At 61.7% G+C, this 57,671-nt stretch carries 48 protein-coding genes and 1 pseudogene (1 of these 49 running past the window's edge); 33 read left to right on the top strand and 16 right to left on the bottom strand.

The genetic code is table 11. The annotated features are described in order from the left end of the window. Positions 1–256 precede the first annotated feature (256 nt). The 7 genes from QRN10_RS09665 to QRN10_RS09695 all read left to right on the top strand — a co-directional run bounded on the left by QRN10_RS09665 (position 257) and on the right by QRN10_RS09695 (position 8,486). Positions 257–1,528, top strand: coding sequence for an ABC transporter substrate-binding protein (locus tag QRN10_RS09665; RefSeq protein ID WP_370694772.1), 1,272 nt, complete (start codon positions 257–259; stop codon positions 1,526–1,528). A gap of 92 nt (positions 1,529–1,620) precedes the next feature. Next, positions 1,621–2,511, top strand: coding sequence for a carbohydrate ABC transporter permease (locus QRN10_RS09670; protein ID WP_181077326.1), 891 nt, complete (start codon positions 1,621–1,623; stop codon positions 2,509–2,511). 10 nt (positions 2,512–2,521) lie between these two features. Beyond that, the gene (locus QRN10_RS09675) at positions 2,522–3,352 is read left to right on the top strand and encodes a carbohydrate ABC transporter permease (RefSeq protein ID WP_181077324.1); all 831 of its coding nucleotides are present in this window, start codon (positions 2,522–2,524) and stop codon (positions 3,350–3,352) included. A gap of 22 nt (positions 3,353–3,374) precedes the next feature. Next, positions 3,375–4,478 (top strand): ABC transporter ATP-binding protein, encoded by a 1,104-nt coding sequence (locus tag QRN10_RS09680; protein ID WP_285428291.1) that lies wholly within the window; start codon positions 3,375–3,377, stop codon positions 4,476–4,478. Positions 4,479–4,496: 18 nt separating this feature from the next. Next, positions 4,497–5,978 (top strand): mannitol dehydrogenase family protein, encoded by a 1,482-nt coding sequence (locus QRN10_RS09685; RefSeq protein WP_285428292.1) that lies wholly within the window; start codon positions 4,497–4,499, stop codon positions 5,976–5,978. Positions 5,979–6,053: 75 nt separating this feature from the next. After that, the gene (gene xylB / locus QRN10_RS09690; RefSeq protein WP_253507063.1) at positions 6,054–7,535 is read left to right on the top strand and encodes a xylulokinase; all 1,482 of its coding nucleotides are present in this window, start codon (positions 6,054–6,056) and stop codon (positions 7,533–7,535) included. Between the two features lie 12 nt (positions 7,536–7,547). Further along, positions 7,548–8,486: a carbohydrate kinase family protein gene (locus QRN10_RS09695; RefSeq protein WP_285428293.1), complete on the top strand. Its 939-nt coding sequence runs from the start codon at positions 7,548–7,550 to the stop codon at positions 8,484–8,486. Between the two features lie 114 nt (positions 8,487–8,600). On the opposite strand, the gene QRN10_RS09700 is transcribed toward QRN10_RS09695, so the two are convergent. Then, positions 8,601–8,873, bottom strand: a complete 273-nt coding sequence (locus QRN10_RS09700) for a DUF1652 domain-containing protein (protein WP_285428294.1) — start codon at positions 8,871–8,873, stop codon at positions 8,601–8,603. Positions 8,874–9,241: 368 nt separating this feature from the next. On the opposite strand from QRN10_RS09700, the gene QRN10_RS09705 reads away from it, so the two are divergent. Then, positions 9,242–9,442 carry a ParD-like family protein gene (locus QRN10_RS09705; protein WP_181077314.1) on the top strand — a complete coding sequence of 67 codons (201 nt, stop codon included), beginning with the start codon at positions 9,242–9,244 and terminating at the stop codon, positions 9,440–9,442. Beyond that, a complete protein-coding gene (map, locus tag QRN10_RS09710; protein ID WP_285428295.1) occupies positions 9,442–10,203 on the top strand; it encodes a type I methionyl aminopeptidase in 762 nt (253 codons plus the stop codon). The genes QRN10_RS09705 and map overlap by 1 nt, the downstream gene beginning before the upstream one ends. A gap of 15 nt (positions 10,204–10,218) precedes the next feature. On the opposite strand, the gene QRN10_RS09715 is transcribed toward map, so the two are convergent. After that, positions 10,219–11,805 (bottom strand): RimK family ATP-grasp domain-containing protein, encoded by a 1,587-nt coding sequence (locus tag QRN10_RS09715; RefSeq protein WP_285428296.1) that lies wholly within the window; start codon positions 11,803–11,805, stop codon positions 10,219–10,221. Positions 11,806–11,899: 94 nt separating this feature from the next. Between QRN10_RS09715 and QRN10_RS09720 the strand changes: the two are divergent. Beyond that, positions 11,900–12,337, top strand: a pseudogene (locus QRN10_RS09720) (GNAT family N-acetyltransferase); the annotation flags it as partial. A gap of 40 nt (positions 12,338–12,377) precedes the next feature. Here the strand turns inward: QRN10_RS09720 and sfnG are convergent. After that, positions 12,378–13,463, bottom strand: a complete 1,086-nt coding sequence (sfnG, locus tag QRN10_RS09725) for a dimethylsulfone monooxygenase SfnG (protein ID WP_253507051.1) — start codon at positions 13,461–13,463, stop codon at positions 12,378–12,380. Between the two features lie 265 nt (positions 13,464–13,728). Here sfnG and QRN10_RS09730 point away from each other — a divergent pair, with 265 nt between their 5' ends. Continuing rightward, entirely contained in the window at positions 13,729–14,967 is a 1,239-nt protein-coding gene (locus QRN10_RS09730) for an acyl-CoA dehydrogenase family protein (RefSeq protein WP_285428297.1), read from the top strand. A gap of 40 nt (positions 14,968–15,007) precedes the next feature. Here the strand turns inward: QRN10_RS09730 and QRN10_RS09735 are convergent, their stop codons facing one another. The 4 genes from QRN10_RS09735 to QRN10_RS09750 form a co-directional block, all read right to left on the bottom strand. After that, positions 15,008–15,793: a sulfite exporter TauE/SafE family protein gene (locus tag QRN10_RS09735; protein WP_285428298.1), complete on the bottom strand. Its 786-nt coding sequence runs from the start codon at positions 15,791–15,793 to the stop codon at positions 15,008–15,010. Between the two features lie 92 nt (positions 15,794–15,885). Beyond that, complete coding sequence (locus QRN10_RS09740) at positions 15,886–16,656, bottom strand: class I SAM-dependent methyltransferase (RefSeq protein ID WP_285428299.1); 771 nt, start codon at positions 16,654–16,656, stop codon at positions 15,886–15,888. Positions 16,657–16,722: 66 nt separating this feature from the next. Further along, positions 16,723–18,027: an ATP-binding protein gene (locus tag QRN10_RS09745; RefSeq protein WP_181077305.1), complete on the bottom strand. Its 1,305-nt coding sequence runs from the start codon at positions 18,025–18,027 to the stop codon at positions 16,723–16,725. A gap of 3 nt (positions 18,028–18,030) precedes the next feature. Further along, on the bottom strand, positions 18,031–18,732 hold the full coding sequence (locus QRN10_RS09750) for a response regulator (protein ID WP_181077303.1): 702 nt from the start codon (positions 18,730–18,732) through the stop codon (positions 18,031–18,033). 228 nt (positions 18,733–18,960) lie between these two features. On the opposite strand from QRN10_RS09750, the gene QRN10_RS09755 reads away from it, so the two are divergent. From QRN10_RS09755 to QRN10_RS09775, 5 genes are all read left to right on the top strand, one after another. Beyond that, positions 18,961–20,115: an efflux RND transporter periplasmic adaptor subunit gene (locus QRN10_RS09755; protein WP_266249045.1), complete on the top strand. Its 1,155-nt coding sequence runs from the start codon at positions 18,961–18,963 to the stop codon at positions 20,113–20,115. 2 nt (positions 20,116–20,117) lie between these two features. Beyond that, positions 20,118–23,210 (top strand): multidrug efflux RND transporter permease subunit, encoded by a 3,093-nt coding sequence (locus QRN10_RS09760; protein WP_285428300.1) that lies wholly within the window; start codon positions 20,118–20,120, stop codon positions 23,208–23,210. Positions 23,211–23,324: 114 nt separating this feature from the next. Next, positions 23,325–23,966, top strand: coding sequence for a DUF1345 domain-containing protein (locus QRN10_RS09765; RefSeq protein WP_181077298.1), 642 nt, complete (start codon positions 23,325–23,327; stop codon positions 23,964–23,966). A gap of 71 nt (positions 23,967–24,037) precedes the next feature. Next, positions 24,038–24,877 carry an AraC family transcriptional regulator gene (locus QRN10_RS09770; RefSeq protein WP_266249043.1) on the top strand — a complete coding sequence of 280 codons (840 nt, stop codon included), beginning with the start codon at positions 24,038–24,040 and terminating at the stop codon, positions 24,875–24,877. Positions 24,878–24,931: 54 nt separating this feature from the next. Then, positions 24,932–25,528 carry a LysE family translocator gene (locus QRN10_RS09775; RefSeq protein WP_285428301.1) on the top strand — a complete coding sequence of 199 codons (597 nt, stop codon included), beginning with the start codon at positions 24,932–24,934 and terminating at the stop codon, positions 25,526–25,528. A gap of 52 nt (positions 25,529–25,580) precedes the next feature. On the opposite strand, the gene QRN10_RS09780 is transcribed toward QRN10_RS09775, so the two are convergent. From QRN10_RS09780 to QRN10_RS09790, 3 genes are all read right to left on the bottom strand, one after another. Next, positions 25,581–27,839 (bottom strand): autotransporter outer membrane beta-barrel domain-containing protein, encoded by a 2,259-nt coding sequence (locus QRN10_RS09780; RefSeq protein WP_285428302.1) that lies wholly within the window; start codon positions 27,837–27,839, stop codon positions 25,581–25,583. A 250-nt stretch (positions 27,840–28,089) separates the two neighbouring features. Then, positions 28,090–30,126: a hypothetical protein gene (locus QRN10_RS09785; RefSeq protein WP_285428303.1), complete on the bottom strand. Its 2,037-nt coding sequence runs from the start codon at positions 30,124–30,126 to the stop codon at positions 28,090–28,092. Positions 30,127–30,273: 147 nt separating this feature from the next. Further along, positions 30,274–32,259: a hypothetical protein gene (locus QRN10_RS09790; protein WP_285428304.1), complete on the bottom strand. Its 1,986-nt coding sequence runs from the start codon at positions 32,257–32,259 to the stop codon at positions 30,274–30,276. A 223-nt stretch (positions 32,260–32,482) separates the two neighbouring features. Between QRN10_RS09790 and QRN10_RS09795 the strand changes: the two genes are divergently transcribed. Genes QRN10_RS09795 through QRN10_RS09815 form a run of 5 tightly spaced genes read left to right on the top strand, consistent with a single transcriptional unit; the run spans position 32,483 to position 37,586 of the window. Then, a complete protein-coding gene (locus tag QRN10_RS09795; RefSeq protein WP_277526688.1) occupies positions 32,483–33,502 on the top strand; it encodes a LacI family DNA-binding transcriptional regulator in 1,020 nt (339 codons plus the stop codon). Positions 33,503–33,548: 46 nt separating this feature from the next. Further along, complete coding sequence (locus tag QRN10_RS09800) at positions 33,549–34,331, top strand: sugar phosphate isomerase/epimerase family protein (protein ID WP_285428305.1); 783 nt, start codon at positions 33,549–33,551, stop codon at positions 34,329–34,331. Further along, complete coding sequence (locus tag QRN10_RS09805; protein WP_181077284.1) at positions 34,324–35,265, top strand: sugar kinase; 942 nt, start codon at positions 34,324–34,326, stop codon at positions 35,263–35,265. The genes QRN10_RS09800 and QRN10_RS09805 overlap by 8 nt, the downstream gene beginning before the upstream one ends. A 48-nt stretch (positions 35,266–35,313) precedes the next feature. Next, on the top strand, positions 35,314–36,612 hold the full coding sequence (locus QRN10_RS09810; RefSeq protein ID WP_181077282.1) for an MFS transporter: 1,299 nt from the start codon (positions 35,314–35,316) through the stop codon (positions 36,610–36,612). Then, entirely contained in the window at positions 36,609–37,586 is a 978-nt protein-coding gene (locus QRN10_RS09815; protein ID WP_285428307.1) for a 2-hydroxyacid dehydrogenase, read from the top strand. Before QRN10_RS09810 ends, QRN10_RS09815 begins: the two co-directional genes overlap by 4 nt. Positions 37,587–37,655: 69 nt before the next feature. Here QRN10_RS09815 and QRN10_RS09820 read toward each other — a convergent pair whose 3' ends face one another. After that, positions 37,656–39,314, bottom strand: coding sequence for a methyl-accepting chemotaxis protein (locus tag QRN10_RS09820; protein ID WP_502941390.1), 1,659 nt, complete (start codon positions 39,312–39,314; stop codon positions 37,656–37,658). A gap of 201 nt (positions 39,315–39,515) precedes the next feature. Here QRN10_RS09820 and QRN10_RS09825 point away from each other — a divergent pair, with 201 nt between their 5' ends. Together QRN10_RS09825 and QRN10_RS09830 are read left to right on the top strand one after the other, a co-directional pair. Further along, positions 39,516–40,943 (top strand): nucleobase:cation symporter-2 family protein, encoded by a 1,428-nt coding sequence (locus QRN10_RS09825; protein ID WP_181077277.1) that lies wholly within the window; start codon positions 39,516–39,518, stop codon positions 40,941–40,943. Positions 40,944–40,953: 10 nt separating this feature from the next. Beyond that, the gene (locus QRN10_RS09830) at positions 40,954–41,415 is read left to right on the top strand and encodes an LEA/WHy family protein (RefSeq protein WP_266249035.1); all 462 of its coding nucleotides are present in this window, start codon (positions 40,954–40,956) and stop codon (positions 41,413–41,415) included. A gap of 63 nt (positions 41,416–41,478) precedes the next feature. On the opposite strand, the gene QRN10_RS09835 is transcribed toward QRN10_RS09830, so the two are convergent. Next, positions 41,479–42,405, bottom strand: a complete 927-nt coding sequence (locus tag QRN10_RS09835) for a carbon-nitrogen hydrolase family protein (RefSeq protein ID WP_285428308.1) — start codon at positions 42,403–42,405, stop codon at positions 41,479–41,481. A 96-nt stretch (positions 42,406–42,501) separates the two neighbouring features. Between QRN10_RS09835 and QRN10_RS09840 the strand changes: the two genes are divergently transcribed. Further along, positions 42,502–43,413: a LysR family transcriptional regulator gene (locus QRN10_RS09840; RefSeq protein ID WP_181077366.1), complete on the top strand. Its 912-nt coding sequence runs from the start codon at positions 42,502–42,504 to the stop codon at positions 43,411–43,413. Here QRN10_RS09840 and QRN10_RS09845 read toward each other — a convergent pair. Continuing rightward, entirely contained in the window at positions 43,394–43,648 is a 255-nt protein-coding gene (locus QRN10_RS09845) for a hypothetical protein (RefSeq protein WP_003190904.1), read from the bottom strand. The genes QRN10_RS09840 and QRN10_RS09845 overlap by 20 nt on opposite strands. A 163-nt stretch (positions 43,649–43,811) precedes the next feature. Between QRN10_RS09845 and QRN10_RS09850 the strand changes: the two genes are divergently transcribed. Then, positions 43,812–44,132, top strand: coding sequence for an ElaB/YgaM/YqjD family protein (locus QRN10_RS09850; RefSeq protein WP_253507009.1), 321 nt, complete (start codon positions 43,812–43,814; stop codon positions 44,130–44,132). Positions 44,133–44,174: 42 nt separating this feature from the next. Here QRN10_RS09850 and QRN10_RS09855 read toward each other — a convergent pair whose 3' ends face one another. Further along, on the bottom strand, positions 44,175–45,209 hold the full coding sequence (locus QRN10_RS09855) for an Ldh family oxidoreductase (protein WP_181077269.1): 1,035 nt from the start codon (positions 45,207–45,209) through the stop codon (positions 44,175–44,177). 169 nt (positions 45,210–45,378) lie between these two features. On the opposite strand from QRN10_RS09855, the gene QRN10_RS09860 reads away from it, so the two are divergent. Further along, positions 45,379–50,532 carry a dermonecrotic toxin domain-containing protein gene (locus tag QRN10_RS09860; protein ID WP_285428310.1) on the top strand — a complete coding sequence of 1,718 codons (5,154 nt, stop codon included), beginning with the start codon at positions 45,379–45,381 and terminating at the stop codon, positions 50,530–50,532. Between the two features lie 20 nt (positions 50,533–50,552). Here the strand turns inward: QRN10_RS09860 and QRN10_RS09865 are convergent, their stop codons facing one another. Then, positions 50,553–50,822, bottom strand: coding sequence for a PepSY domain-containing protein (locus QRN10_RS09865; protein ID WP_181077266.1), 270 nt, complete (start codon positions 50,820–50,822; stop codon positions 50,553–50,555). Between the two features lie 152 nt (positions 50,823–50,974). Here QRN10_RS09865 and QRN10_RS09870 point away from each other — a divergent pair, with 152 nt between their 5' ends. From QRN10_RS09870 to fapF, 7 genes are all read left to right on the top strand, one after another. Beyond that, a complete protein-coding gene (locus QRN10_RS09870) occupies positions 50,975–51,970 on the top strand; it encodes a FecR family protein (RefSeq protein ID WP_181077264.1) in 996 nt (331 codons plus the stop codon). Between the two features lie 329 nt (positions 51,971–52,299). Continuing rightward, positions 52,300–52,749, top strand: coding sequence for a fibril amyloid chaperone protein FapA (fapA, locus tag QRN10_RS09875; protein WP_253506999.1), 450 nt, complete (start codon positions 52,300–52,302; stop codon positions 52,747–52,749). Next, positions 52,749–53,297: a fibril amyloid subunit FapB gene (gene fapB / locus QRN10_RS09880; protein ID WP_181077260.1), complete on the top strand. Its 549-nt coding sequence runs from the start codon at positions 52,749–52,751 to the stop codon at positions 53,295–53,297. The genes fapA and fapB overlap by 1 nt, the downstream gene beginning before the upstream one ends. A gap of 66 nt (positions 53,298–53,363) precedes the next feature. Continuing rightward, entirely contained in the window at positions 53,364–54,113 is a 750-nt protein-coding gene (fapC, locus tag QRN10_RS09885; protein ID WP_253506996.1) for an amyloid-like fimbrin subunit FapC, read from the top strand. Positions 54,114–54,173: 60 nt separating this feature from the next. Next, positions 54,174–54,854: a fibril amyloid maturation endopeptidase FapD gene (fapD, locus tag QRN10_RS09890; RefSeq protein ID WP_181077256.1), complete on the top strand. Its 681-nt coding sequence runs from the start codon at positions 54,174–54,176 to the stop codon at positions 54,852–54,854. A 41-nt stretch (positions 54,855–54,895) separates the two neighbouring features. Next, positions 54,896–55,642, top strand: coding sequence for a fibril amyloid subunit FapE (gene fapE, locus QRN10_RS09895; protein WP_285428311.1), 747 nt, complete (start codon positions 54,896–54,898; stop codon positions 55,640–55,642). 49 nt (positions 55,643–55,691) lie between these two features. Next, a complete protein-coding gene (gene fapF / locus QRN10_RS09900; RefSeq protein WP_253506990.1) occupies positions 55,692–56,996 on the top strand; it encodes a fibril amyloid transporter FapF in 1,305 nt (434 codons plus the stop codon). A 73-nt stretch (positions 56,997–57,069) separates the two neighbouring features. Here the strand turns inward: fapF and QRN10_RS09905 are convergent, their stop codons facing one another. Beyond that, a protein-coding gene (locus tag QRN10_RS09905; RefSeq protein WP_285428312.1) for a sigma-54 dependent transcriptional regulator crosses the window boundary here: on the bottom strand, positions 57,070–57,671 show its 3' portion. 721 nt of this gene lie beyond the right edge of the window; the window shows 602 of its 1,323 coding nt (coding positions 722–1,323); its start codon lies off the right edge, out of view; the stop codon is at positions 57,070–57,072.

Here is a 57,671-nt window from a genome sequence, read left to right on the forward strand (position 1 = left end):
TGGCGGGACGCGGAGCGTCCCAGGAGGCGTTACCACGCAGAGCGTGGGAACGATCTTGTTGAGTGCAAAAAAGTATCAGTCCCAGTGTTCCCAAGGATTTGTCACACCGCCAATTGAAGGCTGTAATCAACGCACACTCTTCCTGACTCCCTGTAGGAAGACACAACAACAATAACTGTCCTTCTGCAGCCCCCAGGGCGCGGAAATGGAGTGCGCGATGAAGTTCACAGCAAAAGCACTGCTTGTCTCCACCTGCATGACCCTCAGCGCCGTCAGCTTCGGCGCCCAGACCCTGACCATTGCCACCGTCAATAACAGCGACATGATCCGCATGCAGAAGCTCTCGAAAACGTTCGAAGCCGAGCATCCGGAAATCAAGCTGAACTGGGTGGTGCTCGAAGAAAACGTGCTGCGCCAGCGCCTGACTACCGACATTGCCACCCAGGGCGGGCAGTTCGATGTGTTGACCATCGGCATGTACGAAGCCGCACTCTGGGGCGCCAAGGGCTGGCTGGAGCCGATGAAGGACTTGCCGGCGTCCTACGACCTGGACGATGTGTTCCCTTCGGTGCGTGACGGGTTGTCCGTCAAGGGTTCGCTGTATGCCCTGCCGTTCTACGCCGAAAGCTCGATCACCTACTACCGCACCGACCTGTTCAAGGACGCCGGGCTGACCATGCCCGAGCACCCGACCTGGAGCCAGATCGGCGAATTCGCCGGCAAACTCACCGACAAGAGCAAAGAGCAATACGGCCTGTGCCTGCGCGGCAAAGCCGGTTGGGGCGAGAACATGGCACTGATCACCACCCTGGCCAATGGCTACGGTGCGCGCTGGTTCGATGAAAAATGGCAGCCTGAATTCAATGGCCCGGAATGGAAGAACGCGCTGAACTTCTACGTCGACAACATGAAGAAATCCGGCCCGCCAGGGGCTTCCAGCAACGGTTTCAACGAAAACCTGGCGCTGTTCAACAGCGGCAAGTGTGCGATCTGGGTGGATGCCAGCGTCGCCGGCTCGTTCGTCACCGACAAGAGCCAAAGCAAAGTGTCCGAGCACGTCGGCTTCACTTTCGCGCCCCATGAAACCACCGATAAGGGCACCTCGTGGCTGTACTCCTGGAGCCTGGCGATCCCGACCAGTTCCAAGGCCAAAGACGCCGCCAAGGTGTTCACCAGTTGGGCGACATCCAAGGAATACAGCCAGTTGGTGGCCAAGACCGACGGCATTGCCAACGTACCGCCAGGTACGCGCAAGTCGACCTACAGCGATGAGTACATGAAGGCTGCGCCGTTCGCCAAGGTCACGCTGGAATCGTTGAAAGTCGCCGATCCGACCAAGCCGACGCTCAAGCCGGTGCCGTATATCGGGATCCAGTTGGTGACCATTCCCGAGTTCCAGGCGATCGGTACCCAGGTCGGTAAGTTCTTCTCCGGTGCGCTGACCGGTCAGCAGACGGTTGATGCAGCATTGACTGCGGCGCAGACCACCACCGAGCGGGAAATGAAGCGGGCCGGTTACCCTAAATAACCTGAGCCTCACCACAGTCAACTGTGGGAGGGGGCTTGCCCCTCCTGCATTGACCGCACTCCGATCCTTGCTCCGCACTGGCCTTGATTACCATGAAAACACCTGCCAAAAACCGCCTGGCCAACCCCGGCTGGTTTCTCGTCAGCCCCTCGGTGGCCCTCTTGCTGCTGTGGATGATCGTGCCGCTGGGCATGACCCTGTACTTTTCGCTGATCCGCTACAACCTGCTCTACCCCGGCGAGAACGAATTCGTCGGGCTGGAAAACTTCACCTATTTCATCACCGACTCCGGCTTCCTGCCCGGCGCCACCAACACGTTGTTGCTGGTCGGCAGCGTGCTGTTGATCAGCGTGGTGTTCGGCGTGTTGATCAGTGCGCTGCTGGAGGCCAGTGAGTTCTTCGGTCGCGGCCTGGTGCGGGTGCTGCTGATTTCACCGTTTTTCATCATGCCCACGGTCGGCGCGCTGATCTGGAAAAACCTGATTTTCCACCCGGTGTCGGGGGTGCTCGCCGCCGTGTGGAAACTGTTCGGCGCCGAGCCGGTGGACTGGCTGGCGCATTACCCGCTGCTGTCGATCATCATCATTGTGTCGTGGCAATGGCTGCCCTTCGCGATCCTGCTGCTGATGACCGCCATGCAGTCCCTCGATCAGGAACAAAAGGAAGCCGCGCGCCTGGACGGTGCCGGCGCCATCGCGATTTTCTGGCACCTGACCCTGCCGCACCTGGCGCGTCCGATTGCCGTGGTGGTGATGATCGAGACCATTTTCCTGCTCTCGGTGTTCGCTGAAATCTTCACCACCACCAACGGTGGTCCGGGCTACGCCTCGACCAACCTCGCCTACCTGATCTACAACCAGGCGCTGGTGCAGTTCGACGTGGGCATGGCCTCGGCCGGCGGCTTGATCGCCGTGGTCATCGCCAATATCGCGGCGATCATCCTGGTGCGGATGATCGGCAAAAACCTGACTGACAAGCCTTGAGGGCCGCGCCATGACGCTTCAACAATCCCGTCGCCTGCAAAGCCTGCTGCTCGGCACGCTGGCCTGGGCCATCGCGATCGTGATTTTCTTCCCGATCTTCTGGATGGTGCTCACCAGCTTCAAGACCGAAATCGACGCCTTCGCCACGCCGCCGCAGTTCATCTTCACGCCGACCCTGGAGAACTACCTGCACATCAACGAGCGCAGCAACTACTTCAGCTACGCGTGGAACTCGGTGTTGATTTCCTTCAGCGCCACCGCGCTGTGCCTGCTGATCTCGGTGCCGGCGGCCTACTCCATGGCGTTCTACGAAACCCAGCGCACCAAGCGCACGTTGCTGTGGATGCTGTCCACCAAGATGCTGCCACCGGTGGGCGTGCTGATGCCGATCTACCTGCTGGCCAAGAGTTTCGGCCTGTTGGACACGCGCCTGGCGCTGATCGTGATCTACACCCTGATCAACCTGCCGATCGTAGTATGGATGGTGTACACCTACTTCAAAGACATTCCCAAGGACATCCTCGAAGCCGCGCGCCTGGACGGCGCAACCCTGTGGCAGGAGATGGTCCGCGTGCTGCTGCCGATCGCCAAGGGCGGCCTGGCGTCCACCGTGCTGCTGTCGCTGATCCTGTGCTGGAACGAAGCGTTCTGGTCGTTGAACCTGACCTCATCGAATGCTGCGCCATTGACCGCCCTGATCGCCTCTTACTCCAGCCCCGAAGGCTTGTTCTGGGCCAAATTGTCCGCCGTCTCGACCCTGGCCTGCGCGCCGATCCTGATCTTTGGCTGGATCAGCCAGAAACAGCTGGTGCGCGGCCTGTCCTTCGGCGCGGTCAAATAATAATTCCTAGCGGAGGCCCATCATGGCCAACCTGAAAATCAAGAATCTGCAAAAAGGCTTCGAAGGCTTCTCGATCATCAAGGGCATCGACCTGGAAGTGAACGACAAGGAGTTTGTGGTCTTCGTCGGTCCGTCGGGCTGCGGTAAATCCACGCTGCTGCGCCTGATCGCCGGCCTGGAGGAAGTCAGCGACGGCACCATCGAACTGGACGGGCGCGACATCACCGAAGTAACCCCGGCCAAGCGCGACCTGGCCATGGTGTTCCAGACCTATGCGCTGTACCCGCACATGAGCGTGCGCAAGAACATGTCGTTTGCCCTCGACCTGGCCGGCGTCGATAAAAAGCTGGTGGACAGCAAGGTCAGCGAAGCGGCGCGCATCCTCGAACTGGGCCCGCTGTTGGAGCGCAAGCCTAAGCAGCTCTCCGGCGGCCAGCGCCAGCGCGTGGCCATCGGCCGGGCGATTGTGCGCAACCCCAAGATCTTTTTGTTCGACGAACCGCTGTCCAACCTGGACGCGGCCCTGCGCGTGCAGATGCGCCTGGAGCTGGCGCGCCTGCATAAAGAGCTGCAGGCGACCATGATCTACGTGACCCACGACCAGGTCGAAGCGATGACCCTGGCGGACAAAGTCGTGGTGCTCAACAGCGGCCGCATCGAACAGGTCGGCTCGCCGCTGGAGCTGTATCACCAGCCGGCCAACCTGTTTGTGGCCGGGTTTCTGGGCACGCCGAAGATGGGGTTCCTCAAGGGCAAGGTCAGCCGGGCGAGTGGTCAGGACTGTGATGTGCAGTTGGACGCCGGCACCCTGGTGACCCTGCCGTTGAGCGGCGCCAGCCTGAGCGTCGGCAGCGCGGTGACCCTGGGCATTCGGCCGGAACACCTGGAAATCGCCACGCCGGGGCAAACCAGCCTGACGGTGACGGCCGACGTCGGCGAGCGCCTGGGCAGTGACACGTTCTGTCACGTCATCACCGCCAGTGGCGAGCCGCTGACCATGCGCATCCGTGGCGATATGGCCAGCCAATACGGCGAGACGCTGCAATTGCACCTGGACCCGACGCACTGCCACCTGTTCGATACCGATGGCAACGCCGTGGCCCGCCCACTGCGCGCCGCCGCCTGATTTCGCGAGTATTACGCTATGAAGCTGAATAAACAGAACCTCACCCAGCTGGCGCCTGAAGTCCGAGTGCCGGCCTACGCCATCGCCAGCACCTCCCAGGGCATCGCCCATATCGGCGTCGGCGGCTTTCATCGCGCGCACCAGGCGTACTACACCGACGCGCTGATGAACACCGGCGAAGGCCTGGACTGGAGCATCTGCGGCGTCGGCCTGCGCGCCGAGGACCGCAGGGCCCGCGACGACCTGGCCGGCCAGGATTACCTGTTCACCCTGTATGAGCTGGGCGACACCGACGACACCGAAGTGCGCGTGATCGGTTCGATCAGCGACATGCTGCTGGCCGAAGACAGCCCCCAGGCGCTGATCGACAAACTGGCCGAGCCCGCGATCCGCATCGTCTCGCTGACCATCACCGAAGGCGGCTACTGCATCGACGACAGCAACGGCGAGTTCATGGCCCATCTGCCGCAGATCCAGCACGACCTGGCGCATCCCGCCGCGCCGAAAACCGTGTTCGGGTTTATCTGCGCCGCACTCACCCAGCGGCGTGCCGCCGGCATCCCGGCGTTTACCGTGATGTCCTGCGATAACCTGCCGCACAACGGCGCCGTCACCCGCAAGGCGCTGCTGGCCTTCGCCGCCCTGCGCGATACCGAACTGCATGACTGGATCGCGGCCAACGTAAGCTTCCCGAACGCCATGGTCGATCGCATCACACCGATGACCAGCACCGCGCACCGTCTGCAACTGCACGACGAACACGCTATCGACGATGCGTGGCCGGTGGTGTGCGAGCCGTTTGTGCAATGGGTGCTGGAAGACAAATTCGTCAATGGCCGACCGGCCTGGGAAAAAGTCGGCGTGCAGTTCACCGACGACGTCACGCCTTACGAAGAAATGAAGATCGGCCTGCTCAACGGCAGCCACCTGGCCCTGACCTATTTGGGTTTTCTCAAGGGCTATCGGTTTGTCCACGAAACCATGAACGACCCGTTATTCGTGGCCTATATGCGCGCCTATATGGACCTGGACGTCACGCCGAATCTCGCGCCGGTGCCAGGCATCGATCTGACCCAGTACAAGCAGACCCTGGTCGATCGCTTCTCCAACCAGGCCATCGCCGACCAGTTGGAACGGGTGTGTTCGGATGGCTCGTCGAAGTTTCCCAAGTTCACCGTGCCGACCGTCAACCGCTTGATTGCCGATGGCCGCGAGACCGAGCGCGCGGCATTGGTGGTGGCCGCCTGGGCCCTGTATCTCAAAGGTGTGGATGAGAACGGCGTGCGCTACAACATTCCCGATCCACGTGCGGCGTTCTGTCAGAGCCTGGTGACTGACGATGCGCTGATCAGCCGGCGTCTGCTGGGGGTGGAAGAGATTTTCGGCGCGGCTATTCCCAATTCGCCTGCGTTTGTGGCAGCGTTTGAGCGGTGTTTTGCCAGCTTGCGCGATAACGGCGTGACCAAAACCCTGCAGCAGTTACTGAAGAAACCGGCTTAGAAATGTGGGAGGGGCAAGCCCCCTCCCACATTGGGATAGCATTTAACGTCCAACAATAATGCTGAGCACACCCTCATGACCCAGCAAAACCTGTTCCTCGGCATCGATTGCGGCACTCAGGGCACCAAAGCCATCGTCCTCGACGCGTCCAGCGGCCAGGTCCTGGGCCTTGGCGCTGCGCCCCATACCCTGATCAGCGGTGCCAACGGCCGTCGCGAACAGCACACTCAGGAATGGCTGGATGCGTTCACTGCGGCCACCCATCGTGCCCTGCAACAAGCCGGTGTCGACGGCCAGGCCATCCTCGGCATTGGCGTATCCGGCCAGCAGCACGGCCTGGTGCTGCTGGATGAGCACGGCCAGGTACTGCGCCCGGCCAAGCTGTGGTGCGACACCGAGACGACCGCCGAGAATGACCGCCTGCTGGCGCACCTCGGCGGCGAGCGTGGTTCGCTGGAACGCCTGGGCGTGGCGATCGCACCGGGCTACACCGTCTCCAAACTGTTGTGGACGCGCGAACAGCACCCGGAGCTCTTCGCCCGCATCGCCCATATCCTGCTGCCCCACGATTACCTCAACTACTGGCTCACCGGCCGCGCCGTCGCCGAGTATGGCGATGCGTCGGGCACCGGGTACTTCAATGTGCGCCGCCGTGAGTGGGATGTGGACCTGCTTCGGCACATCGACCCGAGCGGCCGCCTGGAGCAGGCGCTGCCGCCGTTGATCGAGGCCGATCAAAGCGTCGGCACGATCCTGCCGGCCATCGCCGAGCGGTTGGGCATCAACCCCCATGCCGTGGTCTCCAGCGGCGGCGGCGACAATATGATGGGCGCCATCGGCACCGGTAATATTGCGCCGGGGGTGATTACCATGAGCCTGGGCTCGTCCGGCACCGTGTATGCCTTTGCCGACCAGCCCAACGTCAGCCCGCAGGCTTCGGTGGCGACGTTCTGTTCTTCCAGCGGCGGCTGGTTGCCGTTGATCTGCACCATGAACCTGACCAACGCCACCGGCGTGATCCGCGAGCTGTTCGAGCTGGACCTGCCTGCCTTCAATGCCTTGGTCGAACGCGCGCCCATCGGCGCCGACGGTGTGAGCATGCTGCCGTTTCTCAACGGCGAACGCGTACCCGCCCTGCCCCACGCCAGCGGCAGCCTGCATGGCCTGACCATGACCAACCTGACCCGCGCCAACCTGTGCCGAGCGGTGGTCGAGGGCACCACCTTCGGCCTGCGCTACGGGCTCGACCTGCTGCGCCAGACCGGCCTGCAAAGCCAGAGCATCCGCTTGATCGGCGGCGGCTCGAAAAGCCCGGTGTGGCGCCAGATGGTCGCGGATATCATGCACACCGAAGTGATCTGCACCGAACAAAGCGAGGCCGCCGCCCTCGGCGCAGCCATCCAGGCGGCGTGGAGCCAGACCGGCGAATCCCTGGCCAGCCTCTGCGACAGATGCGTGAGCGTCGACCCGGCCAGCCGTACCGTGCCGGTGGCGGCCCATGTCAGCGCCTATCAACAGGCTTACGAGCGCTATCAGCAACTCGTGGCAACCCTTTAAGAGCGAGCGATTATGTATCTGGTGTGTGGTGAAGCGCTGTTCGATTTCTTCAGCGAGGAAGATGCCAGCGGCAAGGCGTCGAAGGTCAATTACAAGGCAATTGCCGGTGGGTCGCCGTTCAACGTAGCCGTGGGCCTGCGCCGCCTGGGCATCGACGCAGGGCTGTTCGGCGGGTTGTCCAGCGATTTCCTCGGTCGGCGCCTGCTGCAGGTGCTGCGGGACGAAGGCGTCAGCGAGGATTACCTGGTGGAGTTCGCCGCGCCGACCACCCTGGCGATGGTCGCCGTGGGTGCCAACGGCTCGCCGCAGTACAGTTTTCGCGGCGACGGCTGCGCCGACCGGCAATTGCAGCCAAGCCATTTACCGCAACTGGGCGACAATGTGCGTGGATTGCATGTGGGGTCATTCTCGCTGGTCGTGCAACCGATCGGCGACACCCTGCTGAGCCTGGTCAAGCGCGAAAGCGGCCAGCGTCTGATCAGCCTCGACCCCAATGTACGGCTCAACCCCCAGCCGGATATCCAACTATGGCGCGACCGCGTCGCCGAACTGGTCAAGCATGTCGACCTGATCAAGGTCAGTGACGAAGACCTGCATCTGCTCTATCCCGGCCAATCGCCGGAAAGCGTCCTGCAAGGCTGGTTGCAGCACCGTTGTCAGTTGGTGTTCCTGACCCGCGGCGGCGATGGGGCCACTGCGTTCAGTCGCCAGCATGGCAGCTGGTCACAGCCGGCGCTGGACATCGTGATGGCCGACACTGTGGGCGCCGGCGATACCTTCCAGGCAGCGTTGATTGCCTGGCTGACCGAGCACCACCTGGATTCGGTGCACGGCCTGCAACAGCTGAGCCGCGCACAGATCGACGCCATGCTGGGCTTTGCCATTCGCGCATCCGCGCTGACCTGCACCAAGACCGGCCCCGACCTGCCGTATCGCCAGCAGTTGGGCTGAACATCCGCATTTTCGACTGTGAATCCGGGGTTCGGCGATCCACGGATTTGCAACGTAGAGGGCCTGGAGTTAATCCAGGCCCGAGGTTTTCATGCTGCCCGCTCGCCCGCCGACCTAGTAGTAATAGCCGCGTGCGCCTGCTCTTTGCAAAGTGGGCTGGTGGAGTTGTTTCAGGTCCTTACGTAACCCGATCACCAACTCGCAGATGGCGCGACTGCTGACGAGGTCTTGCGCCTTGATCCCTTTGACCTCCAGGTCGACCCGATCACGGTTGCTGTCGTCGTAGACCTTGATCGTCAACGAAGCGTCTTCGGCTGTGGTGCACTCGCACCGCCTGGGCAGGAAACTTCCTTCAATAATGCTGCGTAATTCAAGTTCCGAAAACATGGCCAACCTCTCCTTTTTTCAATAGCCAACAGATTGTTGTCGTTATGCCAGGCATAAGCCTGCGGCGTCTTACCGGCCTTGGAAGACGCCATCACTGTGCAAGCGTACTTGGCAAAACAGCTTCGCGTTGTAACCTTTCCTCATAAGCAGGCCAGGGTTTTATATAACTAAAATTTGAACTTCCTGGGGCCGTTTAAAACGTCGGCGAATAGGCACGATTAAACGTTTAACCCAGCGGCCGCGGTCGTCCGCCGGGGCTTTCAGCAACATATCGAAACTATTCATCGGCGCGCAGATCGTTCCTGCGCGGCTTTACGCGAATATACGAAACGTATACGCTGCGTATATCCAACCGCACAGTGAATCCCATGGGCATCGTTAAGATCACCGATCAACTGCACGAACAATTACGCCTGGCCAGCGCGACGATGGACCGCTCCATCAACGCCCAGGCCGAGTTCTGGATCAAGGTCGGCCTGCTCGCCGAACTGAACCCCACCCTGACCTACAACGACCTGATCAACAAACTGCTGCTGGACAAACCCGAGCTGATCCGGGGGCGCAGCTGATGATCAAGACCGCCGCTCAACTGGCCGTGATGCGTGAATCCGGTCGGCTGCTGGCCCAGGTGTTCGATATGCTCGACGGCTGCGTCGCCGCCGGCTGCTCGACCCTGGCGCTGGACACGGCCGTCGAAGCCTTCATCCGCAACGACCTGCAGGCCCGCCCCGCCAGCCTCGGCCAGTACGACTATCCGTTCTGCATCAACACCTCGATCAACGAGGTGGTCTGTCATGGCATGCCCAGCGCCAGGGATGTGCTCAAGGACGGTGACATCATCAACATCGACATCACCCTGGAAAAAGGTGGCTTTATCGCCGACGCCAGCAAGATGTATATGGTCGGCACTGTCGCGCCCAAAGCCCGGCGCCTGGTGGAGACGACCTTCGAGGCGATGTGGGCCGGTATCCGCCAGGTCAAGCCCGGTGCGCGCCTGGGCGATATCGGTCACGCCATTCAGAGCCATGCCCAGGCCAATGGCTACAGCGTGGTGCGCGAATACTGCGGCCATGGCATCGGCCGGCAGATGCACGAAGAACCGCAGATCCTGCACTTCGGCCGCCCCGGCACCGGGCTGGAGCTGCGTGAAGGCATGGTGTTCACCATCGAACCGATGCTTAACCAGGGCAGCGCCAAGGTGCGCAGTCTCAAGGATGGCTGGACGGTGGTGACCCGGGACAACAGCCTGTCGGCCCAATGGGAACACACCGTGGCGGTGACAGCGGACGGCTACGAAGTCCTGACCCTCCAGCGATCGCCCACCCCATAACCGGTGGCACGCTCGTTACCAGACCTGGCCCTGGCGTTTCAACTCCAGACGCCGCACGAACTCCTCCAGCACCAGGCTGTAGAGATCGTCTTGTAGATAGGCATCCTCGATGCCGGCGTCCAGGTTGGGGTTGTCGTTCACCTCGATCACCACGACTTTGTCGCCAGACTGCTTGAGGTCGACACCGTAGAGACCGTCGCCGATCAGGTTGGCGGTCTTCACCGCCAGGTCCACCACCGCCTTGGGTGCTTCGTGTACCGCCAGCGTGCGGCATTCACCGTTGATCGCTGCGCCGATGGCCTTGTGGTTGTAGATCTGCCAATGGCCCTTGGACATAAAATACTGGCAGGCAAAGATCGGTTTGCGGTTGAGCACGCCGATACGCCAGTCGTACTCGGTGTAGAAAAACTCCTGGGCCAGCAGCAGCACCGAATGCTCGAACAGTTCAGCGGTGGCCTTGAGCAGCGCGGCCTGGCTCTCGACCTTGATGACACCGCGCGAAAAACAGCCGTCGGGGATCTTCAACACCAACGGAAACCCCAGGCGTTCGCCGACCCGTTCAAAATCCTGCGGTCGCTCCTTGTACAGAATCTCGGTAGCGGGCATGCCCAATTGGTGGCTGTTGAGCAGGTCGGTAAGGTAGACCTTGTTGGTGCAGCGCAAGATCGACGTCGGGTCGTCCATCACCACCAGCCCTTCGCTTTCAGCTTTCTTGGCGAAACGGTAGGTATGGTTGTCGACGCTGGTGGTCTCGCGGATCAATAAGGCGTCGTATTCGGCCAGGCGCGCGTAATCCTTGCGCTCGATCAGTTCCACGTCGATGCCCAGGCCCCTGCCCACTCGGATGAAGTTGTTCAGGGCTTGGGCGTTGGACGGCGGCAACTGTTCATGGGGATCGTGCAGGATCGCCAGATCATACCGGGCCAGGCGCCGCGAACGCGGCTGGCGCCAAATCCTGCGGCTGAAGTTGTCGAGGGCATGGGCGAAATAATCTTCCTGATCGTCGCGCAACTTATGCAATACACCAGACTTCACCCCAACGATATGCCAGCCGTTGTGCTTTTTGAACTCAACTAAGAGGATTGGACAGGGGAACGCTTCAAATAACTGGCGGGCCAATTCCTGTAACGCCTCAATCGGCGTTCGGCCGAAATAAAGCGTCAGCGTAAAACCCTCGGTACTACTGTAAAGATGATGGCTCAGGGTTTTATCGAGCACTCTGTCCAGATCATCCAACGCCAAGCCATACAGTGACTTTCTGGCCAGTTCGCTGATGGTACGCACGGAAGGAATCACTTTGTGCCCACGCGCTTCGGCCAGCAGCGAACAATAGTAGCCATGCCCCAGATACTTGTAGCTGCGGCACAGGTTGATGACCTGTACACGCTTGCCCGTCTCGTTCTGGCGCGTCTGTTCCAGGTATTCGTGGGCGGTGATCATCTCTTCGCTGGGCAAGTAAGACGCCCAATCTTCCTTGCGCTCCACAATAATCACGACTTGACTCGCGGCTTTAGGCACTTGTGCAAAATAACGAGGGGAAGTGATTGTCGCCGCGCAGCTTTGCTCGGATACTTCACGCCAATGACTGTGTACCGCCGACATAATATTTGATCCGCTTTAGAGAACTGGACCTTTTCTATTAAGCACGATCTTTTTGAGAAGTCCCGTTTCATTACGCAACTTTTACGGTGGTTATATGACCCTTTGCTTTCGCATTGCGACGCTCGATGACATACCTGCACTAACAGCGTTGGAACAACAATGTTTTACCGGCGACCGGCTGTCGCCCCGCAGTTTTCGCTGGATGGTTCGTCGCGCCAATGGCCAATTATGGCTGGCGGAACGTGACGCCCAATTGCAAGGGTACGCGCTGGTGCTGCTGCGTCGCGGCAGTGCCGTGGCGCGGTTGTATTCCATCGCTATTGCCGAGCCCGCACGAGGGTTGGGCTTGGGTGCGCAGTTGTTAGCGCGGATCGAAGCCTGCGGCGTGCAACAACGCTGTACCCGACTGCGGCTGGAGGTGCGCACGGACAACCTCGGCGCGCTGGCCCTGTATGAACGCAAGGGCTATCGACGGCTTGCGTGCACGCCGGACTATTACGAGGACAACTGCGCGGCGTTGCGGCTGGAGAAGGTGCTTGCCGCGCAGTGATTAGCGCGCTCGCCGCTGGTCGTCACGCCACCTGCCTGACCCCCGCCTTGGCCTCCAGTTCGCGCACCAGCGGCAATACGCGCTTGCCGAAATACTCCACTTCTTCCTGAAAGTGCAGGAACCCCGCCAGCACCAGGTCCACGCCCACGGCCTTAAGGGCGACGATGCGTTCGGCGATCTGTTGCGGCGTGCCGATCAGGTTGGTCTTGAAGCCGTCGTTGTACTGCACCAGGTCTTCAAAGCTGGATTTGGCCCAGTTGCCCTCGCCTTCGGGCGAGGCTTTGCCCGCTTGCCGGGCCGCGTCACCGAAGGCGTTCACGGCTTGCAGGTCGGCCTTGTCGATGATTTCCGCCAGCACGGCGCGGGCCTGCTCCTCGGTGTCGCGGGCGATCACAAAGGCGTTCACCCCGATTTTGACCGAATGGTTGTTGGCCGATGCCTTGGCGCGAATATCGTCGACCTGGGCCTTGATGCCTTCCAGGGTGTTGCCGTTGGTGAAGTACCAGTCCGACACCCGCGCCGCCATGTCCCGCGCTGCCCGCGAGCTGCCGCCCTGGAACACTTCCGGCTGGCCCAGGGGCTTGGGCTTGAGGGTGTAGTTGTTGAATCGGTAGAAATCACCCTTGAAGGTGAAATTGTCCTGGGTCCAGATGCCCTTGAGGGCTTGAATGAATTCTTCGGAGCGGCGATAGCGCTCATCGTGCTCCAGCCAAGGCTCGCCGATGGCCTGGAACTCGCCCTTGAACCAACCGCTGACGATATTGACCGCGATACGGCCGTTGGTGAGCTGGTCGATGGTTGCCAGTTGCTTGGCCGCCAACGCCGGCTGCCAAGGACCCGGCAGGATCGCGGCGATCACCTTGAGCCGGGTGGTGGCGGCCAGCAGGGCATGGCTGAACGCCACGGATTCATGCTGGCTCTCGGCGCCGTAGCCGGCGGTAAAGCGGATCTGGGTCAGGCCATACTCGAAGCCCGCCGCCTCGGCCAGTTGCGCCAGCTTACGGTTGTAGTCGATCCCCCAGTCGGTGCGCTGCGCAATCTTGCTGACCACCAACCCACCGCTGACGTTGGGCACCCAATAGGCAAATTTCACGGCTTGCTGACTCATCGAACGGCACCTCGTACCAAGGAATGTACCGAGGGGTTGAGCAGCAAGTGTGCCAGCCCAGGCAAACGCCCGTGCCAGGCCGTCTGCGCGGGTCATTCAACCCGACGATCGCCTGGCCGCAACTGTCGCGGTTGAGGCCGTTTTGTCGAATCGCTGTTGCCGGAACAACAGCAGAGCGCCCCGCTCCCCCATAAACAGTGGGCTCGGCGCCCGGCACGGACTGTGCAAACACACAAGCCACCGATCACTGCCCAGGAACCGTTCCATGACCGAACACCACGTCATCAACCCGCTTTCCATCGGCGTCGACTACGCCTCCCTGGCCGCGCGCTTTCGCCCGACTTTCCAACGCATCGCCGAGGGCGCGCTGGAACGGGAACACACCCGCACCCTGCCTCACGCGCCGATCCAATGGTTGAAGGAAGCCGGCTTCGGCGCCGTGCGCGTGCCGGTGGAGTACGGCGGCGGCGGTGCCTCGCTGCCACAGTTATTCGCGCTGCTGATCGAGCTGGCAGAGGCCGACTCCAACGTGCCCCAAGCCCTGCGCGGGCACTTCGCCTTTGCCGAGGACCGCCTGAATGCCGCGCCCGGTGCTGGCCGTGACCTGTGGTTCAAGCGCTTCGTCGACGGTGAGATCGTCGGCTGCGCCTGGACTGAAATTGGCAGCGTCGCCATCGGCGATGTGGTAACCCAGGTCACGCCGAACGGTGATCAGTGGACGCTCAACGGCGAAAAGTTCTACAGCACCGGGAGCATTTTCGCTGATTGGATCGACGTGTACGCCCAACGCAGCGACACCGGCGGCGACGTGATTGCCGCCACCCGCGCGCGCCAGCCCGGAGTGGTACACAGCGATGACTGGGACGGCTTTGGCCAACGCACCACCGGCAGCGGTACTTCGCGCTTTACCGATGCCGTGGTGGAAGCCGAAAACGTCATCGACTTTGCCACCCGTTTCAAGTACCAGACCGCGTTTTATCAGCTGGTGCTACTGGCCAGCCTCGCCGGGATCGGCCGCGCGGCGCTCAAGGACGTGGCACACCACGTGCGCAGTCGCAAGCGCATCTACAGCCATGGCAATGCCGCCCATGTGAGCCAGGACGCACAGATCCAACAAGTGGTAGGCGAAGTCGCCGCACTGGTATATGCCGCCGAAGCCAGCGCATTGAAGGCCGCGGAGCCGGCGCAGCGGGCGTACCTGGCGCGGTTCGGTGCGGATGAAGCGGCCGAGCGTGAGGCCAATGTGGCGGCCGAAATCGAATCGGCCACGGCGCAGGTGGTGGTGTCGGAATTGATTCAGCGGGCCACCAGCGAACTGTTCAATGCGCTGGGAGCCTCGGATGTGCGTCAGGGCAAGGGTTTGGACCGGCATTGGCGTAACGCGCGGACCGTGTCCTCTCACAACCCGGTGATCTACAAGGCGCGGATTGTGGGGGACTGGGTGATCAATGGCACCGAACCGCCGTTCGTTTGGCAGATCGGCAATGGCCCGGCGAAAAGCTAAAGCGGGGGAACCCTGTGGGAGGGGTTTGCCCCCTCCCACCTCAGAACGCCAACTTGTAACCGACGGCCATCAACATGACCGCCAGGCAGGGACGCAATACACCGTCCGGGATCTTGCCGGTCATGTGGCTGCCGATGTAAATCCCCGGCAACGAGCCCATCAACAGAAACCCCAACAGGTGCCAGTCCATATTGCCCATCCCGGCATGGCCAAGGCCCGCCACCAGGGTCAGCGGCACGGCGTGGGCGATTTCGGTGCCCACCAGGCGGCGCGTGGCCAGGAACGGATAGAGGATAAACAGCGCCACGGTACCCAGGGCGCCGGCGCCGATGGACGTCAAGGCAACCATGGTGCCGAGGATCGCGCCGGTGAGCACCGTCAAGGCATTCAGGTTGCGCGGGTTCATGTGGTAGCTGTCGCCCGCGTGACGCTGAGCGAAGGCCAACAGGGTTTTCTTGAACAGGATCGCCAGCGCAGTCAGCAGCAGCACCACACCGAGGGCCTGCTTGATCACCGCGTTCATCGTGCTGGGGTCGGTGTGCAGGGTAGCCAGGAACCACAGGGTCAGCAGCACGGCGGGCACGCTGCCGAGGGTCAGCCAGCCGGTGATGGTCCAGTCGATGTTTTTGTTCCTGCTGTGCACCAGCACGCCACCGGATTTGGTGATGGCGGCGTACAGCAGGTCGGTGCCCACGGCGGTGGCCGGGTTGATGCCGAACCACAACAGAATCGGCGTCATCAACGAGCCGCCACCGACGCCGGTCATGCCGACGATAAAACCCACGATCAGGCCGGCAATGACGAAACCAACGTTACCCACTTCCATGAACAGCTACCTGCGGCCATATAAATTTCTGGCCGCAGGATAGCGATTTTTCTTATAACCACTTATATCAATATGATCTGACTTTATGCCTTTTAAGCCAGCCGCCGACACAGGTAGGCCTGCGTCTGGTACGGAAACGCTACGGTCTCACGCCCGCGCAGGTCGGGATGGGTGTCGATCAGGGTGCGCAGTTGCGCGGTGACGCTGGCTTTTTGCGGGTCCGGCAGCGCCGCGATGAAACTCACCGAGAGGAAACGATCGATGATCACTTCCTGGGGGCTGCCTACGTGCTGGTAGGCAAAACAGGTCAGTTCGGGCATGGAAAAATAATCGCCGCGCAAGGCATTACGCCAATGGCCGGTGTGGAACCGTGGAGTGTCGCCTTCATAAGGCGTGATGATCTCGGTGATCGCCGCCACCCAGTCCACCGACTCGTCGCGCACATTCCACACCAGGCCCAGGCGCCCATCGGGCTTGAGTACACGGTGAATTTGCGCCAATGCCGCCTGTGTGGCGAACCAGTGGAAGGCCTGCGCACACACGACGACGTCGGCACTCGCGGTGTCCAGGGGCATGGCGTCGGCGGTACCGGAAACCAGACGTACACCGGGCAATGCCTTGAGCAGTTGCTCGCCCATCTGTGCCACGGGTTCTACGGCGATAAGCGTCGGCGCCAGGCTGCTGAGCAACCGCGTGAACTTGCCGGTGCCGGCGCCCAGGTCGATCACCGTCGACTGGCTGGTAACCCCCAGCGTCTCGCTGAGCCAGCCCGTGAGCTGGCGGGGGTAATCCGGACGCCCCTGGGCGTAGGTGGCGGCCTGGGTTGAGAAACCTAGTTGAGCAGACGCGTGAACGGCAGTCATGGCCAATCTCTCCTCGGGTAAAACGGGGCCACAGTATGCTCTTTTGCTCACCTGCCTGCAGGCCGATCAGCTCGCGCTGCTGGGCAACCACACCCGAAACCGCGCGCCGCCCAGCGGTGACGCCTGCGCCGTGAGCGTGCCGCCCTGGGCCTCCAGCGCGCGCCGACTGATGGCCAGGCCCAGGCCGAAGCCGCCGGTGGCGCGGTCGCGGCTACGGTCGAGACGGTAGAACGGTTCGAAGATACGCTCTCGCTGGTCCAGCGGAATGCCGATGCCGTCATCGTCCACCCAGATTTCGCAGCCCTTGGGGCACACCTTGACGCCCACCTGGATGCGTGTTTCGCAATAGCGCGTGGCGTTGCGCAACAGATTCTGCAACGCGCGGGCGGTGAGGCGCGGGTCAAGGCTGAAACGCTCGATGGCGCAGTCGAGCACCACGTCGATGACAATTTCGGGGTTTTCCAGTTCGTCGTCGACGCTGCCCAGCACGCTGTCGATAAATTCATCGAGCACCACGTCCACCCGCTCCGGCAACTGCGCCGGGTTCTGCAGGCGGCTGTAGGACAGCAGTTCCAGCACCAGCTCATCCAGCTCGCGAATATGCGCCACCAGGCCGTGCAGACGCTCGCGACTGGCTGGGGGCAGGTCTTCGGAAAGCGCCAGGGCCAGGCCGAAATCCAGACGCGTGAGCGGCGTGCGCAGTTCGTGGGAGACCGCGTTGAGCAGATCGCGCTGCTGATTGAGCAGGTGCTCGATGTCGTCGGCCATGGTGTCGAACACCGCCGCCAGGCTGCCGATACTGGAATGGGCGGGAACGCCCGTGCGCTCCGTCAGGTTACCCTGGCCCAACTGCGCGGCGGTGCTTTTCAAGCGTTCCAGATCGCGCCAGTGCGGGCGCAACCAGGCCAGCAGGCACACCAGCAGCGCCGCGACGATCAGCACGTTGATCGCCCAATACAGCAGGTTCATGTCCAGCGGGTCCGGCGGGACGGTCAGCTTGACCACGAACTGATCGTTGATCGGCGAGCTGATCTCTTCCATCCAGCCCCACTCGCCCAGGCGCACCACCGGTCTGCCCTGCTCCAGCAAACGCGCTTCTTCCGGGGTATAGCTCGCGTCCTGGCGCAGCAGCAATTGCACGCTCAGCGGGGCGAAGTCACGCCCCAGTTGCTCGGTCACCTGGGACCAGCGCTCCACCGGTGCACGCTGGTACTGCTTGACGATCAGGTGCTGCTGGCCACGGGTCTGCTCGATGTTGTAGTTCAGGTAACGGTGTTCGAACAGCTGGATCACCAGCTTGGGAATCAGGTAGATCGCGGCGCTATAGGTGACGATGGTGATCAGGAAGAGGCGAATCAGCACGCGCAGCATGGTTCAGCATTCCCACTCGGAACGGCTGAACAGGTAGCCCTTGCCCCACACCGTTTTGATCTTGCGGGCTTCGCCGGCATGGTCGTCGAACTTGCGCCGCAGCTTGGAGATGGCCACGTCCACCGAGCGGTCGGTGCCGTTGAACTCGATACCGCGCAGGCGTTGCAGGATCTGGTCGCGGCTGAGCACTTCGCCGGCGTGCCGCGCCAGCACCACCAGCAGGTTGTATTCGCCGCTGGACAGCTCCACCGCCTGGTCGCGCCAGGTCACGGTGCGCTCCGACAGGTCGATGCACAGGTTGCCCATCAGGATCCGGTCGTTGGCCACCTGGGGCTCGGACAAACTGCTGCGGCGCAGCAAGGTACGCACCCGCGCCAGCAGCACGCGGGGTTCGCAGGGTTTGGTGACGTAGTCATCGGCGCCCATTTCCAGGCCCAGCACCTGGTCGTGGCTGTCGTCGCGCGCGGTGAGCATCAGGATCGGCAGGCAGGCCGAATCGGCGCGCAGCAGGCGGCACACCTGCAGGCCGTCAAGCCCCGGCAGCATCAGGTCGAGAATCACCAGGTCCGGCGGATCGCGGCGCGCGCGTTCTTGCACCAGGTCGCCACGGCTGAGCACGTTGACGTGGTAGCCGTTGCGTTCCAGGTAGCTGGCGATCAGCTCGGATAGTGCGGCGTCGTCTTCCACCAGAAGGATGTTGGGCATGAAGGTGTTTCCAAAAAATGCAGTGATGTGTCGTACACAAACCCACTTTGGGAGGAGGCTTTCCCCCTCCCATGTTGGATCTTCAATGTTTGCAGGATTGTGCAAGGATATACGCCCTCGGCGCCCCGCGCGCCGCACCTTACATTTCTTCACAGACGACCTACACAGCTTCACAGCACCACGGCGCAGGTGCCTTTAGGATGCGCCAGTCATTATTGGGATAAGAGCATGTCGAAGAATCTGTTTGCGCCGTTTTGCCTGCTGGCCCTGACGCTGGCCCTGAGTGCCTGTGACCAGTCGGCCGACGAAACGCCGGAAATGCCCGTGGCCAAAGTGCGCATCGAAACCCTTGAGGCCAAACCCCTGTCCATCAGCAGCGAATTGAGCGGGCGCATTGCCGCGCCGCGCATCGCCGAAGTGCGCGCGCGGGTGGCCGGCGTGGTGATGCAACAGGTGTTCAAGGAAGGCCACGACGTCAAACAGGGCGACGTGTTGTTTCGCATTGACCCGGCCCCCTTCAAGGCCGACCTGGACAGCGCCAAGGCCAATCTGAGCAAGGCCGAGGCCAATGCGTTCCAGGCGCGCCTGCAGGAACAGCGCTACAGCCAGTTGGTGGAAGGCAACGCCATCAGTGGCCAGGACTACGACAACGCCCGCGCCGCCGTACGCCAGACCCAAGCCGAAGTCGCCGCCAACAAAGCCGCCGTCGAGCGCGCCAGGCTGAACCTGGGCTACGCCACCGTGACCGCACCGATTTCCGGACGCATCGGCCGCGCGCTGGTCACCGAAGGCGCATTGGTCGGCCAGAACGAAGCCACGCCACTGGCGATCATCCAGCAACTGGACCCGATTCACGCCGACCTCACCCAATCCACCCGTGAGCTGAACGACCTGCGCCGCGCCTTTCGCGCCGGCAGCCTGAAGCAGGTCGGCCAGGACCAGGCCAAGGCCACGTTGATCCTGGATGACGGCAGCCTCTACCCGCTGCCGGGCAAACTACTGTTCGCTGAAATCAGCGTCGACCCGGGCACCGGGCAGATCATCCTGCGCAGCGAGTTCCCCAACCCGGACCTGGACCTGCTGCCCGGCAGCTTCGTGCGGGTGCGCCTGGAACAGGCCGTGGATACCCAAGGCCTGAGCGTGCCGCAGCGCGCCATCACCCGCGACAGCGCCGGCATCCCCATGGTACTGCTGCTGGACGCCGAGCAGACCGTAAGCCAGCAACCGGTGGAACTGGGCGCGGTGGTCGGCGATCGCTGGGTGGTCAGCCATGGCCTCAAACCCGGTGACCGCATCATCGTGGAAGGCCTGCAGCACGCGCGGCCCGGTGAGAAAGTCCAAGTGGACGACAGCCCGGCCAAGCTGGCCAAGAAGGATTCCTGAGCATGCCGCAGTTTTTCATCGACCGCCCGGTCTTCGCCTGGGTGGTGGCCCTGTTCATTCTGCTCGCCGGCCTGCTGGCCATCCCGCAATTGCCGGTGGCCCAATACCCCAACGTTGCGCCGCCGAAAGTGGAAATTTACGCGGTGTACCCCGGTGCCTCGGCGCAGACCCTGGATGAGAGCGTGGTGAGCCTGATCGAACAGGAACTCAACGGCGCCGATCACCTGTTGTATTTCGAATCCCAGAGCAGCCTGGGTTCGGCGACGATCACCGCCACCTTCCAACCCGGCACCAACCCGGAAATGGCCCAGGTGGATGTGCAGAACCGCCTCAAGGCCGTGGAGCCGCGCTTGCCCCAGGCCGTGACGCAACAGGGTCTGCAGGTGGAAAAAGTCTCCGCGGGCTTCCTGCTGCTGGTGACCCTCACCTCCAACGACGGCAAGCTCGATGACGTCGCGCTCAGCGATTACCTGGCGCGCAACGTGATGAACGAACTCAAGCGCCTGGACGGGGTGGGCAAGGCCCAACTGTACGGCGCCGAGCGCGCCATGCGCATCTGGATCGACCCGCAGAAGCTGATCGGCTTCAACCTGACCCCGGCCGACGTGAACGCCGCCATCGCCGCGCAGAACGCCCAAGTCTCGGCCGGCAGTATCGGCGACTTGCCGGGCACCAACACCCAGGAAATCACCGCTGCGATCCTGGTCAAAGGCCAGTTGTCGACCCCGGCGGAATTCGCCGACATCGTGCTCAAGGCCAACCCGGACGGCTCCACCGTGCGCATCGGCGATGTGGCGCGGGTGGAAATCGGCAGCCAGGAATACCAGTTTTCCACGCGCCTGAACGGCAAACCCTCCACCGCCGTCAGCGTGCAGTTGGCACCGGGCGCCAATGCGCTGAACACCGCAACCCTGGTGCGGGCGAAGATGGACGAGCTGTCGCGGTATTTTCCGGCGAACGTGGAATACAAGATCCCGTACGACACCTCGCCTTTCGTCAAAGTCTCGATCACCAAGGTGGTCTACACCCTGCTGGAGGCCATGGCGCTGGTGTTCGCGGTGATGTTCCTGTTCCTGCAGAACGTGCGCTACACCCTGATCCCGACCCTGGTGGTGCCGATTGCGTTGATGGGCACCTTCGCCACCATGTTGCTGCTGGGCTTCTCGATCAACGTGCTGACCATGTTCGGCATGGTGCTGGCCATCGGCATCCTGGTGGACGACGCCATCGTGGTGGTGGAGAACGTCGAACGGATCATGGTCACCGAGGGCCTGTCGCCCAAGGAAGCGACGCGTAAGGCCATGGGCCAGATCACCGGCGCGATCATCGGCATTACCCTGGTGCTGGTGGCGGTGTTCCTGCCGATGGCGTTCATGGCTGGGTCCGTGGGGGTGATCTACCAGCAGTTCTCACTGTCGATGGCCACCTCGATCCTGTTCTCGGCGTTTCTTGCCCTGACCTTGACCCCGGCGCTGTGCGCCACATTGCTCAAGCCGATCGCCAAGGGCGAGCACCATGCCAAGGGCGGCTTCTTCGGCTGGTTCAACCAGCGCTTCGAGCGCCTCACCGAGCGCTATACCGGTTGGGTGGCTTATGCGCTCAAGCGCAGCGGCCGCTATCTGCTGATCTACCTGGTGCTGCTGGTGGGCATGGGCGTGCTGTTCGTGCGCCTGCCCGCCTCGTTCCTGCCGGTGGAGGACCAGGGCTACACCATCACCGATATCCAACTGCCGCCGGGGGCCAGCAAGAACCGCACGGTGCAGGTGGCCGAGCAGATCGAAGCGCATAACGCCGGCGAGCCGGGGGTGGGCGATACCACCATGATCATGGGTTTCAGTTTCTCCGGTTCGGGGCAGAACGCGGCACTGGCGTTTACCACGCTCAAGGACTGGTCGCAGCGCGGCAGCGACGATTCCGCCGCTTCGATTGCCGAGCGCGCCAATGGCGCCTTCAGCGAGCTCAAGGACGCAATCGCCTACGCGGTGCTGCCGCCGCCGGTGGATGGCCTGGGCACGTCCAGTGGTTTCGAGTTCCGCCTGCAGGATCGCGGGGGCGTCGGCCATGCCGCATTGATGGCGGCGCGCACCGAACTGCTGGCCCTGGCGGAGAAAAGCCCGATCCTGGCCAATGTGCGCGAAAGCGCCCTGGCCGAGGCGCCCCAGGTGCAGTTGGAGGTCGACCGCAAGCAGGCCAACGCGCTGGGGGTGTCCTTCGCCGAGGTGGGCAATGTGCTGTCTTCGGCGATTGGCTCGGCCTATGTCAACGACTTCCCCAACCAGGGCCGCATGCAGCGCGTGGTGGTGCAGGCCGAAGGCGACCGGCGCAGCCAGGTCGAGGACCTGCTGAAGATCCATGTGCGCAACGAATCCGGCAAGATGGTGCCGCTGTCGGCCTTCGTACAAGCCAAGTGGACCCAGGGCCCGGCGCAACTGACGCGCTACAACGGCTATCCGGCCATCGCCATTTCCGGCGAGGCGGCACCGGGCTACAGCACCGGCGAGGCAATGACGGAAATCCAGCGCCTGGTCAGCCAATTGCCGGCGGGCCTGGGTCAGGAATGGACCGGGCTGTCGCTGCAGGAACGCCTGTCCGGCTCACAGGCTCCGATACTGCTGGGGCTGTCGCTGCTGATCGTGTTCCTGTGCCTGGCGGCGCTGTATGAAAGCTGGTCGATCCCGACCTCGGTATTGCTGGTAGTGCCGCTGGGCGTGCTCGGCGCGGTGCTGGCGGTGAGCTTGCGCGGTATGCCCAACGATGTGTTTTTCAAGGTGGGCCTGATCACCATCATCGGCCTGTCGGCGAAGAACGCGATCCTGATCATCGAGTTCGCCAAGGACCTGTATGACCAGGGCGAAGACCTGATCGATGCCACCCTCAAGGCGGCGCGGTTGCGGTTGCGGCCGATCATCATGACCTCGCTGGCGTTCATCCTTGGCGTGGTGCCGCTGGCCATTGCCACCGGGGCCAGCTCGGCGAGCCAGCAGGCGATTGGTACCGGGGTAATCGGCGGGATGGTCACCGCGACCTTGGCGGTGGTGTTTGTACCGGTGTTCTTTGTGGTGGTGATGAAGCTGGTGCGCAAGCGCAGTCGCTGACTGTCAGCTTCAAGCGGCCAGCCGGAGCACCCTTGCTTCAACTTGCCGCTTGAAGCTTGCAGCCTGCAGCTGCTCAACCTATGTTGCTCACTATTCCCCCGAATCGTGAGCGCCATGCCCTTCCTTGCCCGCACCCATCCGCGTCTCTCCGCCGCCGCCGTCCTTGGCCTTGCGGTGGGTATCCTGGCGCCGTCCGGAACCGTCACCGGCAAAATTCTGATCGGCTGGAATGCCGGCGTCTGGACCTACCTGCTGCTGATGTTGTGGCTGACGCGCCGGGCCAAGGCCGAGGACGTCAAGCGCATCGCCGAAGTCGAAGACGAGAATGCCGGGCTGGTGCTGTTCACGGTGTGCATCGCCGCCATCGCGAGCCTGGCCACCATCACCTTCGAGCTGGTGGGCAGCAAAGACCTGGCAACCTCGGCACGCCTGCTGCACTACGGTTTTACCGGCTTGACGGTGATCGGTTCGTGGCTGTTGATCGGGGTGATTTTCAGCGTGCACTACGCTCGCCTGTATTACACCTGGACCGGCAAGGAACCGGCGTTGCGCTTTGCCGAGGGCCTGCTCACACCCAACTATTGGGACTTTCTGTACTTCTCCTTCACCATCGGCGTGGCCGTGCAGACCTCCGACGTGGGCGTGGCGACCCGTGGTATGCGCAAGGTGGTGTTGGGACAATCGCTGATCGGGTTTCTGTTCAACACCGCGATCCTGGGTTTCTCGATCAACATCGCCGCCGGCCTGTTCGGCTAGGCTGCATAAACCTTCTAGACGCCCATGCCGCACGGGCCGCTAATACCGTTTTACACACCGTCGAGGGGGTTATGACCGCGCACAATTGGATCGACCTGTCCCAGGACACCGACACCGGCATCGAAACGCTGCGCGCGCATTTCGAAGGCCACGCCTACGACCCCCACTGGCATGACAGCTACCTGATCGGCGTGACCGAGCAAGGCGTGCAGCAATTCAATTGCCGCCGCACCCGCCACGACAGCGTGCCCGGCCAGGTGTTCCTGGTGGAGCCCGGCGAGCTGCATGACGGCGACGCGCCGACCGCCGACGGTTTTACCTATCACATGCTCTACCTCGACCCGCATTGGCTGACACGGGAAGTGAGCACCGTATTCGAAGAGGCACCGGTCGACAGCCAGCTGAGTTTCGTCAGCACCCTGGCCGACGACCCACGCCTGGCTTTCGCCACCAGCCAAGCGTTCCAGACCCTGCACCGCGGCGAGTTGCGCATCGTACGCCAGCGCGCCATGGACCAATTGCTCGAACGCCTCACCGGACACCTTCACTGGCGCACACGCTACGGCGACGATCCGCGTCTGCCGCAGGTGGCCCACAAGGCTCGGGAATACCTGCATGCGCACCTGCATCACGACGTGGGCATGCACGAACTGGCGCTGGCCTGCGGCGTCGACCGCTTTCGCTTGAGCCGCGCCTTCAAAAGCGCGTTCGGCCTGCCGCCCCATGCCTACCTGGTGCAACTGCGCCTGGCCCGTGCCCGGCATTTACTGGCCAAGGGCGAACAACCCGCCGATGTGGCGATTGCCCTGGGCTTCGCCGACCAGAGCCACATGGGCCGCTGGTTTATGCGCGCCTATGGCCTGACCCCCGCCGCCTACCGCAGGCGCTGCTCAAATCTTCCAGACAGATAACCCGGCGGCTTGTGAAGATCGACTCCATCGATTGGTTTACCGGAGTCACCCGCCATGTTGTCCACTTTGCTGCCGTTCATGCTGTTCGCTTTCGTGGCTTCGATCACCCCCGGCCCTACCAATATCCTGGTGCTCAGCAACAGCGCGCGGTATGGCTTCAAGGCCGCGTTGCCGATCATTTTCGGCGCGGGCGCCGGCGCGGCGGGCATCGTGTTGCTGGTGGGCTCGGGCGTGGGCGAGTCTCTGGTTCGGCTGCCCAGGGTGCAACTGGCGATGCAATGGGCCGGGGTGGCTTGGCTGAGCTATCTGGCCTGGCAGATTTACCGCACGCCCGCCCAGGCCATCGGTGTGCGCTCGACGCAAAAACGCCTCGGTCTGGCCGGCGCCGCCAGCCTGCAATTGGTCAACCCCAAGACCTGGATGATGGCGTTGGCGGTGGTCAGCGTATTTGCCGGCCATGGCGCCGAACGCCAGAGCCAGGTGCTGTACCTGTCCCTGGTGTTTTTCGTGGTGTCCCTGCCCTGCCTCGGAGTCTGGGCCATGTTGGGCGCGGGGTCGGGTCGAGTGTTGCGCTCGGCCAAGGCCATGCAACGCTTCAACCGAAGCATGGCCCTGCTGCTGGGTTCGACCTGGCTGAGCGTACTGATTTGAAGACAAAAAAAGGGGAAGCCGAAGCTTCCCGTTGTTGAAGTACACAAGTGCCTTAGAAATCGTAACGCACGCCGAAGTTGACACCCCACGGCTGATCGATTTTCTTGCCCTTGCTGGTTTCCACGTCCGCATGCAGCTTGACGTTCTTGCTGACCGCCATGGCCACACCCGCTGCCAGTTCGATGCGCGAACCGGACAGATCATTGTTGAAACTCTGGTTGTTGATGAACACCTTGTTGCTCTGGTCGAACTCATGGGCAACGGCCGTACGCAGGTACGGCTGCAACACACCGCCGCTTTCCAGCTGAATGTCCATACCAGCGGTTACGCCGACCTTACCGACCACGGAACTGGAACGGTCGCCCTTGGCCTGCAGACCGTTGGACAGCTCATAGCTCTGCGCCTGAGTAATCGTCGCCGCCAATTGGCCGTAAGGTTCAACGAAGAAATCGTTGTCCAGCTTGATGTGGCGACCGACCTCCGCCGAAGCACCTACCGCATTCTGCGCGTAGCTGCCCTTGGCCTTCTTGCCATCGCTCATGGTCACATCGACATCGTTGTGCAAGCGGTTGAGCTTGGCGACGGCATCGAAATACAGACCGCTCTCGTCATCCAGCCAAGTGGCGTAGGCCCCCAGATAGTAGCTCTTGACCTCGCCTTTGCTGCCACGGGTGAGGCTCAGGTCCGAGGAGCTGTGACCGGCCATCACACCCGCCAGCCACTGGCCGTCGCCGCTGGACAACGGCGCATCGGCACCGATGGTGAAACCCTTTTGCGTTTGCGAATAGCCGGCGCCGTTCTTGTTCGCGGCCACTTCGTGCTTGTTGCCATAGCTGCGCATCCACAGGCCGTTGTTCTTGCCTTCGCTGAAACGCAGTTCCCCCATGCGAGTACGCAGGATGGACGACTCGCCGTATAACACGGTCGGCGCGCTGTTGAACAAGGCCAGTACCGAATGGGCGCTGGTGCTGGTGCCTTTGCGCGTCGGGTCCAGCAACCAGTCGGTGCCATCCTTCTGCAAACCATAGGCGTAGGCGCCGATATCCACGGTATCGCCCACCAGGGAGAAGTGTGCGTCACCGCCCTCGGTGTGCACCACCTTGATCTGCTCGCCACTGGCCAGCTCCGAACCGGTGGCGTTCAGCAACAGGCTATGGTTGCCTTCGGCACGGCCTTCCACATTGAGGAAGTCCGTCTGGTGAGTGGAGAAGTCGGTGTGCATGACGAAGGTGCCATTGCCTTCCAGGCTCTTCACGTCCAGTTGGTAGAATTCATCCGGCGCGCCGAAGTGCACGGCACCGCCGCCCATCTTCAAGGCCTCGACAGTACTGTCACCCACCAGCACCCACTGCGAAGCAGTATTCACGCTCAGCTCGGCCACGTTTTTCAGCTGGCCGGTGAGCGACGAACCGTTGTTGAGTTGCAACGTGGCGGTGCTGCCTTCTTCGACCATTACATCGCCGATCAGATAGCTGAAGTCGACGTTCATGTTGGCGGTGGACCCACCGGTGACTTCCAGGATATTGCCGTTGCCGCCGGTAAGGGTCGAACCGTTGCGCACCTGGATATCGGCCTTAGTACCGGCCCTTGCGAGGATCGCCGCGCCATTCGTGCCTTGGACGCTGGACCCCTCCAGTACCAGTGTGCTGTCCAGCACGCCGGAGGAGCCGTCAATGCCCATTTGCACACCATTTGCCCCTCCCACAATGTGGCTTTGGGTGGCGAAGGCTTGTCCGCTCATCAGTGAAACACCAACGCCATTGGCGTTCGTCGCCTCGATGCGAGAGCCGGTAAAATCCAGCACGCTGTAGGCGCTGGCACTCGCGCCGCGATTGGTGCCGGTGATGGTGCTATTGACCACTTTGATATTGGAGCCATCGATCCCGCCCAAGGAGCGTCCAGCCATCAAAGCAGTACCGTTGCTATGAATGACATTACTGTCGCTGATCAACACGTTGCTGCCGCCGACAGCATGAACAGCAGCGTTGGCCGTGCTGCGAGCGATGACGTCGGAGCCGCTGATGCGGACCTGCGAATCAGTCGCAGTAATATCTTGGGTAGAACTGCCCGGCGTGACCGTCAATGTAGCGGATCGAGCGCGAATATCCTTGGTGACAGCACCCTCGACCGTCAGACCGGAACCTGGGAGTAATTCAAAACGATCCGGTGCGGGACCTGGGCGGACATACTCGTCAGGCCCGGTGACCACTCGGGCTTCGGCTGCATGAGCCATAACCATGAGCAGGGTGACAGCCTTGACTCTCAGTGCGAGACTCAAGGGCGAAGGTTTGAAATTGAATACGGATGACATGTAACGAACCTCTGGGTTGGCATTCCATTACGGAAGAAACTGGCCGGTTCCAAAGTACGTGGGACCCTGCCAATCGAACGCCGCCAAAGTTATCCAGAGTGGTTACCACTTTATGTAGGACTAATCCCAAGTGCCGTCATTAAAGGGCTACACGGCAAGTAATCCTGACCAAGGGATGCCCAGCGTCCAAAGATCGTTATAAAAAACGCCAAAGGGAGGCCGTGCCTCCCTTTGGCGACAACTGAGACCCCTACGGTGCCGGCACGGGGGTTCCGTCGCAGAAAGTCACGTTAGTCCCGCCTACTAGATGGCCACGCACCCGTGGTGTGGCTTCAGCGGAAGAAACCGTTTCGCCATGCAACGTAATGGTGTAGTGAACCCTGGCTGAACCGGCGAGCCGGTCAGCGGTAGTGGGTTGAATCGGTTTGAAGCGTGTGAAGTAGTCCTCCAGTTCGACCTCGAATCCAGCGTTCAACATGGCTTGCGTCAGCGGCGGCGAGTCCTTGAATCCATAGACTGCAGTGACTTCGTCCGCACCCAAGTCATCCCGGTAACCTCGCCAATGCACCCTGACAATCATGTTCAAGGTGAAATGCTCTGAGGGCTTAACATGAACTACGATATTGCCCAGTGCGGGCACGAAGCTGGTGCAATTGACAATTCCATCTCCGCCGCCTACCAGTTTACGAATAGTTGGAGCAAGGAGTGAAATGATGTTGGCCGTGACCTCTACTGGGGTTGTGGGCGAATATTGCCTGTTCGAAGTGCCTGTCGAGCCGATGGTGTAATGCACCCTCTTCGTTCCATTGCTATGATCGGCAATGATGTTCCACGGGATCTGCAGCGTTACCTCCTGAGATGCCATACCGCTGGGTACGAACAGGGTGTCAGCCAATACGCCCTCGTAATAGAGATAGATCGTGAAGGGACTGGCGTCGGGCGTGGGGGGAGTGTCCCACAGCGTTATATGTACATTGGCTGGCCGGTTTGCGTGCTCAGGCGTCAGCTCATTATCCGCACCCTCAACACCTGATGCATCCTCGCCCTTGACCAATGCCACGTTCAGATTAGGGTTGATCAGGCTCGGCTCGTCCGGATTGGTTGGTCCCACCACGAAGAGGTCCAGGTCCGTTAGTGCGGTCAACAGCGAAGAGTAGTTGACTGAGCGACGTTTGACGACGTAGGAAACGGTCGTCTCCAATGCCCCTTCCGTCGCCCCATAAATCTGAAGCAGGGTTGGATAGTCAGCATGTACCGGCACCGGAAAAGCATTGCTGCCCAGCGGCACATCGGGCAGCGTTCGTGAGCCCAAAGAGGTTGTCAAGGTCACACTGAGAATGTCACCGTCAATTCCTCGCAGAAAGTTGTCGTAGGCCGGTATACGAATGATCGCGCCATTGAGTTGCGCGGCGTCGTTACGATCAATCAGTTGATCGCCGGGTACCGCCAAATCGACAGTGGGCGCCTTGAAGTTAGTTGGCGCAGGAAACAGCCCCACATCAAAAACAAACTGGGACGACAGTCTCGCAGGGTTGCCCGCCGCGTCGTACAACTCGTAGCGCAAACTGCGCAATCCATCTTCACTGCCTTGGACAACCGACAATGGCAAGGGGATTGTCAAATTGGTAGGAAGCACCCATTTCGGATCGCTACTGCCAGCGGTAGGCAGATAGGGCGTATCCGAATTGTTGTAGTACAACAAGACATAGTCACCCTCTGCCCGCCCGTTCGCCACATAATCAGGCACAGAAAACAGCGCGGTTTCATTAGGCAACCCTTGGAAATACGCCAAGGTGGCAGGCGTTGGCAAATCTGCCGGAGGCAGCGGCGCAGGGATCGGCCCCACGTGGCTGTAATAAGGACCCGCAAGGTCAACGATCAGCGGCTGAGGTAACGATTCACTGGTATTACCGACGTTGTCAACGAATACGCTGTATAGCAAGAGGTGAACGCCAGGTGGCCGCCGCGCCAGTGCAATATTGACCGGCACACCGGTTGCCGGGGGGGAGGACACCGTAAATGTCGTGAATGGGTCGGCCGGTCGAGGGTCATCCAATGGCCACATCCACACACTCACAGTGTCCGGGAAACTTTGGTCCGTACTGAAATCATCCCAACGAGGAATTAAAAATTCCATGGTTTCTTTGAGCGCGGTATTGCGATTGATTAAACCGGGAAACCCCGACACCTGGCCCTCGTAGGAACCATCGGGCAAGGCATTCAATTGAGGGGCTGCTCGACGACGAGTTTCAAAGCAACGGATAAGTTCCAGCGTTTTCTTTTCCATCATTATTCTCCAGCGTTGGTTAACTAACACAGCGTTCTCAAGGCGTGCGACAGCACACGATTGAACATCGCAACTGCCTCACCGGTGGGGCGATTTACTTTAAACAAACAGCTGATTACAACGTTATTACCAGATCGGAATGAGCCTCTAGTTGTTCTTAGCCTCAACGCGGGTCGGGTCTCCGTCGTTTGAGCACTGAATCTCATCGCCTGCCTGGCAATACCCGCCCGCAGGATAGTTGAGATCGATACGGATACGTCTAGGCAATGATTCACCAATGAGTGCACCGCCACGCCTTACTTGGAACCAAACTTGCGCGGTACCGTGGTCGCGCATTGGAACCACTTTTTCTTCATAGGGCTGAACAAGGAAATGCAAGCCACTCTCCAATTGTTCCAACGTGAAGAATGTCTGGTTTTCGGCGTATCTGGACTCATCAATAACCGGCGGTTCCCATCCATTATTAGGGAAGCCTTCCCACAACAGCCTCACCACATCGTTAAGCTCAAATCGCGGATCGGGCAAGACATGCCAGCCAACACCATCGAAAATTTCAGGCTTGGAACAGCACGACAATTTAGCGGCGGAGCCCACCAACGAGTGTTTAAGCACGGGGGCGTTAAATTGGAGCAACGCCCCCGTGTTGACATTCACCAACGTATTGGAAGAGCGCTGATCATTAACCCCGTTGCTGGTGGTGTAATGCACCGGCAAGGCCGGGTTAATGACGCCTTCCATTACGGCCCAGGGAATCACGCTGGAAAACACCAGCTGCCCTTCTACATCCCCAAATTGTACGGTGTAGGTAGCGACCGGCCCTGCCCCATTCCAAAAGAACCGAAGAATCTGTCCGGGCTCGGGGTTCTCATAAAGCAGCACACGAGCGCGTGCGCCTGCCGGGTTGTCAAGATGGTTGACAACGTTCTGAGTGTTGGAGGTTAACCCCCACACTTGCGCGATGGGCAAATCCGGATTAAGCAGTGCCGGCGCATTGGCATGGTCCTGCCCGGCGACAGTCAGGTTCACATTCACCAGAATATTGAAGGACGGAAACGGTGGCAGCATGCCACGGATGATTTCATAGCGGACCGGAATCGTTTCGGCGATTAATACGTCAGTCAGGGGGCCGCGCAAGACACTCCACGGTATCTCGACGTCACAGGGAAAACCGTTGACTGGTTGCACGGCGGTGGGGCGGCCTTTCCAATACACGATGACATGATCCGTGGGCGCCCAGCCGGTGTAAGCACGTATCCTGACAAACACTCCGGCCCTGGCGTCTTCGCGATTGATCAGTAAGTCGTCGTAGCGAGGCGGGACAATTTGCGGCAAAGGCAAGTTACCCGGCAGTGGGGTCAATGCCAATTGAAACGGTAGACCCGCACTGCGGTCGCTGAAGTTGCCGGCCCTATCAAAAATCCGGAAGAAAATGTACGCGGCACCGTTACTTAGTGTGCGAAACACATCGGCAGGCAACACAGCGATCAAGGGATCAGTACTGGAGACCAGCTCAAACATACCGTCCTCCCCCGCAATGGGAGGATTGGCTAAGTTCGACAGATAAAAATGAATGACGTCGCCGTCATCCCGCCCCGTATAAACAGGGACTTCAAAAGCTACTTGCGGGTTATTGCTCAAGTAGTCCTCATCCATGACGGGTGAAGGTGTTACAACAAACTCCAGGTGATCCGCCGGGTTCAGCAACCCCGGGGCGTTCATATCGACTGTCAGTGTTCGTTTGGGATCGAGAACAGTCTCTCCACCAAATGAATCAGTGACTGAGTAGTACAATTCAACCGGGCCAGACTGCGCACGCAGCACTTCTAACGGTATAAACATCTCCTGCTCGGCAGGGAGCGGCGGCGGCGGCGAGTTGACGTCTAGACCGCGGGAATAAACCACCACACCGGCCCTCGCCCAAAAGAGCTTGATTTTATGAGGTGTGTCCAACGGCTCAGGGGGCGGCACCCACATTGGGATCAACACTCGAAGCGGCGCAAGCATCAGCCCCGCCGGTATCAAGCCAGTGGGATCCGCAGGGTTAACACCGGGAATGCGTATCGGGAGCAGGCTCAGCACCCCTGGAAGCGCTGAATCAACGGTCTTGGTGTCAGGAATGGGTGTGCGAGACATGACGACTTCCTCAATGGTGCGGCAGGTTGCAACGTGAGGAAATTAAATACTCAACGACGCGCCTGCGAAACTGTCAGAAATAACAGGTGGCGCGGCCACTCGTCGGAATGGCGTGTCTGGGCCAAACCATCATTTCCTTGACGACCTGCGTTATAACGTGTTCCATGAAACCGGTTTCAGCCGCCGCTTATATGAAGCTTCCCAATAATAAAGGCCGTCTCACGTGACCACTTTTTCCGCCGCCCAGCGCAGCCGCGTGACCATGCTCGACGTTGCCCGCCACGCCGGCGTGTCCAAGGCCAGCGTCTCGCGTTTCATCGGTGAAGACCGCGCCCTGCTCTCGGATGCCATTGCCCTGCGCATCGAGCAGGCCATCGACCAACTCGGCTACCGCCCCAACCAGATGGCGCGAGGCCTCAAACGTGGCCGCACCCGTCTGATCGGCATGCTGGTGGCCGATATCCGCAACCCCTATTCCATCGCCGTGATGCACGGCGTCGAAACCGCCTGCCGCCAGCACGGCTACAGCCTGGTGGTGTGCAACACCGACCGCGACGACGAGCAGGAGCGCCAGCACCTGGCGGCACTGCGCTCGTACAACATCGAAGGCCTGATCGTGAACACCCTCGGCCATCACCTCGACCAACTGCTGGAACTGCAACGGGAAATGCCCCTGGTGCTGGTGGACCGCAAAGTCGAGCCGCTGCGCAGCGACCTGGTGGGCCTGGATAACCCGGCAGCGGTACGCATGGCCGTGCACCATCTGGAGCAACAGGGCTACCGCGAGCTGCTGCTGATCAGCGAAGCCACTGACGGCACCAGCTCGCGCCTGGAGCGCCTGGCCAGTTTCAAGGCCGAGATCGCCCGCCGCCCGGCATTGAACGGCGCCGTGCTGGAACTGGACGACGCGCTTGAAGCCCATCTGGGCAATTTTCTTTCCACCCCCGGCCCCAAGGCGCTGTTCTGTGCCAACGGCGTCGCCGCGCTGGCCTGCACCCGCGCGCTCAAGGCATTGGGGTGCGACCTGTTCGGCGATGTCGGCCTGATCGCCCTGGATGACTTGGACTGGTACCCGCTGGTAGGCAATGGCATCACCGCCCTCGCCCAACCCACCGAGGCCATCGGCGCCAGTGCGTTCGACTGTCTGCTCAAGCGCCTGCGCGGCGACACCGAGCCGACCCGCACCCTGGATTTCCTGCCCCAACTCATCGTCCGAGGCTCCACCACGCGCCGACAGGAATGACTGTTTTTTGAACAAAAATGAAACCGGTTTCAGAGGTACAAAAACAATGCACAAATACCCCGTTTCCATCAGCCTTTCCAGCTACGGCGCCGATCTGGTCCGCCAACAGGGCCAGTTGAGTTTTGTCCAATTACTGGCACAGGCCGGCGCCCGGCGCATCGAATGGCGTGAAGAACTGCTGACCGTTGAGCAACCCGCCGAGCTGGCTGATGCGGTGGCCGCAGAAGGCCTGGAAGCCGTGTTCTCATCGCCATTGGAGCTATGGGTCGCCGGCCGCGCCCAGCCGAATGCCCAATTGAGCGCCACGCTGGACCGCGCCCAGGCCTTCGGCGCGCGCTGGCTGAAAGTCTCCCTGGGCTACTTCACCGACACCAATGACCTGCAAAGCCTGCACGCCCTGCTCAACCGACACCCGGTGCAATTGTTGGTGGAAAACGACCAGACCCTGCACGGCGGCCGTATCGAACCCATGCAACGTTTTTTCAGCGAAGTCGAACGCCTGGGCCTGCCGATCAAAATGACCTTCGACATCGGCAACTGGCAATGGCAGGACCAGTCCGCGCTCACCGCCGCGCGCCTGCTGGGCCGCCACGTGGACTACCTGCACTGCAAGGCCGTGGCCCGTCGCGCGGACGGCAAACTGGTGGCGCTGCCGCCGGGTGCCACCGACCTGCATCTGTGGGAACAACTGCTCACCCATATGACTAAAGGGATTACACGGGCAGTGGAATTCCCGCTGCAGGGCGACGACCTGCTCGATGTCACCGCACGCCAGGTCGCCAGCCTCGCCGTGCTTGGTCAACCTGGCGCGGAGAACACCCATGTCTGAGATCGATGTGCTGTCGTTTGGAGAAACCATGGCGATGTTCGTCGCCGAGCAGACCGGCGATCTGGCGCAGGTCCGCCAGTTCCACAAACGCATCGCCGGGGCCGACAGCAACGTCGCCATCGGCTTGTCGCGGCTGGGCTTCAACGTGGCCTGGCTGAGCCGGGTGGGCGATGATTCCCTGGGCCGCTTTGTGGTGGATACCCTCAGCCACGAAGGCCTGGACTGTCGGCACGTCGCCGTCGACCCGCTGCACCCCACCGGGTTTCAATTCAAATCCCGCGAAGAAGCCGGTGCCGATCCCCAGGTGGAATATTTCCGCAAGGGCTCAGCCGCCAGCCATCTGTCCGTCGCCGACATCAGCCCTGCGCTGCTGCAGGCCCGCCATCTGCACGCCACTGGCATTCCGCCGGCGTTATCGCCAGCCACCGGCGAGCTGTCCCGCGCGCTGATGACGCAAATGCGCCAAGCCGGGCGCAGCGTGTCGTTCGATCCCAACCTGCGCCCGTCGCTGTGGGCCAGCCAGGCGCAGATGATTGCCGAGATCAACGCCCTCGCCGGTCTGGCCGACTGGGTTTTGCCGGGCCTGGGCGAAGGTCGCTTGCTCACCGGTTTCGATGATCCGGCCGACATAGCCGCGTTCTACCTCGACCAGGGCGCCGAAGCCGTGGCGATCAAGCTCGGCGCGGACGGGGCCTATTACCGCACACAGCTGGACCAGGGCTTTATCGCCGCCGTGCCGGTGGAGAACGTCGTCGACACCGTAGGCGCCGGCGACGGCTTTGCCGTGGGCATGATCAGTGCCCTGCTGGAAAAACTCAGCTTTCCCGAAGCCGTGCGTCGCGGTAATTGGGTCGGCAGCCGCGCCGTGCAGAGTCGCGGCGACATGGAAGGCCTGCCCACCCGCGCCGACCTGCTCGGCCGATCCGTCGCCTGACCCCCAACGACCTGTTGCCACAACTACAACAAGCTCAGGAGCAAGCCCATGGAAACCGTGAAACTCGCCACCCGCCGCTGGTGGTACATCATGCCTATCGTGTTTATCACCTACAGTCTGGCGTACCTGGACCGTGCCAACTATGGCTTCGCCGCCGCCTCCGGGATGGCCGAAGACCTGATGATCACCCCCGGCATGTCGTCGTTGCTGGGGGCACTGTTCTTCCTCGGCTACTTTTTCTTCCAGGTGCCGGGGGCGATCTACGCGCAAAAGCGCAGCGTCAAGAAACTGATTTTTGTCAGCCTGATCCTGTGGGGCGGTCTCGCCACCCTCACCGGCGTGGTGTCCAACGCCTATATGCTGATCGCCATCCGCTTTCTACTCGGCGTGGTGGAAGCCGCGGTGATGCCGGCGATGCTGGTGTACCTGTGCCACTGGTTTACCCGCGCCGAACGCTCGCGGGCCAACACCTTCCTGATCCTCGGCAACCCGGTGACCATGTTGTGGATGTCGGTGGTTTCGGGCTATCTGGTGCAGCATTTCAGCTGGCGCTGGATGTTTATCATCGAGGGCCTGCCGGCGGTGCTGTGGGCGTTTATCTGGTGGAAGCTGGCCGATGAACGTCCCAAGGACGCCACCTGGTTGAGCGACGGGCAAAAGCAGGAACTGGAAACCGCTCTGGCCGCCGAACAGGTCGGCATCAAGGCGGTGAAGAACTACGCCGAAGCCTTCCGCTCGCCCAAGGTAATCATTCTGGCCTTGCAGTTCTTTTGCTGGAGCATCGGGGTGTACGGGTTTGTGCTGTGGCTGCCGTCGATCCTCAAAAAAGGCCTGCAGATGGACATGGTCGAGGCCGGCTGGCTGTCGGCATTGCCTTACCTGGCGGCGGTGATCGGCATGCTGGTGGTGAGCTGGGGATCGGACAAGCTGCAAAAACGCAAACGCTTTGTGTGGCCGCCACTGCTGATCGCTTCCATCGCGTTCTACGCCTCCTACGTGCTCGGCGCCGAACATTTCTGGTGGTCCTACACCCTGTTGGTGATTGCCGGGGCGTGCATGTACGCGCCATATGGTCCGTTCTTCGCCATCGTGCCGGAAATTCTGCCGGCCAATGTCGCCGGCGGCGCCATGGCGCTGATCAACAGCATGGGCGCCCTCGGCTCGTTCGGCGGCTCATACCTGGTGGGTTACCTCAACAGCAGCACCGGTTCGCCGGGCGCCTCGTACCTGTTGATGAGCGGCGCGCTGCTGCTGTCGGTGGTGCTGACGATTTTCCTCAAGCCCGGCGCCAGCGACCGTGAACGCGCGCCGCTGCCAACCCTTGAATTAAAGGTGAAAGCCCAATGAAAAAGTCTGTGGTGCTGTACAAAAAACTCTCCGCGCCGTTGATGGCGCGCCTGCACGAGCAGGTGGACGTCACCTTGATCGAAGCTCTGGATGACACCGGCCTGGCCAAGCTGCGCGACGCCCTGCCGAGCGCCCACGGCCTGCTGGGCGCCAGCCTGCGCCTGGACGCGCACTTGCTGGACCTGGCGCCGCAACTGGAGGCGGTGGCGAGCGTCTCGGTGGGCGTCGACAACTACGACATCGACTACCTCACCCGGCGCGGCATCCTCCTCAGCAACACCCCGGACGTGCTTACCGAAACCACCGCCGACACCGGTTTCGCGCTGATCCTGGCCACCGCACGCCGTGTGGTGGAACTGGCCGATATGGTTCGCGCAGGGCAATGGCACAAGAACATTGGCCCGGCGCATTTCGGCAGCGATGTGCACGGCAAGACCCTGGGCATCATCGGTATGGGCCGCATCGGCGAAGCCCTGGCCCAACGCGGGCATTTCGGCTTCGGCATGCCGGTGCTCTACCACAGCCACTCGCCCAAGCCACGGGTCGAGGAGCGCTTCGGCGCGCAGTACCGCAGTCTCGAAGACTTGCTGCAACAGGCCGATTTCGTCTGCCTGACCCTGCCGCTGACCGCCGAGACCGAAAAGCTGATCGGCGCCGAGCAGTTTGCGCTGATGGGCCCGGACACGATCTTTATCAACATTTCCCGCGGCAAAGTGGTGGATGAAGCGGCGCTGGTCGAGGCTTTGCAGCAACGCACGATCCGCGCGGCGGGGCTGGATGTGTTCGAAAAGGAACCGCTGGATCACAGCTCGCCGCTGCTGCGATTGAACAACGTGGTGGCCACGCCCCACATCGGCTCGGCGACCCATGAAACGCGCGAGGCCATGGCCAAATGTGCGGTGGATAACCTGCTGGCGGCTTTGACGGGCCAGAAGCCGAAGAACCTGGTCAACCCGGCCGCCTTTAAGCAATAGGCACACTGAAGGCAAACACCGATCAGCTTTGATGAGAGGGGGTGTAGAGCCCCCTCCCACCGGGCAGGGTCAGATCACAAACTTGGCCACCATCGCGTTCAAGTCCACCGCCAGGCGCGACAGTTCATGGCTGGCGGCGCTGGTCTGGTTGGCGCCGGAGGTGGACTGGGACGCCAGGTCGCGGATATTGACCAGGTTGCGGTCCACTTCGCGGGACACCTGAGCCTGTTCTTCCGAGGCGCTGGCGATTACCAGGTTGCGTTCGTTGATCAGGCTGATGGACTGGGTGATCTGCTCCAGCGCCACGCCGGCGGCGCGCGCCATTTCCAATGTGTCCTGGGTGCGCTGGTTGCTCTGCTGCATCGATTGCACGGCCTCGCCGGTGCCGTTCTGGATGCCGGCGACCATTTTTTCGATTTCCTGGGTCGACTGCGCGGTGCGATGGGCCAGCGCCCGCACTTCGTCGGCCACCACCGCAAAACCGCGCCCGGCTTCACCGGCGCGTGCCGCTTCGATGGCGGCGTTGAGCGCCAGCAGGTTGGTCTGCTCGGCAATCGCGCGGATCACGTCGAGTACCTTACCAATGTCACGCCCCTGGGTGGCCAGGCCCTCGATCATGGCGGCAGTGCTTTGCACGTCGTGGGTCATGGTCTGGATCGCGTCGACGGTCTGCACCACACGGTCGCGGCCTTCACGCGCAGCCTGGTTGGACTGGTGCGAGGCTTCGGAGGTGGACACCGCGTTGCGCGCCACTTCTTCCACCGCTGCGGTCATCTCGTTGACCGCCGTGGCGGCCTGATCGATTTCGTCGTTCTGTTGCTGCAAGCCGCGAGACGCTTCCTCGGTAACCGCGCTCAACTCTTCGGCCGCCGACGCCAGTTGAGTGGCCGAGCCGGCGATATGGCGGATGGTCTGGCGCAGGTTGGTCTGCATGGTCGACAAGGCGCCGAGCAAACGTGCCGGCTCATCCTTGCCGTCGTCCTCGATTACGCTGCTGAGGTTGCCGCCGGCAATAGTCTCGGCCACCTGCACGGCTTTGCGCAGCGGCGTGACGATGCTGCGGGTCAGCAGCCAGGCCAGCAATACCGTCAGCAGCGCGGCGGCGACCGAGACCACCACGATCCCGGTGATCGCGCTGGTGTAGCTCTGGCCTGCCACGTCATTGGCTTGCTTGGCCGCGGCGCCATTGAGCGCAATCAACTTGTTCAACTGCTCGCCCATCTGGTCGGTGCCGTCCTTGATCCGGGTGTTGATCAGGGTGCGCATCTCATCAATCTTGCCGTCCCTGGACAGGCTGAGCATGTCGGCCTGGGCCTTGAGGTAGTTGTCCAGGGTGGTCACGAAGGTCTTGTACAGCGCCGCCTCTTCCGGGCCGGCGGGCAAGGCCGCGTAACCGGCCTGGGCAGTCTTTGCTTTATCGACCAGCACACCGATGCGGGTTTCGGCTTCTTTCAGCGCGGCGGGATCACGGTTGACCAGCACGCGAAACGACAATATGCGCATGCGCAACACATTCTCAGTCACCTGCCCAAGGTACGTGACGCTGGGCAGCTGATTGCTGTTCATATCCACCGAAGCCTGGCGAATCAGGCTCATGCGATTGGCCGCGAACCCGCCCAGCACCACGACCAGCAGCGCGATGAAGGCGAAACCCAGCGAAGCGCGAGGAGCGATATTCAAATGACGAAGCGACATAGAAGAGTTCCCGAATAGAGTGTCTGCGCGCATCCGTGCCGCAAAACGATCAGTCAGCGTCAACGCGCTGCCCTGAGCCTGGTCACCACTATTGTTTTTGATAGGTGGGCCTATAAGCAGTATCGGCAAGGATCGGGATTTTATGCAGGGCACTTATAAATATTTTTTTACACTTCTGACGACCAGCGCTTTCTGGCATCCTGCGCCTCCCTTTTCCGACCCCGGGCCCCTACTTTGTCTGACGCTCAAGCCCCCCGCCCCCGCTATAAATCCGACCTGATCTACGGCCTGGAAGACCGTCCGCACTTCAGCGCGGCACTCTTTGCTGCGTTGCAGCATGTGCTGGCCAGTTTTGTCGGCATCATCACCCCGACCCTGATCGTCGGTGGCGTGCTTGGCCTGGAAAGCGAAGTGCCGTACCTGGTCAGCATGGCGCTGTTCGTCTCGGGCCTGGGCACCTTTGTACAGGCGCGCCGGTTCGGCCCCATCGGTTCGGGCCTGTTGTGCCTGCAGGGCACCAGCTTTTCGTTTATCAGCGTGATCCTCAGTGCCGGCTTCATGGTCAAGGCCCGCGGCGGCGGCACCGATGAAATCCTCTCGACGATCTTCGGCATCTGCTTCTTCGCGGCGTTTATCGAAGTGGTGCTCAGCCAGTTCATCGGCAAATTGCGCAAACTCATCACCCCGGTGGTGACCGGCACCATCATCACCTTGATGGGCCTGTCGTTGATCAAAGTGGCGGTCACCGACATGGCCGGCGGTTTCGGTGCCAGCGACCTCGGCGCGGCCGGCAATATGGGCCTGGCGGCGCTGGTGTTGCTGACTATCGTAGTGCTCAACCGCTTCAATAACCCGTTCCTGCGCCTGGGTTCGATCGTGATCGGGCTGACCCTGGGCTTTGTGGTGGCCTGGTGGATGGGCCGCGTCGACATGGCGGCGCTGCCCCAGGTGCCGTTGATCAGCGTGCCGGTGCCGTTCAAGTACGGGTTTTCGTTCGACTGGGTGGCGTTTATTCCGGTGGCGGTGATCTTCCTGATTTCACCGTTGGAAGCCGCCGGCGACCTGACCGCCAACTCGATGATTTCCCAGCAGCCGGTCAAGGGCCCGCTGTATATCAAGCGCATCAAGTCCGGCCTGCTGGCCGACGGCCTCAACTCGGCGATGGCCGCCACGTTCAACAGCTTGCCGATGGTGACCTTCGCCCAGAACAACGGCGTGATCCAGCTGACCGGCGTGGCCAGCCGCTATGTGGCGTACTTCATCGCCGGCTTGCTGGTGTTGCTGGGGCTGTTCCCGATGATCGGCGCGGTGCTGCAACTGATGCCCAAACCGGTACTGGGCGGCGCCACGCTGATCATGTTCGGCACCGTGGCCGTGGCCGGCATCAAGATCCTCGCCGAAGCCGGTCTGCACCGGCGCAACGTGCTGATCGTGGCGATTTCCCTGGGCATGGGCCTGGGCGTCGCGGCCGTGCCGGAAGTGCTGCGCGAGCTGCCCAAGGCGCTGCATAACATCTTCGAGTCGCCAATCACTGTAGGAGCGTTCTGTGCCATCCTGCTGAACATTTTCCTGCCCGAAGAGTTCATAGAGCTGGAAGAAGATGAATTCGATCCGGAGTCCTCGACCCTCAAGGTGATGCAAGACCCGGACATCACGAAATAGGAGCCCCCACATGCGCAAGCTCATGGTGCTATCGCTGCTGCTGCTGACCCTGAGCGCCTGCGCGCTGTTCCCGAACCGCGACCCGGTGAACATCAACGTGGTAGGTATCGAACCGCTGCAAAGCCAGGATCTGGAAGTGCGCTTCGCCGTCAAACTGCGGGTACAGAACCCCAACGAAACGGCGATCGACTACAACGGCGTGGCTCTCGACCTGGAAGTCAACGGCCGGCCGCTGGCCTCCGGCGTGAGCGACCAGGTCGGCAGCATCCCACGTTTCTCCGAGACCGTTCTGACGGTGCCGGTGAGCGTTTCGGCATTTTCGGTGCTGCGTCAGACCCTGGGCCTGAGCCAGACCCAGAGTTTGAACAACCTGCCCTATGTGCTGCGGGGCAAACTGGCCGGCGGACTGTTCGGCACCATGCGTTTCGTTGACCGAGGCACGTTGGATATGCCTGACAGCGCGACGTGGTAAGCCGGTGCAACCGACCGATACCGCCATCGGGGGCAAGCCCTCCCCAACCTTCCCGCCAACGCTTCAGTCCGTGATAGAGCGCACGCCTGGCTTGGTGCGCTCATCCACCACCAGTTCGAACACATCCGGCCGTGCGTAATGCCCCACCACGTCGTAGTCATATCGCGCGCGCACCAGGTCGTCGGTATCGATCCGTGCCGTCAGCAATCCCGCTTCGCCCACCAGCGGACCAGCCAGGATGTCGCCCATGGGGCCGACGATCACGCTGCCGCCTGCGATCAACGGGCGGTCTGAAGGCCAGTTGGCAATCTCCACGCCGAGGGCGGCGGGTGACGCCTGCACCTGGCAGGCGCTGACCACGAAGCAGCGGCCTTCATGGGCCACATGGCGCATGCTCACCTGCCACATCTCGCGCTCGTCCACGGTCGGTGCGCACCAGACCTCTACGCCCTTGGCATACATCGCGGTGCGCAGCAGCGGCATCATGTTTTCCCAGCACACCGCGCCGCCAATACGGCCCACGGCCGCGTCGATCACCGGCAAGGTGGAACCGTCGCCCTTGCCCCAGATCAACCGCTCGGTGCCGGTGGGCATCAACTTGCGGTGCTTGGCAACGAGGCCGCCGGCGGGTTCGAAATACAGCACAGTGCAATACAATGTGTTGCCGCTGCGCTCGATCACTCCCAGCACGAGGCTGGCGCCGGTGCGCGCCGCCAAACCGGCCAGGGCTTCAGTTTCCGCGCCCGGTACGTCGATGGCGTTGGCGAAGTAGCGGGCAAAGGCTTCGCGGCCCTCGGGCAGGCGATAGCCCAATTGGGTGCCGAACCCTTCGCCCTTGGGATAGCCCCCGAGCAGCGCCTCGGGCATTACCACCAATTGCGCGCCACTGCGGCGGATCGCGTCTTCATAGCCAAGGATTTGCTCAAGGGTGTCGGCCTTGCCGCCTGGCAGGGAACCGATTTGCAGGGCGGCGACGGTAGAAATGGGCATGACGTTCACTCCGATAAGTGGGCTTGGGGTTGCCCATTCTCCCGCCAGCCCCGATCATGAATAAAGCCCACCTCAGTACTGAATGATATGAGCCAGATGAATATCGCCCAGGTCGACCTGAATCTGTTGAAAACCTTCGAAGCCCTGCACGATGAGTCCAGCGCCAGCCGCGCGGCGTTGCGCCTGGGCGTGACGCAATCGGCCATCAGTGCGGGACTGCGGCGCCTGCGCGACGTGTATGGCGACCCACTGTTCGTGCGCACCGGCCGTGGCCTGGCGCCCACCTTGCGCGCCAACCAGTTAAAGCCGGTGATCAGTGAAGCACTGGACCGCTGCCGCCAGAGCCTGGCGATGGTCGACCCGGTACACCCGCAGTATCAGGGGCGCTCCGTGGTGGTAGGCCTGTCCGATGACTTTGAGATTGCCTATGGCCGGCGGCTGATGGTGCAGATTGCACAGCGTTTGCCGCAGTTGCGCGTGATCTTTCGCCAGACCCACAGCCAGATCGTCGCCGGCGCCCTGCTCGACCGCACGCTGGACCTGGCGATTACCGCCGGCGGGTTCGCCCAGGGCCGGTTGAGTCGACAGGTGCTGGGAGAAGGCGATTACCGTTGCCTGGTGGACGCCGGCAGCCTGGCGCCGGGCCAGGAAACGATCAGCCTGGAGCAGTTCGTCAGCCGCGAGCACGTGCTGGTGTCGTCCGGAGGGTTTATCGGGATTACCGACGAAGGGCTGGCAGCGCAGGGATTGAGCCGCCACGTATGCGCATCGACCAGCCACTTCGCCGCCCTGCCGTTTTTACTCAAGGGCAGCCAGGCGGTGGCGACCATTCCCGGGCATGCGGCCCAGGCGATCGCCCAGATGACGGGGCTGCGCGTACTGCGCTGCCCGCTGGCGCTGCCGCGCTACCCGGTGGAGCTGGGGTGGCGCACCCAGGCTCAGCTCGATCCGCTGTTGCTCAAGGTGCGCGAGGCGATTGTGGCGAGCTTTACTTCGCCGCCGCCATGAGTTTGTTGACTTCGCTGCGCACCATGTTGGAAAACTCCGGCGGCGACATGCCGTCCAGTTCCGCGCGGACCCACTCGGCCCATTTGCCCTTGCGCTTGGCGCGCTCGCCGAACAGTCGCGCGGCTTCGCCCTTGGCCTTGCCCAGGTTGGTTTGCCACAGGTCATAGAGGCGCGACTTTTCATCTTCCAGCTCGGCGCGCTCGGCGAGGGTTTTGTTGGCGAGATTGAAGCTCATGTTGAATTACCTGCTGCACAAATAGGCGACATCTTACACCGACAGTCGCTATTTCAAGATCCGGATTTCGCCCGGTCCCCGCCACCGGCAAAAAAACTGCAACTTTTGCGGCGGTCGGGGACTCCATTGTTCACTGCCACATTCACTTGCAAGGAGTCACCCCATGGCCCGCAAAACCGCTGCCCAAACCGCCGCCGATCAAATCAAGGACCAAGCCTTCAGCGAACTCGCTTCGCTGATTGAAGAGTCCGACAAGCTGCTCAAGAGCAGCGCCAGCCTCGTTGGCGAAGAAGGCGAGACTCTGCGCGAGCAGGTCGCCCTCAAACTCAAGCAAGCCATGGACTCCGTGACCAGCGTGCGCGAGCGCAGCAAACCCGTGGTCGATGCGACCGAGACCTACATCGGTGGCCACCCGTGGCAGACCGTGGCTATCTCGGCAGGCTTCGGCCTGGTGGTTGGCCTGTTGCTGGGGCGCCGCAACTAAACGGCTTCTGCGTCGCCGCTGCCTGTCGGCGGTGACGCGGTTTCAACTGGCCCAATCGCGCAACTGATTCAACGCATCCAATTCCACCACGATCCCCTCCTCCAGCGACTTCGCCCGTGTGCGATGACGTCGATCCCCCGGCAACCGCCGTAGCCCCACCGCATGCATCTGCCGCACCAATTCCTGGCTGCGCTCGGCGAAGCTTTGCCCTGCGGTCTTGCTTGGATCGATCACGATCAGCAACTGCCCGGTCCACGGCGTGCGCGCGCCTGGATGGTCAGCCCAATTGAATTCGAATGAAAAGTGCCCACCGGTCAGAGCCGCCGCCAGCAGCTCGACCATCATCGACAATGCCGACCCCTTGTGGCCGCCGAACGGCAACAGCGCGCCGCCCTCGAGCACCGCCCTGGGATCGGTGGTGGGCTGACCGAGGCTGTCCACGCCCATGCCCGGCGGCAGGCGCTCGCCCTTGCGCGCGGCGATCTGCACATCCCCATGGGCAATCGCACTGGTTGCCAGGTCGAACACAATCGGTGGCCCATCCGCGCGCGGTGCGGCGAAGGCAATGGGGTTGGTGCCGAACAGCGGACGGTCGGCGCCATGGGGCACCACGCAGGTCATGCTGTTGACCACGCTCAGCGCCACCAGCCCTTCTTCGGCGAAGGGTTCGACATCCGGCCACAGCGCGGCGAAGTGATGGGAATTATGTATCGCCAGCAACGCAATCCCCGCGCTGCGCGCCTTGGTCACCAGCACATCGCGCGCCGCCGCCAGGGCCGGTTGGGCAAAGCCATTGCCGGCATCCACGCGGACAAAGCCGCTCGCCACATCGGTCACCACCGGCAGCGCCTGGCCGTCGACCCAGCCGCTGGCGAGCGTGCTGAGGTAACCGGGGATACGGAAAATGCCATGGCTGTGCGCACCGTCGCGCTCGGCGCTGGCGCAGTTATGGGCCAGGGTCGCCGCTACCTGCGGCGAGGTGCCGTGCTTGACGAAGACCGCATGCAGCAGCCCCACGAGTTCGTCGAAACCGATAAGCGCGCTGGCATTGTCAACTGTCGGGGACTGGGCAGACATCTGTAGCTCCGATTTTATAATTGGAAGAGACAACAAGGATCCAGATCGTCGATTAAACAACGCGCCCCGTGCCCGCTGTCAACGGCCGCCCCCAGTTATCTACCGCCAGCCGCGCCGCGCCGCCGCATACCGTGGCGCCTCCTACCGCCGCATTGCTGGAGAGCGCACCATGGCGCACGTCACACCGCCGTATTTTTTCGATGAATTCCTGGGTCCGGTCAAACGCAGGGAACCTACGCCAAGGGAGCGTGCGCTGGGGTTGACGCTCAAGGATCTGGATTGGCTGCACACGCTGTACTACGCCAGTCATGACGCGCGCATGGACGCCAGGATCCACGGTTTCCCCATGCGCGTAGAACGGTTGCTGATCACTCCTGCGGGCCAACCCGCCCTGCCGCTGGCCGGCGCGTTCGTGATGAGCCCGACGCCCGACGCTGGCAAGGCGGTGCTCTACACCCCCTATGGCGGCCTGGAAGTGTTCGACAACCACGCCGCGCTGCTCGCTGACGTGACAGCGCGCCTGCGCCAACCGGAGCAGCGCACTGACCTGCTGCAATTCGTGTCCCTGGGCGATCAGAAGGCACTCTCGACCTCCACACGCCTGACGCTGACAACCGCCGTGATCCCGGGCGCCGTGATGCCGGATCAGCAGCAAGCCATCCACGCCGCGCAGGTGCACAATGTGATCGCCATGCTGGGTGAGCTGCGCAAGCTGCCAGACTTGCCTGACATGCTCGACAAACTGCTCGGTATCATGGCCCGCCCGTACTTCCCTGATGTGGAACAACGTGACACACGGGTGGATTTCTTCAGCCGTGCGTCGCCGGAAGAAGACAGCCGCTGGGTCGACTCGGTGCCACTGCGCGAGGCGCTGTTGCGCTTTTACGCCCGGCACGCCTGGCCCGCCGACCAAACCCACACCTATACCAACCCAGGCCGCGACTTTCGCGCCTTGACCGACGCACAGCGTGCCCAGGATCAGCAACGCTGGGACAACGTAATCGAACACACCAGCGGCATCCTTTCAAAATTGCTCAACCATCTGTTGCAGACCTTCTGGCACGAAGACTTCAACGGTGGCGGTCAGTCCCGTCTGCATTTTTGTGCGCGGGTGATGAGCCAGAAATTCCGCGCCGACCTGCTGTTCAAGCATCAGGACATGATCCTGAGCAGTGCCGAGATGCAGAAACTGCGCAGCATGGCCCTTGCACAGCAGGCCGCCTCCGGCGATTTGAGCATCGAAAAGGTACGCATCCACGCCCCCTTCCAGCACTTCGTCGACCTGGCCGGCACCCTGATGATCAGCAATGCGCATGCCTACCTGTACACCCAGTCCCGGGGCCTGCAGGTGCTTGGCGACCTCAATGACCTCAAGGACACCCTCGTGTCGATGCTCAAGGCCACGGGGCATGAAGATGAGTTGCTCAACTTCCTGTCCCTGGATGAGCGCAGCCTGTTTATCGCTATGGATCAAGTGCATGTCAGCGGGCAACCCATCCTTGGCAACGTGTTCGAAGCCATGGTCGAAGATATCGTGGCCAAGCAGGCCGACAACCTGGAATACGCGCTGGGCTTGTATCGGTGCAGCTCCGGCAGCGTCAACCTGGCGGCATTGCTCGACAGCGCCCTGGACGTACGCACCATGCTCGACAGCCAGCTGTTGGAGCAGGACGCGGGTGGGCGCTGGTCGGTGCATCCCATCACCCAGGGCAACGGGCGCCCGACGACGGTCCAGGCTGAAAAAGCCAAGCTGCAGCTGCAGCGGTTGCAGGCCGTCGAGGCGGCGCTGGTGGAGGAACAGGCCAGCCACCCGACCCTGCGCGACCTGGCGACCCAAGCATTGGAGGCCGAGCTGCGCAAAGGGCTGCTTAGCCTCAAGGCTTGCGAGGTGTACATCAACACGTACGCCTCCGCGGCGGAGGAACGCGAAGAGCGCCTGCCCCAGGCGTCATCGAGCCTGGTCGAGCACTTTATCGCACGCCTGGTGCGACAGGCCGGGCCCGTGGGCGCGTCGACGCACACCGGTGTCTACGGCCCGCGTCACCAGGGCGCTGCCTTCCAATTGCACAACCTGACGACAGTGGAAGTGGATGCGCTTATCGACCGGGCACTTGGCACTTTTGCGCAACAGACGCTGGGAGCCTTGCCTGGGATGTTAGTGAAAAATAACCTGGCCCACCTGAGTCATGGCCTGTTGCAAGGCCTGGACGGCGAAGTGCAACTGCGGGGCGTAGCGAAAAACCTGCCGCCGCGCGCGTTGGCGCTGTTGCACAGTTCGCTCCAGCCTGACGGCATGAGCCGGCTCACCCGGCATGGCCTGGACGGGTTCATACCGGATGCGTTCAGCCTTACCCTGCACCCAGACAACGGGGCCGACCTACAGGGCCTGGCCAACTGTTTTGTGCTGACCGAGCGCGGCGGCCTGGACCCGGACCATTCGGGCACGGCGGTGCTATGGACCCCCGCGCGCGGCTACGAAACCTTTGCATCCATCACCCGCCTGCGGGACATCCTGACCCTGCGCCTGCAAGATCCCCGGCAGCGCCTGCACCTGCTGGAAAACCTGCCGATATCCCAGCGCGTGCCCCACCGTTCCTGGCAGCTGGGGCCACTGCAACGGATTGACGAGCACTTGCTGCACGATCGGCAACACAGCTACAGCGACGCCACCCGCGACGAAATAGAGCACCTGCTCTCGCTGCGATTGAGCCCCGCGCGCTTTCAGGAATGCGTGGACGCCTTGATCCGGCGCGCACCGCCGTCCAACTTACCCAGGGCCATCGCGATGGCGCGGGCGCTGATCAACCAGCAGGCACTCCCGGTCTGGCTGGGCATGGCGGCACCCGCCGAGCAGATTCTGCACGCCGAGCTGGTGGAGCAGTACCGCATCAGTGCCCCGGACGAGCGTGATTATCTGCATAGCGTTACGCCCCTGCGCGAACATGTATTCGACCGCCTTTCGGAATTGCTCGACGCACGTTTTCCCCGGCAAGCGCTGAACCCGAACAATGTGCTGATTCCCGGACGGGTCGAGTTGGCCGGCAACACCCAGACGCTCACGGACTTTGCGATGCGGCACTTGCCGACGTTGCGCGCCGACGATATCCGCCCCCGTTCACGCACCGGCGACCCGCTGCCAGCGACGCTGGACGGCTCCGCCATTGAGCAACTGATCCGCCAGGTGGACGTGGAAAGCTTCTATGGACAATGGCTGAACACCCACCTCAAGGGCCCTGGCGAGCAAGCGCGTACACGGCGCCAACTGTTCTGCCGGCAGTTGCCCTGGCAAGTGTTGCAATACGCCCATGAGCAAACCCTGGATGAACGCTTGTCTGCATCGGCCTGGGGGTTTATCCGACAAATCTTCGATATGCCCGACGCCCTGGCTCGCGCCACCGTGCATGGCGTGACGGCGCTGGTTCGCCCCCTCGAACTGATCGCCACACAGGGCGCCTCGCGCGTGCGGGCATTGGGCTGCTACCTGATCGGCCCGAAACCCGAGGCTACCGGGCCGCTGGTGCTGTATGCACCCTACAGCCCTGATCACCTGCTGAAGGAGTTTGCCAACGAGACGGCACTGCTCCAGGCGTTCGCCGCCCCCGGCACACTGCAGCAATGGGTGATCGGCCAATTGGAACCGGCGCATCAAGCCACGTATCGCAACTTGCTCAGTCAACAGTGGACTCAAGGTCCTTCGGAGATTCGCTTCGGCGCCAACGCCATCGCCGGTAACGTGCTTGATCAACTATTCAAGGACAATTGCGAGATGCTGCTGCGGATGCTCGGCAGCCAGTTCTCTGCGTCGGGCAAAAACTACTGGGATGCAGTGACCAGTCTGCTGACCAAGGGGATTGCCGCAGGCGTGCGTTTCATGGCGGGAAAACTGGTCTATCCGCTGACAGTGTGGCGCAGCTACGCACTGTTCAAAACCTCTGCCGAAGACCTGCAGCAGCACCGCTGGCAACACGCACTCAAGACCTTTGCCGGCGGCGTGGCCGAACTGGCGTCCCTGCGCAAGGCGCTGGACAAACTGTTTCCCGAACCGCCACCGGCCACACATCCAGTCCCGCTGGAGCAATGGCTGCAAGACGCACCGCCGGCCGCCACGACGTTTGCAGCCCTGGACATGACCGCGCCCGAGCGCACGCATCTGCATGTCTTCGAAAACCATGATGTTGCCTTGGACACACTCACGCAGAGCGCGCTGACTCAGGTCTACAGGGACAAGATCGGCGTCCGCGATTACGTACCGGTGGCGGGCAAGGTCTACTCGGTAAAACGCGCAGGCGAATACTGGCGCTTAAGCAGCGACGACCACCTGGGCCCTTATGTGCGACTCACCCCACGGGGCGAGTGGGTGTTGGACCTGGGTCTCCTCAACCCGCGCTACGGCAAGACGTTAAGCCGCTATGCAAGCCAGGCGCGCGCGTACCTGTCAGAGCGAGAGGGCATCAATATCGAAGCGGTCGGCATGCCCGCGATCAGGGCACTGTCAAGCTGGAAGGCACAGTGCATCGACGAAGCGCTGAATGTCGCGACCTATTACGCGGTGAACTGCAAGCGCAACATTCAGCACTTTGGTGGACGTCGCGACCCCGGAAGCCGGACCGGACTTTTTTTTGCCGAGCTGTTCGGCGTGCCTCACCTGACCCTCAGCCAGTTGCAGCGCATCGAGAAGCGGGTCGACGATGTGCTGGACGAATTGACCAATCACACCTTGACCAGTCCGAATTCCATGCGGTTTGTCAGCGGCAGCCATCGCCAAAACCCGCACACATCGTTCGCTTTCACGCTGCCGGACGACAGGGACCATAAAATTTATTTGGTGGAGCGCTTCTTCGACCCACGGATGGACCATTACCAACCCTATTTAACAACCCCGTTCAACCTGTCGGCCCACGCGAGGGCAACCACGTTGATTCATGAAATCACTCATATCAGGTCATCCACCGAAGACTTGGTTTACCTCGACAGCATGCTTCCGTTTGTCGATTTGATTGATGGCGACCGTCAAGGCGGGCAGACGCTGAAAACCGAACTCTGTGGGTTGCGTGCCAATGCACTTTCACTCCTGACGCCCACAGAGATGCTGTTCAAGACGCTAGACGACCTGAGCGGTGGGTATGAGGATTTCGGCAGCTCCCAGGGAACTTCCCTGCAGCGATCCAAAGTGTTGAGTACCACAGGCGTACGCACCCTGGCTGAAGCGCGCAAGGTGTTCATGACCAATGAGGACAAGCGTATCGATACGATCCTGGCCAATGCGGATTCGTTGACCTTCCTGATCAGCGAAATCGGCCGGGCGCTGGATGCGGGAGCCTGAACCGGCTCCCGGCGGGTTAATCAGTCTTTCTGGTCGCGCAGCACGTTACCCGAGGCGCCATCGATCCGCGCTTCATAAACGGAACCGTCGGACTTGCGACCTTTGACTTCCCAGTAGCCGTTGTCGTCGGCTTCCGCCGCGTAGACCTCGACATAACCGGCCTTGGTCTTGGCCACTTCAATAGCCTTGTCAATGGTGATCCAGCCTGCGCCTGGCTTATCGGCCAGGGCGGCGCCGGCACCGAGCAGCGCGGAGGTTGCACACAGGGCGACGAAGGTTTTCTTCAACATAGCGTTACTCCTTTGTGGGAAATGCGGACGCGTGTCCTGAATTTTTAGGTAGCGCCAAACAAGAATAAGTTCCAATTGATGTGCAATCGCCATGATGGCTGTTCTCGCCATCTGCCTGTGGGGGTTAGAATGTGGGAAATCAGGATGCGTTAATGACCGAAAAGTCTGTTTCAGAAGCCGAATACGACACCATCACCGATGCCGCCGCGCAGTGGTGCATGCGCCTGCATGCCAGCGATTGCACACCGGCTGAACGTCAGGCTTTTCAACAATGGCATGACGCCCATCCCTTGCACGCCTTTGAATACGCCGCGATGCTGGAAATCTGGGACGTCGCCGATCACTTGCCGCGCACCGCACCCGCCGCGCCGGTATTGGCGTTCAAACCGCGCAGCCGCGTACGTCGTTATGCCGTGGCGGCAGCGCTATGCCTGGCGGCCTTGCCGCTGGCCGCGTTTACCGGGTGGCAGGCCGGGTGGCTGCCCAATTCCTATGAACGTTTCGAGGCGACCCAGGGCTTGCGTCAGGTGACCTTGAGCGATGGCAGCCAGGTAGAGCTGAACCTGGGCACCGAACTGGTCTATAGCAACTACAAGGATCAACGCCGGGTCACGCTGAAAAAAGGCGAGGCGTTTTTCAACGTCAGCCACGACAGCGCCCACCCGTTTGTAGTGCGCGCCGGCGAGGGCCAGGTGCGCGTGACGGGCACCCAGTTCAATGTGTGGAAATATGGCGATCAGGTCCGCGTGATGCTGCTCGCAGGCTCGGTGCAGATCGCCAGCGATGCCATACACGGCAGCGTGCCACTGACCCCCGGCATGCAGGCCAGCTATCAACCGGGCGATGCCACGCCGCGCGTGAGGCCGTTCAGCCCGAATGACAGCGCCCTGGCCTGGCGCCAGGGCAAGCTGATCCTCGACAACCTGGCGCTGGCCGATGCGCTGCCGCTGATCAACCGCTACCTGAGCAAACCGGTGATGCTGGCCGATGCCGGAACCGGCGCGATTCGGATCGGTGGCATTTACAACCTCAGCGAGGTCAATAACCTCATCCCCTCCCTGCCCAAGGTGCTGCCGGTCTACCTGACCCAGAACCAGGACGGCAACCCCGTACTCAACTCCATCCCGCGTAAAACCCCGAAAGGCTGAGCGCGGCCGATCCGTGCGGGCCCGTTCGCGCCCACAGTGTCCATTTTTGAAACACCTGCCTGAGCTGAAGCCCGTGTACACCGTGGGTTCATGCTTTTGTCATGCACGGTGTTACACCGGTGATACACAGGGGTGAATCGTTTGTGGGACAGCGGGCTACACACGCTTGAACGGCAGGTGTTTCAGCGCTGAGACACCGCCATGGGTCGACGCGCCGCTCGATCTTCATAAGCCATTGAATATCAAAACAATTTAAAAAGCGGCACGGCATCTGCTCTATTCCCCACAGCACTGTTCAGGGTCAGTGCCGAGAATAAGGATATGCCGCCGTGAACACACTCACACAACGCTCGATAAAGGTACTGCTGACCAGCTGTGTGCTCAGCCTCGGCATCAGTGCGTCGACCTTTGCCGGTGATGGCGTGATCGTGACAAGCCGCAACGTACAGGCGCACATGTACGGTCGTGCCCCTTTCGGTAAAGACCCCTACCCCACCACGGCCAACGCCAATCCCAGTCGCGAAGTGATCAACGCCACCGGCGAACTCAGCGACCTTGATATCGGCGGCGTGAGCAGCGGTGCCAGTTTCGCCCAGGTCAATCAAAACAGCGGCGTGCTGACCGGCCCGCACGCCACCCAGAACAGCATGTCGACCCTCGGCGCGGGTGCCTCCGCCAGCCACGGCAGCGGCAGCAGCATGGGTGGGCAGATCAGCGATTCGATCCAGCGCGGCATGGCGCCCCTGAACAACATCGGCAGCATGATGGGGGGCAAGTAATGAACCGTGCCTGGCTGATCTTCGCCCTCTTGAGCAGCGCCTCGGCCCTGGCCGATAACAACGCGGTGATCGACAACAGTGGCCAGGATTATCGCGGCAACTTCTCGATCAATCAGGCCGCGGGCAACCAGCAGCAAATGGCCAATACCCGCGCGATCACGCTCGGCGGCCAGGCGACCACCGTCAATATCCAGAGAATGGACGGCCAGGTCGATCCTGCCCTGAACGCCAAGGCAGCGATCCAGGGCAGCGCTTTTACCAATGGCAACGGCATGCTGGGTATCAACCAGACGGCCGGTGCCAATAACCAGACCATCAACGCCGTGCGGATCAGCGTCAATCCTGGCCCGCAAAGCATCGATGACAGCGTCCTGTTGCAACAGAACACGACGCAGTTGACCGACTCAGGTCTCACCTCCACCACTGGCAGCCGCCTGGTCGTTACCAGCGATCAGGCCTTCACAGGCAGCCGAGGAGTGATTCAGGTGAACCAGAGTGCCGGGGTGGGGAACCGAGTGGCTAACACCCTGGGCATCACTATCAAGTGAACGCTTGGTAGTACCGGCTGGACCGTACCAACACTTAAACCACACTTAGAAGCAAGGAGAAACACCATGAAACCTCAAATGGCTCTCAAACCCCTGGTTTTCGCTCTCGCCGCACTCATGGCTGCCGCCGCTCAAGCAGGTGGCTGGCACCCTGCGCCTCAACCCACCGGCACCATCGCCGCGGTGGTGACCGATGTACAAAACAGCGCAGCCAACCGCTTCGACGACACCAAGACCGACAACAATGCTTCGGCCGATAACTCGGTCAATGGCAACAGCGGTAACACCGGTGTCAACGTGCAGGCCGGCAGCGGCAACCAGGCCGACAACTCGGCGGCGATCTCCAGCGCCAAAGGCGACGCCGCCACGGTATTCGGCCTGGTCGACGTGAACCAGAACAGCCTGGGCAACGGCTTCACCAACAAAGGCACGCAGAACAACGCCTCGCTGGATAACTCGGTCAACGGTAACTCCGGCAACGTGGGTTACAACGGCCAGGCCGGCCAGGGCAACCAGGGTAAAAACAACCTGGCGATCGTCACCGCCGATGGCAAAAACATCGCGGCCGCCGCCAACACCGAGCAGAACTCGCTCGGCAACAGCTACCTCAACGCGGCCGCGACCAGCCACGGCTATGGTTATGGCCATGGCGGCAACGCGCAGTATGTGTCCAACAACGCAAGCCTCGACAACTCGGTCAACCGCAACTCCGGCAACGTGGGTGTGAACCTGCAATCGGGCTCGGGCAACCAGGGCAGCAACAGCCTGACAATCGGTCAAGGTTGCACCGTCTGCGCCAGCGGCGTGCGCTTCTGATCCAACGGGGCCTTGGCGACAAGGCCCTTTCCTATTCCAGTGTCCACCCGGCCTTCGATCATGCGCCTCGCGACCCTTTCCCTGCTGATGCTCCTCACCGGCCCGACCTGGGCAGGCACCATGGCGATTTCCGCCATGCCTGGCGGTGCAGTGATCTACAAGAAGGTCGAAAGCATTCGTGAGCGCCGCTTCGCCAACCTGGTGGAACAGAAAACCGATTTCAGCTGCGGTGCCGCGGCACTCGCCACCATCCTGCGCCAGGGTTATTGGCTGGACGTCGATGAAGACCACGTCATCAAGGGCATGCTGGTCAACGCCGACCAGAACCTGGTACGCACCCAGGGTTTTTCCATGCTCGACATGAAGCGCTACCTCGAAAGCATCGGCATGCGGGCGCGGGGCTACAAAATCTCGCCGGACACCCTGTTGACCGTGAAGATCCCGGTGGTCGTGCTGCTGGAGATCCGCGGCTACAAGCACTTCGTGGTGCTGCAGCGGGCCGACAAGGACTGGGTCTACATCGGCGATCCGGTGCTGGGGCATAAACGCTACGCCCATGACGACTTCGTCAAAGGCTGGAATGGCATCGTATTCGCCGTGCTGGGTGAGGGTTACGACAAGGCCAATGTGCTGCTCGACCCACCTGCGCCACTGACCGCCAGGAACCGTTTGAACGAGTTCCGGCCCGTGGGCGACGCTGAATTGATGGATTTCGGTTTTATCCAGAGCGACTTCTTTTAAAAGAAGCGCAATAAGGAGCCAGGACGCTCCAGGAGCAAGCGATGAACACGTCCCGCTGGCTGACGGCCTTGTGCCTGGCAGCCTCAATGCCTGCTTACGCTTCATCGGGGTTCAAGCCGATTGAACTGAAGGATTCGGAAATGGCCGACCTGCGAGGCCGCTACGTGATGCCGGGACGAATTATCAGTTTTGGCATTGTGATGAGCAGCACGTGGACCAATGCCGTGGGTGACAGCATCACCGGCAAGGCCAGCATGCAGGTCGACAAAACCACCCTTACCCCGCAGTTCTATGTGCAAACCACCGGCTCGACCGGCAGCGGCACCACCCCGTCCGCCGGCACCGGCAATGTGGTCGGCGGCGCCGGCCTGGGCAGTGGCCAGGGCGTGACGCAAAGCGTGCGGGTGGCCGGCGACGGCAACACCGCCAACAACAACGTCGGCATCACCGTCAGCCAGGACGGCTTCGCGCCAGCCAATCTGGTGCAGTCCGGGCAAGTGCTGGTGGCCGGCGGCACCGTGAGCGGTGACAGCGCGGCCGGCAAGGTGAGCGTGTCGGCCAACAACGGCGGCCTGCAAATGGCGATCCAGGCCAACCATAACCAGGGCAACAGCCTGCAGCAGATCGGCGGCGGCACGGTGCTGCAAGGCACGGTTTTGACCGGCAACACCAACTTCGTCAGCAACATGACCCAGCTCAACGTGGTGATGGGCAATAACGGGCTGAACAACCCTGCGTTGAACTGCAACCTGGACCAACTCAAGGGCCTACGCACCCTTGGTTATTGAACTACGCTGAGCCTCGACACTTACGCATTGGAAAAGGACGGCTTATTTCATGCATCGATCGTTATCGCTCCGCGCGGTAGTCTGTCTAAGTACGCTCTTACCCGCATCCGTGTTGTATGCCGCGCCGGATGCCGATATCGAAACCCTCAAACAGGAACTCCTGGAGCTCAAGCAACGTTACGAAGTGCAGCAAAAGGCCTTGGCCGTGCTCGAACAGCGCGTGCGTCAGGTCGAGGATCAACCGGCGACGCCGGCCCCCAAACGCCTGGCCAAATCCCCTGCCGACTTCCAGAAAGGCGGCACCAACGTGGCCGGCACCGGTACGGGTGCCGCGGCGGCTTCAGGCGGTGCGGGCGGAGGCAGTTCGTATGGGCAGTCCCTGAAGGACGATTCGGCGCCTGCGCAAAGCGTCAGCAACCTGTATAACGAAGCCAGCGGCTTTTTCGGCAATGGCAAGTTCAGCTTTGAAACCGGCGTCACCTACGCGCGCTACGACGCGCGCCAGTTGACCCTCAATGGCTTTCTGGCGCTGGACTCGATCTTCCTCGGCAATATCAACCTTGATCGGATCAAGTCGGACAACTGGACCCTGGACCTGACCGGGCGCTACAACGTCGACAACCGTTGGCAATTCGACGTGAACGTGCCGGTGGTGTACCGCGACTCGACGTACCAGTCGGCAGGCGCCGGCAATAACGGTACGGCGACATCCGAAGCGTCGGTGACCCGTGACCCGACCATCGGCGACGTGAATTTCGGCGTCGCCTACAAGTTCCTCGACGAAACCCCGACCCTGCCGGATGCGGTGGTGTCGTTGCGCGTCAAGGCGCCGACGGGCAAAGAACCGTTTGGCATCAAGCTCATCCAAACAGCCGGCAACGACAACCTGTTCGTGCCCGAAAGCCTGCCCACCGGCAACGGGGTGTGGTCGATCACACCGGGGATCTCCCTGGTCAAGACGTTCGACCCGGCCGTGCTGTTCGGCTCGCTGTCCTACACCCATAACTTCGAAGACTCGTTCGACGACATCAGCAGCGACGTCAACCAGAAGGTCGGCGGCAAAGTCAGCCTGGGCGACAGTTTCCAGGTCGGCATGGGCGTGGCGTTCGCGCTGAACGAGAAAATGAGTATGTCGTTCTCGGTGTCCGATCTGGTGCAGCGCAAAAGCCGGCTCAAGCCCAACGGCGGCGACTGGCAGTCGGTGGTGTCCAGCGATGCCAATGCCGGGTATTTCAACGTAGGCATGACGATTGCGGCGTCGGATAACCTGACGATCGTGCCGAACCTGGCGATCGGCATGACCGACGATGCGCCGGATTTCACCTTCAGCCTGAAATTCCCGTACTACTTCTAACCACAGCGTTCGGCACACAAGGAAAAGCCCCGCAACGATAAGGGTCGTTGCGGGGCTTTTCGGTTTACCCGCCCTAGCGGATCTGGTGTTTGTGCAGCAACCGGTAAAACGTGGGCCGGGACACACCGAGCACACGGGCAGCGACACTCAGGTTGTCGCTGTGACGGTTGAGCACATCGCACAACGCCTGGCGTTCGGCGCGGTGCTTGTAGTCTTCGAGTGTAGCCAAGGGTGGCGCGATTGCCTGCTCGCCCTGCAAACCCAGATCAACGGCTTCGATCTGCCGGCCTTCGGCGAGTACCAGCCCGCGACGTACCCGGTTGGCCAGCTCGCGCACGTTGCCCGGCCAAGGGTGCTGCCCCATTGCCGCCAAGGCGTCTTCGCTGAAACTGCGCGGGCGCCGCCCGGTTTCCTGGCTGTAGAAACGCGAAAAATGGTTGGCCAGCATCGCCACGTCACCGTGGCGCTCACGCAACGGCGCGGTTACCACCTGCAGCACATTGAGGCGGTAGTACAAGTCTTCGCGGAACGCACCCTTGGTCACGGCGGCCTCAAGATCGACGTGGGTCGCGGCCAGCACACGCACGTCCACCGGAATCGGCTGGTTGCCGCCGACGCGCTCGATATGCTTCTCCTGCAGAAAACGCAGCAGGTTGGCTTGCAGTTCCATCGGCA

Origin of the sequence: Pseudomonas sp. lyk4-R2A-8 (assembly GCF_030209095.1) — a bacterium.
In the GTDB taxonomy this organism is placed as follows: Bacteria; Pseudomonadota; Gammaproteobacteria; order Pseudomonadales; family Pseudomonadaceae; genus Aquipseudomonas; species Aquipseudomonas quebecensis.

What these genes read in the sequence shown, in the direction of transcription:
- QRN10_RS09665 (WP_370694772.1), top strand. Translation starts at nt 257, where the DNA reads ATGACCCTCAGCGCCGTCAGCTTCGGCGCCCAGACCCTGACCATTGCC.
- QRN10_RS09745 (WP_181077305.1), bottom strand. Translation starts at nt 18,027, where the DNA reads ATGCTGCGCGTGCTGATTCGCCTCTTCCTGATCACCATCGTCACCTAT.
- QRN10_RS09785 (WP_285428303.1), bottom strand. Translation starts at nt 30,126, where the DNA reads ATGGAAAAGAAAACGCTGGAACTTATCCGTTGCTTTGAAACTCGTCGT.
- QRN10_RS09685 (WP_285428292.1), top strand. Translation starts at nt 4,497, where the DNA reads ATGAAGCTGAATAAACAGAACCTCACCCAGCTGGCGCCTGAAGTCCGA.
- QRN10_RS09675 (WP_181077324.1), top strand. Translation starts at nt 2,522, where the DNA reads ATGACGCTTCAACAATCCCGTCGCCTGCAAAGCCTGCTGCTCGGCACG.
- QRN10_RS09715 (WP_285428296.1), bottom strand. Translation starts at nt 11,805, where the DNA reads ATGTCGGCGGTACACAGTCATTGGCGTGAAGTATCCGAGCAAAGCTGC.
- QRN10_RS09830 (WP_266249035.1), top strand. Translation starts at nt 40,954, where the DNA reads ATGCGCAAGCTCATGGTGCTATCGCTGCTGCTGCTGACCCTGAGCGCC.
- QRN10_RS09670 (WP_181077326.1), top strand. Translation starts at nt 1,621, where the DNA reads ATGAAAACACCTGCCAAAAACCGCCTGGCCAACCCCGGCTGGTTTCTC.
- QRN10_RS09855 (WP_181077269.1), bottom strand. Translation starts at nt 45,209, where the DNA reads ATGTCTGCCCAGTCCCCGACAGTTGACAATGCCAGCGCGCTTATCGGT.
- QRN10_RS09805 (WP_181077284.1), top strand. Translation starts at nt 34,324, where the DNA reads ATGTCTGAGATCGATGTGCTGTCGTTTGGAGAAACCATGGCGATGTTC.
- QRN10_RS09800 (WP_285428305.1), top strand. Translation starts at nt 33,549, where the DNA reads ATGCACAAATACCCCGTTTCCATCAGCCTTTCCAGCTACGGCGCCGAT.
- QRN10_RS09820 (WP_502941390.1), bottom strand. Translation starts at nt 39,314, where the DNA reads ATGCGCGCAGACACTCTATTCGGGAACTCTTCTATGTCGCTTCGTCAT.
- fapD (WP_181077256.1), top strand. Translation starts at nt 54,174, where the DNA reads ATGCGCCTCGCGACCCTTTCCCTGCTGATGCTCCTCACCGGCCCGACC.
- QRN10_RS09835 (WP_285428308.1), bottom strand. Translation starts at nt 42,405, where the DNA reads ATGCCCATTTCTACCGTCGCCGCCCTGCAAATCGGTTCCCTGCCAGGC.
- QRN10_RS09780 (WP_285428302.1), bottom strand. Translation starts at nt 27,839, where the DNA reads ATGTCATCCGTATTCAATTTCAAACCTTCGCCCTTGAGTCTCGCACTG.
- QRN10_RS09755 (WP_266249045.1), top strand. Translation starts at nt 18,961, where the DNA reads ATGTCGAAGAATCTGTTTGCGCCGTTTTGCCTGCTGGCCCTGACGCTG.
- QRN10_RS09850 (WP_253507009.1), top strand. Translation starts at nt 43,812, where the DNA reads ATGGCCCGCAAAACCGCTGCCCAAACCGCCGCCGATCAAATCAAGGAC.
- fapC (WP_253506996.1), top strand. Translation starts at nt 53,364, where the DNA reads ATGAAACCTCAAATGGCTCTCAAACCCCTGGTTTTCGCTCTCGCCGCA.
- fapE (WP_285428311.1), top strand. Translation starts at nt 54,896, where the DNA reads ATGAACACGTCCCGCTGGCTGACGGCCTTGTGCCTGGCAGCCTCAATG.
- QRN10_RS09810 (WP_181077282.1), top strand. Translation starts at nt 35,314, where the DNA reads ATGGAAACCGTGAAACTCGCCACCCGCCGCTGGTGGTACATCATGCCT.
- QRN10_RS09680 (WP_285428291.1), top strand. Translation starts at nt 3,375, where the DNA reads ATGGCCAACCTGAAAATCAAGAATCTGCAAAAAGGCTTCGAAGGCTTC.
- fapB (WP_181077260.1), top strand. Translation starts at nt 52,749, where the DNA reads ATGAACCGTGCCTGGCTGATCTTCGCCCTCTTGAGCAGCGCCTCGGCC.
- QRN10_RS09705 (WP_181077314.1), top strand. Translation starts at nt 9,242, where the DNA reads ATGGGCATCGTTAAGATCACCGATCAACTGCACGAACAATTACGCCTG.
- QRN10_RS09770 (WP_266249043.1), top strand. Translation starts at nt 24,038, where the DNA reads ATGACCGCGCACAATTGGATCGACCTGTCCCAGGACACCGACACCGGC.
- QRN10_RS09765 (WP_181077298.1), top strand. Translation starts at nt 23,325, where the DNA reads ATGCCCTTCCTTGCCCGCACCCATCCGCGTCTCTCCGCCGCCGCCGTC.
- QRN10_RS09735 (WP_285428298.1), bottom strand. Translation starts at nt 15,793, where the DNA reads ATGGAAGTGGGTAACGTTGGTTTCGTCATTGCCGGCCTGATCGTGGGT.
- xylB (WP_253507063.1), top strand. Translation starts at nt 6,054, where the DNA reads ATGACCCAGCAAAACCTGTTCCTCGGCATCGATTGCGGCACTCAGGGC.
- QRN10_RS09775 (WP_285428301.1), top strand. Translation starts at nt 24,932, where the DNA reads ATGTTGTCCACTTTGCTGCCGTTCATGCTGTTCGCTTTCGTGGCTTCG.
- QRN10_RS09695 (WP_285428293.1), top strand. Translation starts at nt 7,548, where the DNA reads ATGTATCTGGTGTGTGGTGAAGCGCTGTTCGATTTCTTCAGCGAGGAA.
- QRN10_RS09865 (WP_181077266.1), bottom strand. Translation starts at nt 50,822, where the DNA reads ATGTTGAAGAAAACCTTCGTCGCCCTGTGTGCAACCTCCGCGCTGCTC.
- QRN10_RS09815 (WP_285428307.1), top strand. Translation starts at nt 36,609, where the DNA reads ATGAAAAAGTCTGTGGTGCTGTACAAAAAACTCTCCGCGCCGTTGATG.
- QRN10_RS09760 (WP_285428300.1), top strand. Translation starts at nt 20,118, where the DNA reads ATGCCGCAGTTTTTCATCGACCGCCCGGTCTTCGCCTGGGTGGTGGCC.
- QRN10_RS09840 (WP_181077366.1), top strand. Translation starts at nt 42,502, where the DNA reads ATGAATATCGCCCAGGTCGACCTGAATCTGTTGAAAACCTTCGAAGCC.
- sfnG (WP_253507051.1), bottom strand. Translation starts at nt 13,463, where the DNA reads ATGAGTCAGCAAGCCGTGAAATTTGCCTATTGGGTGCCCAACGTCAGC.
- fapF (WP_253506990.1), top strand. Translation starts at nt 55,692, where the DNA reads ATGCATCGATCGTTATCGCTCCGCGCGGTAGTCTGTCTAAGTACGCTC.
- QRN10_RS09700 (WP_285428294.1), bottom strand. Translation starts at nt 8,873, where the DNA reads ATGTTTTCGGAACTTGAATTACGCAGCATTATTGAAGGAAGTTTCCTG.
- QRN10_RS09730 (WP_285428297.1), top strand. Translation starts at nt 13,729, where the DNA reads ATGACCGAACACCACGTCATCAACCCGCTTTCCATCGGCGTCGACTAC.
- QRN10_RS09845 (WP_003190904.1), bottom strand. Translation starts at nt 43,648, where the DNA reads ATGAGCTTCAATCTCGCCAACAAAACCCTCGCCGAGCGCGCCGAGCTG.
- QRN10_RS09740 (WP_285428299.1), bottom strand. Translation starts at nt 16,656, where the DNA reads ATGACTGCCGTTCACGCGTCTGCTCAACTAGGTTTCTCAACCCAGGCC.
- QRN10_RS09790 (WP_285428304.1), bottom strand. Translation starts at nt 32,259, where the DNA reads ATGTCTCGCACACCCATTCCTGACACCAAGACCGTTGATTCAGCGCTT.
- QRN10_RS09870 (WP_181077264.1), top strand. Translation starts at nt 50,975, where the DNA reads ATGACCGAAAAGTCTGTTTCAGAAGCCGAATACGACACCATCACCGAT.
- QRN10_RS09750 (WP_181077303.1), bottom strand. Translation starts at nt 18,732, where the DNA reads ATGCCCAACATCCTTCTGGTGGAAGACGACGCCGCACTATCCGAGCTG.
- QRN10_RS09860 (WP_285428310.1), top strand. Translation starts at nt 45,379, where the DNA reads ATGGCGCACGTCACACCGCCGTATTTTTTCGATGAATTCCTGGGTCCG.
- map (WP_285428295.1), top strand. Translation starts at nt 9,442, where the DNA reads ATGATCAAGACCGCCGCTCAACTGGCCGTGATGCGTGAATCCGGTCGG.